Consider the following 57,671-nt stretch of genomic DNA (forward strand, 5'->3'; position numbering starts at 1 on the left):
AACACCGCCGACTCCGCAGCGAACCTATGCGAAACTTGCACCCGAAGTGTCCTTCTGAACCGGACCGATCATTGCCTAGACAACAGTGATCATCCCAGCTCGAAGGGCACTTTCTCATTCACGGCACACCGACAGGGCGCACGCCCGTCGGTGGATCGAGGCTAAGTGTGTAGGTGTCTGGGGTAGGTGGCCCGCCTTTCGAGCCATTCAACTCTTCGACGCGCACCCCGCCGTGGAATCGACACCGGCGAGAAAGAATTCTCAGGAATCTCCGGAATCGGCGAGCAACGCCAGCGCGTCACCCGCGAGCCGGAACCCGGTCCACTCGTCCTGCGCCACCGCGCCCAGCGCGCGGTAGAACTCGATCGAGGGCGTATTCCAGTCCAGCACCGACCAATCCACTCGGGTGTATCCGTTGGCCACGGCCGCGCGGGCCAGCTCGGCGAGCAGCGCCTTGCCCAGGCCACGACCACGCGCCTCCGGCCGGACGTAGAGATCTTCCAGGTAGATGCCGTGCTTACCGGTCCAGGTCGAATAGTTCAGGAACCAGATCGCGCATCCGGCGACCCGCGCATCGACGGTCGCGACGTGGGCGAACACCGCCGGTGCCGGACCGAACAGAGCGGCGTGCAGGTCCTCGGCCGTCAGCGCGCACTGTTCGCGCGCCTTCTCGTATTCGGCGAGGTCGTAGACCAGTTCGACGAGGGCGGGCACATCCTCGGGCGTGGCGCGGCGGATCATCGGCTCGCCTCGGGGCTGGATGCTCGGCTCGCCTCGGGGCTGGATTCTCGGCTCGCCTCGGGGCTGGATGCTCGGCTCGCCTCGGGGCTGGATTCTCGGCTCGCCTCGGGCGGCACGATATTGTGCGCCAAAATCGTGGCGGCCTGGTGATCGTGGCCGAGCACGCTGATCGCGGCGGTGGACAGGAAGAATCGCCGCCCCTCCCGGGCCGGGAAGCCCGCCCAGCGCGCGATCAGCACCCGGGAGAAATGTCCGTGCCCGACCAGCACCACATCGCGGGTGCTCAGCGCGGGCGCCACCGTTTCCAGCACCCGGTCGGCCCGCTCGCCGACCGCGTCGACGGATTCGCCACCCGGTACGTCGCCGGTGAAGACGGTCCAGCCGGGGGCGGTTTCGCGGATCTGCGGGGTGGTCAGGCCCTCGTAGTCGCCGTAGTCCCATTCCACCAGTTCGTCGTCGATCCGCGGATCGGGCAGGCCGGCCAGTTCGGCGCTGTGCACGGCACGCTTCTTCGGGCTGGTCAGTACCAGCGGATCGCTCAGGTCGAGACCCGCGAGGACCTTTCCGGCTGCTCGCGCCTGCGCCTCGCCGTGTTCGGTGAGCGCGACATCGGTGCGCCCGGTGTGTTTGCGTGCCGCCGACCACGCGGTCTCGCCGTGCCGCAGCAGCACCAGCCGATAATCCCTGTCCGATGCACTCATGATCCCGATCATGCCGCACCGCGGGACCGACCGGCCGGACGGATCGACGCGAGGGCTCAGCTGGTTCCGTAGAGCCGGCCGCCCCGCAACTCCAGCACCACCGGCCCGCTCACGGCCAGTGAGATCGGCTCCCCGTGGTAGTCGCTGCGCCGCAACGGGATCCGCTTCTGCGGGGCGCCGCTGCCGGGATCGAGGGCCGCGATGCCGTCGGCCACCGGCACCAGGACGTCGCCCGCCATCATCGCCGGCGTGCCCAAGGCGTCCGGTGCGGTCCACAGCGGCTCGAAGGTGCTCGCGCTCAACGCGATCACGCTGTTGCCGGTGAACACGAAATACGCCGAGCCGAGCCTGGTCACCGTGCTGTTGTCAGCGATCGGCGCGGAGAGCCGGTGCACCGCAAGCGAATTCGCGTTGGCATCGTAGATCGCGAATTCCGGTGGGGCGGCATCGGTTCCGGGAAGATACAGGGCGATCCGGTTGTCCGCGACCGCGACCACCCGGGCGTTGCCGGCCGCCGCGCCGGGCCCGGTCAAGACATGCGAGCCGTACTCCTCCGGGGCGGAGGCGTCCTTCGGCGCCGGATTCAGCACCGTCAGCCGGTCCGCGGCGTCGTCGGGGCAGCGTTCCAGCACGGCCAGGCGGCTGCCACCCGAGGCCGCCGACAGCAGCGTGCAGTCGTGCCGGGGTTGCGTGTGCGGGTTCACCTGCGCGTCGACGTAGCCGTATTCGAGCGTGCGGACCAGATCCGAACGCCACACCTCCAGCCGGCGTGGCCCCTGCGCCAGCACGTAGGTGCCGTCGGTGGACAGCCGGACCTGCGAGTCCATATAGCTGCTGCGCGCGGTGCGCCGGCGCCCGTCCTCGGCGCCGAGCATCGTGGTCTGGCTGCACCCGCGCGGATCGCGATAGGTGGCGATCACGGTGGCGAACTGGCTCTCCAGCGCGCACAGGGGCAGATCGCGCTGATACTTCCAGAGTTCTCGCCCGGTGGCCGGATCGAGGCCGCGGACGGTGCCGCCGTCGCCAGTGATCGCGACGCCGCTCGAGGTCAGCGCCCGCGCGGCGGCGCCGTCGGACGCCTGCCACCGTTCGGTGAGGGCGTCCGGCAGCCGATCGGCCGCCGGTGCCACCGAGGCCGGATGCGCCGCGGGATCGGATTCGGTGCCGCGGGCATCGCTCGTCACCCACACCACAGTGGCCGCGATCGCCACGACAACGGCGATCGCGACTGCGGCATAGAGGTCGGCGCGCGTCCGCCGCTCGGGTGCGAGCACGTCAGCGAGACTAACCGATCCGGCGACTAGGCCGATGCGGCAGTCTGATCGCCACCCGTTGCCGCACTACCGGACTCGGCTGCCGAGGCGTCGCCGCCGGTGGTGGTGTCGCCGCCCTCCGCGGCGGGCTTGCGGCGCCGGCGGCGACGACGCCGCGCCGGCTTGTCACCCTCCGCCGTTTCGCCCGCGGGCTGTTCGGCCGGAACCGATTGCTCCGCAGTGCTTTCCGCGGTGTCCGTCGCGGACTCGGTCGACTCGGCCGTGGCGCCCTCGGGGGCGTCGACCGCCTTACCACCGCGGGTGCGGCGGCGGTTGCGCTTGCGCGGCTGGCGTTCCTCCCGCTCCACCACGACCGCATCCGGTTCGCGCGCGGGTGCGCGCCGCACGGTTCCGGTCGCGTTCTCCGGAATGCCGAGATCGCTGCGCAGATGCTCGGAACGTGAGTAGGTTTCCACCGGCTCGGGAATGCCCAGGCCCAGCGCGGAATCGATGCTCTCCCAGCGATGCAACTCGTCCCAGTCGACGAGGGTGACCGCGACACCGGTGCGCCCGGCCCGGCCGGTGCGGCCGATACGGTGCACGTAGGTCTTCTCGTCCTCCGGGCACTGGTAGTTGACGACGTGGGTGACGTCGTCGATATCGATACCGCGGGCGGCGACATCGGTCGCGACCAGCACGTCGATCTTGCCCTTGCGGAATTTGTCCAGCGCCTTCTCGCGCGCGATCTGGCCCAGATCGCCGTGTACCGCGCCGACCGCGAAACCGCGGTCGGCCAGATCGTCGGCGACCTTCTGGGCGGTGCGCTTGGTGCGGGTGAAGATCATGGTCGCGCCGCGCCCCTCGGCCTGCAGAATCCGCGCGATCAATTCGCTCTTGTCCAGCGCGTGGGCGCGGTAGACGAATTGCGCGGTGCGATCGTGCACCGCGGAATCGGAGGGTTCCTCGGCCCGGATATGCGTGGGCTTGTGCAGGAACGTGCGGGCCAGCGTGATGATCGGGCCCGGCATGGTCGCCGAGAACAGCATCGTCTGACGCTGTTCGGGAACCATCGACAGAATGCGCTCGATATCGGGCAGGAAGCCCAGGTCGAGCATTTCGTCGGCCTCGTCGAGCACCAGGACGCCGACCTTGCCCAGGATCAGATGCTGCTGTTCGGCCAGATCCAGCAGACGGCCGGGTGTGCCGACGACGACGTCGACCCCTTCGCGCAGCGCGGCGATCTGCGCGTCGTAGGGGCGGCCGCCGTAGATCGAGGTGACGCGCAGGCGTCCCTGCTGATTGCTCAGGTATTTACCGGCGTTTTCAAGATCCTGGGTGACCTGAATGCACAGTTCCCGCGTCGGCACGATGACCAGCGCGCGGGGAGTGCCGTCCAATGCCGTGGTGCCGGAATCGGCGGTGGAAATTCGGTGCAGCAGCGGTACGCCGAATCCGAAGGTCTTGCCCATACCGGTGCGGGCCTGCCCGATCAGATCGTCACCGGCCAGCGCGAGGGGGAGGGTCAACTCCTGGATGGCGAATGTGTGTTCGATTCCGATCTCGCCGAGAGCGCGCACGATTTCGGGGCGAACGCCCAGTTCGGCGAATGTCGGAGTGGTGTGAGTGGGGTCGAGTTCCGCTGTCAGCAGCGTGTCCGCCAACCCGGGTTCTTGTTCGACGGTGATCTTGCTCAGGATTCGTGCCTTCCTCGTGTTGATCGCATCCAGCGCGCACGAGGGTGGATTGGGACCGGATTCCCGGGCCACCACGTTTCCGGCGGGTTCCACCTGCACTCTCGCCACCCGGATCGCTGTCCGGGCGCGGCGCAAAGGGGTCGCGGATCTGGTGCGCGCACATTTTCGGTGGGCTTCGGTTACCCCTTGTCGCACTGCCTCGACCACCGGTCCCGATATGCCGACCGGGATATGGCGGTGCGAGCGAAAATTTCCGTTGCCCATAGAGATTGTAGCGTGATAGCTTTCTTCGCCCCGCTCCCCGCTATCGTGGGCGGCTGCTCGGTGTCCGGTCTGTCTGCGGCACATGGTAATTCGTCGTGACCGGCGAAATTGCGCGGCCGATGGGATCGGCGATTTCGCGGAAGTAGGTGCGGACGTGCCGCGGGTTCGATATGTCCGCTTCCGTCCCCGGGGTGCGAGGCGGTGCGCCGCGTCTCGGCCGATCGCGACGGGCTCCCGTCGATCTGGTCGGTTGGTCCCTCGGTGGCGTGCTGTCACTGCTGACCGCCGCGGCCGACGCGGCCTTGCCGATTCGCTCCGTGACCGCCGTCGGCACACCGCTGGACTACAACCGTGTGAACGGCAGCCATCTGGGCATCCTGATCGCCCGCGACACCACGTGGAGCTATCTGGAGAAATTTCTGGGCGACCAGGCATGATCCGGCGACTCAGTGACAACGGCCATCGACAACGGCCATCGACAACGGCCATCGACAACGGCCATCCGCCGGTTCGGACATGCTGGTGTGAAGCGAGGCCGGCGGGGGCACTCTTTTCGGTGCCGCGCCGCCGCCCCCTCCGGGCGCCGACCCATTAGGGTGGTGGCCATGGGTGCAAACACATCTGGCGCGCTGGGTGTTTCGACCGAATCCGATGATCGAATCCCCGCCGACCATCTCGGTGTCACCGATCTGTTCGCGGTTCTCGCCTACGGTGAGATCTCCGCGTTCTACCGCCTGGCGGAAGAGGCGAAATTATCGCCCACGCTGCGGGGCAAGGTGGCGGTGGCGAAGATGGCCGCCGCCGAGATGGAGCATTTCGACACGCTCGAGCGGGCGCTGCAGGAACGCGGCGTCGACGTCTTCGACGCGATGGCGCCGTTCGTGCGGGCCCTGGACGCCTATCACGCCTCGACCGATCCCTCGAACTGGCTCGAGTCGATGGTCAAGTTCTATGTCGGCGACGGTATCGCCGCCGACTTCTACGCGGTGCTGGCCGATGCGCTGGCGCCGGAGGTGGCCGCGGTCGTGCGCGATGTGCTGGCCGAAACTCACCACTCGGAATTCGTCATCGAGGAGGTGCGCCGGGCCGTCACCGTCAGCCGCTCCGAGCGCGACCGGCTCACGCTGTGGGGCCGCCGGCTGCTCGGCGAGGCCATCACCCAGGCGCAGTACGTGATGGCGCAGCGCGACGAGCTGACCGAACTGGTGCTCACCGCCACCGGCGACCTCAACGGGGTGGCGGCGCTGTTCGAACGGATGCAGGATTCGCATGCCGAGCGGATGCGGGTGCTGAGCCTGGGATGAGCCGCTCGCGACGGCCGTCGGGACCGGCCGCTGTTCGCTGACAGCACAGGCAGGCGCATCGTCTCCGACCCGTTCGCTGCACTAGCCTGGGCAGCGACACCATCTGGACTCTAGGAGGTTGGCCGTGGAGGTCAAGATCGGCATTTCGGATAGCCCGCGGGAACTGGTGATCGCCAGCTCGCAGACCCCGGAGGAGGTCGAGGCGCTGGTATCCGGCGCGCTGAGCGGTTCGGGCGGTGTGCTGACCCTCGAGGACGAGAAGGGCCGTCGGTACCTGATCCAGGCCGCGAAGGTGGCCTACGTCGAAATCGGCACCTCCACCAGCGGCCGCGTGGGTTTCGCCGCGGTGTGATCCTCCTGCGGCGAGGGGAACTCGTCGCCGCTGTATCGAACTCGAAAGGCCCGGATCCGCGGTGGCGGATCCGGGCCTTCTCGTCGTTTCGGGTGTGTGCGCTCTCAGCGCTGGGAGAGCGGCACGCGGGACAGACCGCCCCAGCAGAGCTGGACGGTGGTGTCGACGGCCTCTTCCTTCGGGATCGGGCGGTCCGCCTCGAGCCAGTAGCGCGCGGTGATCTGGCTGGCGCCCACCAGTCCCACGGCCAGAATGCGGGCACGGTAGGGGTCCAGTCCGGAATCGTGGGCGACGAGGTCGAAGACGGCGTCCACGCAGGCCTCGGTGGCCTGTTCGACGCGTCGCTGCACCTGCGGCTCGCTGGTCAGGTCGGATTCGAAAACCAGTCGGAAACCCTGGGTTTCGTGGTCGACGAAGTCGAAGTACGCCGCGACGGCGGCCCGGACGCGCTGCCGGTTGTCGGTGGTCGACCGTAGCGCCTGGCGGACACTCGACACCAATGCGTCGATATAGTTCTGCAGGACCGCCAGATAGAGTTCGAGCTTACTCGAAAAGTGCTGGTACAGAACGGGTTTGGAGACGCCGGCGCATTGCGAGATCTCGTCCATGCCGGCGGCGTGGTAGCCGCGCAGCACGAAGACCTCGCTGGCCGCGGCGAGCAGCTGGGCACGGCGGGCCTCCCGGGGTAGGCGAGTTCCGCGCTTGCTCGGTGCCATGGCCTCGGACGACAGTCGCGAGGACGTCATCCGGTCCACGAGCTCAGTCATTTCGATTCTCCCAGTCGATTCCCGGCGGGAACGTGGATGTGCACGGTATTCCACGAACGATACTCGTTCGTGATGCAGCCCGCTGGGGGTCGGGTGCACTGGCTGGGAAGCCGTCCCGTTCCTGTCGTTGTGGTATTCGAATAACCTTCCACACCTATTGGCAACTTGTCAGTAACTGGCCGCCGTGAGAAATCTCGCACAGTGGTGAGATTTCTCGCAACCGGGGCCGGTCAACGGCAGGTATGTAGGTGTCGCCGAACGGCCTGTGAGAATCTGTTCGGGTGAGCGAACAACGGGGCGAAACGACCGGCGGGCCCGATTCGCCTCGCCCCGCAGGTGTTCTGGCCGCGCGCGCGGGATCGGCCTCCCCCGGTCGGCGTGACCGGCAGCAACCTACGGAAAGCTCCGAATTCTACGATCCGCTCGGCCTGTATTCCGGCAACGGCCACGGCGATCGTTCCCATCAACCGCTGCGCGCGAAATGGGATCCGACCGGTGCCCACGACGCGGCGAATCGGCCACGGCCGGAACGGGATACGAAGAAGCAGAGTGCGCTGGGGCGGTTCGTTTCCACCTACGGCTGGCGGGCCTACGCACTTCCGGTACTGGTGATCATCACCGTGCTGGTGATCGTGGACGCCGTCAAGGGGGGTACCGATACCTCCGGCGGTTCCACTCCCGCTCTGGGCCGGCTCAGCCAGCACACCAGCAAGGCCGGCATCATCGGCGCACCCCCCAAGGGCGACGGCAAATTCGCCGGCGATCCGCCCTCCGGCGCGCTGCCCGCGGGTGGGGCGTTCACGGAGACCGCGGCGGGCACCTGGCATATCGTTCCCGGCGCATCGGCGCAGGCCGGGGCCGGTCAGGCACATCTGTTCACCTACACCGTCGAGGTCGAGAACGGAGTCGACACCACCTCGCTCGGCGGGGACGATTCGGTGGCCAAGATGGTGGAGGCGACCTTGGCCAACCCGAAGAGCTGGACCCACGATCCGCGCTTCGGCTTCCGCCGGATCGACAACGGCGAACCGGATTTCCGGGTTTCGCTGACCTCCCGGCAGACCACCAAATCGGTCTGCGGTTTCGAAATTCCGATCGACTCCTCCTGCTACAACTCCGATCTCGGCCGCGTGGTTCTCTCCGAGGTGCGCTGGGTGCGCGGCGCCACCGCCTTCGAGGGCGATATCGGCTCCTATCGCCAGTATCAAATCAATCACGAGGTCGGTCACGCCATCGGTTACCACGAACATCAGCCGTGTGAGATCGACGGCGGGTTGGCGCCGGTGATGATGCAGCAGACCTTCGGCACCCGCAACAACGACATCGCGACCCTGGACCCGCAGGGCGTGGTGCCGATGGACGGCAAGAAATGCCGGTTCAATCCCTGGCCGTATCCGCGGGGCTGATTCGCCGGTACCGCTCACCCACCCGGACCCGACGGTGACGGATGCGGCACGATGGTGGGGAAGAACGGCCCGATTCGCCGCGTTGCACCGATCAGCCCTATCGGCGAATTCGATTCGAGGAGTCTGCGACGTGTCATCACCACAGTCCCTGCCGCCACTGGTCGAACCGGCCGCGGAGCTGACCAGGGATGAGGTCGCCCGCTACAGCCGGCATCTGATCATTCCCGATGTCGGGATGGACGGGCAGAAACGCCTGAAGAATGCCAAGGTGCTGGTGATCGGTGCGGGCGGTCTGGGCTCGCCGGCGCTGCTGTATCTGGCCGCCGCCGGTGTCGGCACGCTCGGCATCGTGGAGTTCGACGAGGTGGACGCGTCGAATCTGCAGCGGCAGATCATCCACGGCGAATCCGATATCGGCCGCAGCAAGGCCGACAGTGCGCGCGATTCGATTCTGGAGATCAATTCCGGCGTCGAGGTGGTGCTGCACAAGATCCGCCTGGAGCCGGAGAACGCGGTCGACCTGTTCGCACAGTACGACCTGATCGTCGACGGCACCGACAACTTCGCCACCCGCTATCTGGTCAATGACGCCGCCGTGCTGGCCGGTAAGCCGTATGTGTGGGGGTCGATCTACCGGTTCGAGGGCCAGGTGTCGGTGTTCTGGGAGGACGCTCCCGACGGCCCCAACGGTGAGAAGCGCGGCATCAACTACCGCGACCTGTACCCCGAGGCGCCGCCGCCGGGCATGGTCCCGTCCTGCGCCGAGGGCGGTGTGCTGGGTGTGTTGTGCGCGTCGATCGGTTCGATCATGGTCACCGAGGCCATCAAGCTGATCACCGGCATCGGGGAGACTCTGCTCGGCCGGCTGATGGTCTACGACGCACTGGATATGAACTACCGCACGATCAAGCTGCGGCGCGATCCCGAGCGTCAGCCCATCACCGAGCTCATCGACTACGAGGCGTTCTGCGGTGTGGTCTCCGAAGAGGGCCAGGCCGCCGCGGTGGGTTCCACGGTCACCGCGCGCGAGCTCAAGGACATGCTCGACGCGGGCAAGGACGTCGCCATCATCGACGTCCGCGAACCGGTGGAGTGGGACATCGTTCGCATCGACGGCGCGACCCTGATTCCCAAGGACCGCATCTTGTCCGGCGAGGCCCTCGCCGAACTCCCGCAGAACACACCGATCGTGCTGCACTGCAAGACCGGCATCCGCTCCGCGGAGGCACTGGCTGCCTTGAAGCGGGCCGGATTCTCCGACGCGACCCACCTCCAGGGCGGAATCGTGGCCTGGGCCAACCAGGTCGACCCGAGCCTGCCCGTCTACTGACGGTGGTCGTTTCCGTGCCCTGACCTCCGGCGCGGCGTCCCGAGTGGACAAGTTCCCGGGGTTACGGTACGGCCGTGACATCTGTCGAACCTCCGGAGCATGTGCGGGCCACCTTCGGGCTGCGCGAAGTGTCCCCGGTCGCGCTGGGCGACTGGGACGGTGGGTGGCGGTGCGGAGAGGTGGTGCTCAGCCCGGTGGCCGACCACGCCCGAGCGGCGTGGTCGGCGAAGGTCCGGGAAACACTGCAGGTGGACGGGGTGCGGCTGGCGCGGCCGGTGCGTGCCACCGACGGCCGCTACGTGGTGTCCGGCTGGCGCGCCGATACCTATATGGACGGAACCCCGGAGCCGCGCCACGACGAGGTGGTCTCGGTATCGCTGCGCCTGCATTACGCCACCGCGCGGCTGGAGCGCCCGCGCTTTCTGGTCCAGCAGCCGATCGCGCCGTGGGTGGATGTGGACGTGTTCGTCGCCGCGGACCGGGCCGCTTGGGAGTCGGTGCCGCTGCGCAGCCTGAAGGCCGGCGGCATGCTGCCGGTGACCACGCCGGACGGCCGCCACAGCATCGATATGCTGGCGCAACTGGCGACGCTGCGTAAACCGGTGCAGATCCCGTCGCAGCTGGTGCACGGCGATCTGTTCGGCACGGTGTTGTTCGCGAACGGCCAGGCCCCGGGACTCACCGACATCACCCCGTACTGGAGGCCCGCGTCCTGGGCGGCCGGGGTGATCGTGGTCGACGCGCTCTCCTGGGGCGGTGCGGACCCGGGTCTGCTCGAGCGATGGTCGGATCTGCCGGAGTGGCCGCAGATGTTGTTGCGCGCGGTCATGTTCCGGCTCGCGGTGCACGCGCTGCATCCGCGGTCGACGGCGGAGGCGTTTCCCCCGCTGGCGCACACCGCCGACATGATTCGCCTGATGCTCTAGCAGGCTCGCCGATCGGACGCGACCGGCGAGCCCGCAGTTCTTATGAGCCCGCGGCTCTAGACGCCCGCGTGGGCCAGTGACGGCATCCGCCCGACGGCGAACGACGAGCGCAGATAGAACCACCAGGTGAGCCCGCCCATCACCAGGAAGGCGACGGCGTAGGCCCAGAAGGCCGGTGCCATCCCGCCGAAGTGGATGTTGGATTCCCGCAGCGCCTGCTGCAGCACCCACCCGCCGGCCGCCCCCACCGCGCCGACCACACCGATCGCCGCACCCGCCTGCCGTTTGGCCGCGGCCAGCGCGGTCGCCGGGTCCTGGCCGTGTTCGGCGGCGCGGCGCTTGGCCTCGGCGCCGAAGATCGAGGGGATCATCCGATAGGTGGAACCGTTGCCGATCCCCGACAGCACGAACAGCAGCAGGAACGAGATCAGATACAGCGGGAAGTTCTTCACCGAGAGCGCGGCCACGATCAGCGCGGTGGCGCCGGCCATACCGGCGAAGACAAAGACGGTGATCCGGGCGCCGGTGAACCGGTCCGCGATCCAGCCGCCGAACGGCCGGCTCAGCGATCCGACGAAGGCGCCGAGGAAGGCGAGGTTGCCGATCGTGGACATCCAGCCGATCTTCGCCAGGTCCGGGAAGGTGGATTTGAGCAGGGTGGGGAAGGCGAACGAGAAGCCGATGAACGATCCGAAGGTGCCGATGTAGAGCACCGCCATGATCCAGGTGTGCCTATTGGTCAGGGCCAGCCGATAGGAACTGCCGTCGGATTTCGCGCCGGTGATCGAATCCATGTACCGCAGGGCGCCGACCATGGCGACGAGGATGAACGGAATCCACACCAGCACCGCAAGGGTGATACCGAACCGGTAACCGGCCGGATCCTTGGCCATGAGATGGGTGCCGAGGGTGATGATCAGCGGTACCAGCAGCTGGGTTTGCGCGACGCCCATATTGCCGCCCGCGGCATTGATTCCGAGCGCGGCGCCCTTCTTTCCCTCGGGATAGAAGAAATTGATATTCGCCATCGACGAGGAGAAATTGCCGCCACCCACGCCGGCGAGCGCGGCCAGCACCATGAACACCCAGAACGGCGTGCCGGGCTGATTGACAAAATAGACCAGTCCCAGCGTCGGTAGCAGCAACATGCCCGCGCTGAATACGGTGAACGCGCGGCCGCCGAATTTCGGGATGGCGAAGGTGTAGGGCACGCGCAACGCGGCGCCGACGAGTGTGGGGGTGGAGGTGAGCAGCAGCGAATTGGCGACGGCGTCGGGGCCGCTCAGATAATGAAAGCCCGCCGAACCCATGGCGGTGACCACGCTGGCCCACAGCACCCAGATACTGAATCCGAGATTCTCGGAGAAGACCGAGAAGGCGAGATTCTTACGGGCGGTGCGTCTTCCACCGTTCTCCCAGAAGGTTTCGTTGTCGGGCTCCCAGTGATCGAGCCAGCGGCCGCGAGCTCGATAGTGGAAGTCGGGAGCGGCGGGGGCCGATATCGCGGCGTCGGTGGTAGTCATCGGCGCGTTCCTCTCGAAGGGGTGCGACCGCCCTCATCTCGGGGACCTGAGGTGCGGGTCCGGCGGTCGTATCCACGGTAGGAACGCGAAATTACGTCCGATTCACGCTCCGTGACGTTCGCAGCAACACTCGCTCACCCCGCGATCGGTACCGTGGTGACGAATCGTTTACCTGGCGGCGGAATCCGTCACCGTTCGGGGTATTCGGCGATGAGCGAGCCGAGGAAGCAGTTGGCGGCGCGAGCGGCCCGATCGGAGTCGCCATCGATCACGGCGTGGACCAGGTCGGCGTGTTCGTCGTGATAATTGTTGCCGTATTTGGTTGTGCGAGAACGAATCACGTCCTCGATCACGGGCAGCAGCGAATCGTAGAACTCGAGGTAGACGGTGTTGTGGCTGGCCGCGACGATGGCGCGGTGCAGGGCCACGTCCGCGTCGACCGCCGCGGTGGGGTCGGTATCCCAGACCTGGCTGCGCCGGTCGAGCAATCGCAGCAGGGTCCGCACGTCGTTGTCGTCGCGGCGCTGCGCGGCCAGCCGGGCGGCCTGTACATCCAGGGCCTGGCGCAGTTCCAGGACGTCGCGTTCGACGGCGTCGGCGAAGTACTTGGTGAGGGTGCCGCCCAGATCGGACGCGGCGATGACGTAGGTGCCCGAACCCTGCCGGCGTTCGAGCATGCCGGCGTGCACGAGCGCCTGAACCGCTTCGCGCACGGTATTGCGGCCGGTGCCGGTCAATTCGGTGAGTTCCGGCTCGGTGGGGATGCGGGAGCCGATCGGCCAACGCCCCGAACGGATTTCAGCGCGCAGCTGTTCGGTGACTTGAGCGATGAGGCTGGTGCGCCGGACTGGTTGCACGGCCAATAGAGTACCCCTCCTCACATTTGTTGCCCGATTTCATCCAATCATCCTATGATTTCTCGGTGACGGTTACCAATCTGCAGTCGACTACCGAAACCCGGCGCCGCGGCCTGGCCGAGGGCCGGATTCTCGTCCTGGTCGCGATCGTCGCCTCGGCGCTCACGCTGCGTGTGGCGGTCACCGCCTTCACCCCGCTCGCCGAGCGGATCGGCGCCGATATCGGCTATTCCACGGCCATCGTCGGTGTCTTCGGCATGATTCCGACCGCCATGTTCGCGCTGGCCGGATTGATCACCCCGATCTTCGTACGCCGCCTGGGCCTGGAACGCACCGCACTGGTCGCCATGTGCATGGCGGGGGCCGGGCAGCTCACCCGGGCGCTGGTGCCCCACACCTGGGAGCTGCTGAGTCTGTCCGCGCTGGCGCTGGCCGGAATGGGCATCGGCAACGTCGTGATTCCGCCGCTGGTCAAGCGCTATTTCGCCGATCGGCTGGCAGTGCTGAGCTCGGTGTACATCACGATGGTGCAGATCGGCACCGTGGTGCCGGCGCTGATCGCCGTCCCGGTCGCGGACGCGGCCGGCTGGCGGGTCTCGCTCGGGTTGTGGGCGCTGCTCGGTTTCGCGGCCGCGGTGCCGTGGCTGGGTGTGCTGCGCGAGCGGCGCGGCCGCGATCGCGTGGACACCACCGCGGTGGCCGAGGTGCCGGGCGAACAGCCGGCGCGCGCCGGAAACATCCGGCGTTCGCCGCTGGCGTGGGGGATGGCCGCGATGTTCGGTATGACGTCGTTGATCACCTATTCCATGTTCACCTGGCTGCCCAAGATCCTCGCCGACGCGGGCGCCGACGCGGCCTTCGGCGGTACGATGGTCGCCTTCTTCTCCTTCATCGGTTTGGCGGCCGCGCTGACCGCCCCCTCCTTCACCGCCCGGATCCGCAATCCCTTCCCGGTCGTGATCGTCTGCGCCATCGCATTTTTCGCCTCCTTCGCCGGACTGCTCATCGCCCCGATGGGCGCGCCCTGGCTGTGGGTGCTGCTGCTGGGCATGGGACCGAGCACCTTCCCGATGGCGCTCACGCTGATCAATCTGCGTACCCGCACCCAGGCCGGTTCGGCCGCGCTGTCCGGCTTCACTCAAGGCATCGGCTACACCGTCGCGTGTGTGGGTCCGCTGCTGTTCGGTGTGCTGCACAGTGCGGTCGGCGGGTGGGGCGCGCCCTTCGCGCTGCTGGCGGTTGCCGTACTGGTGCTGCTGGCCGGCGCCTGGCAGGCGTGCAAGCCGCGCATGCTCGAGGACACCTGGCACTGATCGGCGTCCCGAGGCCGCGACCTCTCGGCAATTTCACCGCTCGGCTTGCGCCGCGGTGAGCTTGTGGCCATGATGTGAGCCGACGCCCGCGTAGTGTGGCCCGGGCCACTGGCCGACCTCGACCTCACCGAGTCCGTGTGTGCGCGTCGGCACTTTGTGACGCACGGAAACCGTTGTGTCATAGAGGCGAAACAAAGCCCCGGTTCTCACCGGGAAATCGCCGGATTCGTGAGCAACCGTTGATTTGCGCGTCATGTGGCGCAGCATCGCGGCAATACCCGTTTTCTACCTTGGGGCCAACCGGAATTCAGGAGGCCCTGTTGAGCACGCTGACGCGTAACCACGACATCGAGCACTGGGATGCCGAGGATGTCGCGGCCTGGGAGGCCGGCGGCAAGAACATCGCCCGTCGCAATCTGATCTGGTCGGTCGTCGCCGAACACGTCGGATTCTCGGTCTGGTCGATCTGGTCGGTGATGGTGCTGTTCATGCCGACGGACAAGTTCGGCATCGATGCGGCCGGAAAGTTCTTCCTGGTCGCGATGCCGACCCTGGTCGGCGGAATCCTGCGCATTCCCTACACCGTCGCCACCGCGCGCTTCGGCGGCCGCAACTGGACGATCTTCAGCGCCCTGATGCTGCTGATCCCGACGCTGCTGACGCTGTACTTCATCAACCAGCCGGGCACCTCCTACACCACGTTCATGGTGGTGGCGGCGTTCGCGGGCCTGGGCGGCGGCAACTTCGCCTCCTCGATGACCAATATCAACGCCTTCTACCCGCAGCGGCTCAAGGGCTGGGCGCTGGGTCTGAACGCCGGCGGCGGCAATATCGGCGTCCCGGTGATCCAGTTGATCGGCCTGCTGGTGATCGCGACGCTCGGCAATTCGTACGCGTCGGTCGTCTGCCTGGTGTACTTGGCATTCATCGCGATCGCCGGACTGGGCGCCGCGCTCTACATGGACAATCTGCGCAATCAGAAGGCCGACCTGTCCTACATGCTGGAGTCGCTGAAGGTTCCGCAGTCCTGGGCGGTCGCCTTCCTCTACATCGGCACCTTCGGCTCGTTCATCGGTTTCAGCTTCGCCTTCGGCCAGATCCTGCAGATCGGTTTCAAGGCCGGCGGTGATTCGGCCGCCCAGGCGAGCCTGCACGCCGCGCAGATCGCCTTCATCGGCCCGCTGCTCGGTTCGCTGGCCCGCCCCTACGGCGGCAAACTGGCCGACCGCTTCGGCGGCAGCCGGGTCACGCTGGCCGGCTTCGCGGGCATGATGGTGGCCGCGGTCGTGGTCGCGGTGTCCAGTGTCTCGGCCGACCATCACGGCGGCGTGGCCGCGGGGTCGACCATGGTCGCGCTGGTCGCCGGATTCATCGCCCTGTTCGTGCTCTCCGGGATCGGCAACGGGTCGGTCACCAAGATCATCCCGTCGGTGTTCGACGCGAAGTCCAAGGGTCTTCCCGTGAGCCCCGCGGAGCAGGCCGCCTGGTCGCGCAACACCTCGGGCGCGCTGATCGGCTTCGTCGGTGCGATCGGCGCCCTGGGTGGGGTGGCCATCAACCTGGTGCTGCGCTCCTCCTACGCCTCCACCAATTCCGCCACCACCGCGTTCTGGGTGTTCCTGGCTTTCTACGTCGTCTGCGCGATCGTCGTCTGGTCGGTCTTCCTGCGGCGGCCCGGAATGGGTTCGACGCGAAGCGATTCCGGTGTCGTCGCCGAGGCGGAGGCCCTGGTGCTCGAGGCCGAACGGTCGCCGGAAACCGATACCACCCAGTCCAGCATCTCGGCTCGCGCCTGACCATCGGAAAGCATCGGAGGACAGTCATGAATACGACAGTCGAACCCACGCAGCGCAAGACCGTGGTGGTCGTCGGCCACGGTATGGTCGGGCACCGGTTCGTGGAGGCGCTGCGCTCCCGCGACGAGGCCGGGCGCTGGCAGGTCGTTGTGCTGAGCGAGGAGTCGCAGGCCGCCTACGATCGCGTCGGCCTGTCGTCCTACGTCGGTGCCTGGGACAAGAGCGCGCTCGCCCTGCCCGGTAACGAATACGCCGGCGACGCACTGGTGGATCTGCGCCTCGGCGTGCGCGCCGACGAGATCGACCGCGCCGCCCGCAAGGTGACCACTTCCTCCGGCGACGTGATCGGTTACGACGCACTGGTTCTGGCGACCGGATCGTATGCTTTCGTGCCGCCGGTACCGGGCCACGACCACCCCGAATGTTTCGTGTATCGCACCCTCGAGGACCTCGACGGCATCCGCGCCGCCGCGCAGAACGCGGGGCCCGGTGCGGTCGGTGTCGTCGTCGGCGGTGGCCTCCTCGGTCTGGAGGCGGCCAACGCCCTACGGCTCATGGGGATGACACCGCACGTCGTCGAATTCGCGCCGCGGCTGATGCCGGTGCAGGTCGACGAGGGCGGCGGCGCGATCCTGGAGAAGCTGGTCACCGATCTGGGGCTGCACGTGCACACCGGCGTCGGCACCTCCGCCATCGAGCCCGCCGAAGACGGTGCGGGACTGCGTGTTTCGCTGTCGGACGAGTCGGTGATCGACGCCTCGCTGGTGGTGTTCTCCGCCGGCGTGCGTCCGCGTGACCAGATCGCCCGCGATGCCGGACTCGAGATCGGGCCGCGCGGGGGTGCGCTCACCGACCTCGGCATGGTCACCTCCGACCCGAACATCTATGCCGTCGGCGAGGTCGCGGCCGTCGAGGGCACCTGCTACGGCCTGGTCGCCCCCGGCTACACCACCGCCGAGATCGTCGCGGACCGATTGCTCGGCGGCGCGGGTGAATTCCCGGGCGCCGACCTGTCGACCAAGCTGAAACTGCTCGGTGTGGACGTGGCCAGCTTCGGTGACGCACACGCGACCACCGAGGGCGCGCTGTCGGTGGTGCTGCACGACGCCGCCAAGGGCACCTACGCCAAGCTGGTGATCTCCGACGACGCCAAGACGCTGCTGGGCGGCATCCTGGTCGGCGACGCCTCGCAGTACGCGGCGCTGCGCCCGCTGGTCGGCAGTGAACTGCCCGCCGAACCGGCCGCGCTCATCTCGCCCGCGGGCGCCGAACTGGGTGCGGACGCCCTGCCCGACGAGGCACAGATCTGCTCCTGCAACAACGTGAGCAAAGGGGCCATCGTCGGAGCTATTCACGAAGGCGCCTGCGATATCGCCGGCGTCAAGAGCTGTACCTCCGCCGGAACCTCCTGCGGCGGTTGCGTTCCCATGATCAAGAAGTTGCTCGAGCAGTCCGGCGTCGAGATGTCGAAGGCGCTGTGCGAGCACTTCACCCAGTCGCGGTCGGAACTGTTCGAAATCGTGCAGGTGACCGGTATTCGCACCTTCTCGGAACTGATCGCCAAGCACGGCACCGGAATCGGCTGCGATATCTGCAAGCCGACCGTCGCCTCCATCCTGGCCTCGACCTCGAGCGACCATATCCTCGACGGTGAGCAGTCCGCGCTGCAGGACACCAACGACCACTTCCTGGCCAACCTGCAGAAGAACGGCACCTATTCGGTGGTGCCGCGGATGCCCGGCGGTGAGGTGACGCCCGAGCAGCTGATCGAAATCGGGCAGATCGCCAAGGATTTCGGCCTCTACGTCAAGGTCACCGGCGGTCAGCGCATCGACCTGTTCGGCGCGCGGGTCGAGCAGCTGCCGCAGATCTGGCAGCGACTGGTCGACAAGGGGATGGAATCCGGTCATGCCTACGGCAAATCGCTGCGCACCGTGAAGAGCTGCGTGGGCTCCACCTGGTGCCGCTACGGCCAGCAGGATTCGGTCGGCATGGCGGTGCTGCTGGAGAAGCGCTACCGCGGGCTGCGTTCGCCGCACAAGCTGAAGCTGGCGGTCTCGGGCTGTGCCCGCGAATGCGCCGAGGCGCGCGGCAAGGATGTCGGCGTCATCGCCACCGAGAACGGCTGGAACCTCTACGTCGGCGGCAACGGCGGCCTGACTCCCAAGCACGCGGTGCTGTTGGCCGGTGACCTCGACGACGAGACGCTGATCCGCTATATCGACCGCTATCTGATGTTCTACATCCGCACCGCCGACCGGCTGCAGCGCACCGCGCCGTGGCAGGAATCACTCGAGGGCGGCATCGAACACCTGAAGCAGGTCATCTGCGAGGACTCCCTCGGCATCGCCGCCGAACTGGAGGAGAGCATGGCCCGCCACGTCGCCGGCTACAAGGACGAATGGGCCGCGGTGCTGGAGGATCCGGCGAAACTGTCGCGCTTCGTCACCTTCGTCAACGCGCCGGAGGAGGCCGATCCGACGATCGCCTTCGACGAGAGCGGGGAGCGCAAGACGCCGGTTCTGCTCGGTATGCCGGACCTTCCGGCGATGCCGGTCGCAACTGCCACGCCCGGGAAATAGCCACGTAATCGTGCGGAAACAGGACACCGGTACCTATTAGGTAAGGCGTTCGGAGGAGATTACCGATGACCGTTATCGACACACCCGGCTTCGCACCGGCAACCACGACCGGCTGGACCTCGGCCTGCCGGCTCGATTACCTGATCCCCGGCCGCGGCGTGGCGGTACTGCTCAGAGGCGGGCGGCAGGCCGCGCTGTTCCTGCTGCCCGACGGCACGCTCTACGCCGTCGGCAATATCGATCCGTTCGGGCGGGCGGCGGTCATGTCCCGCGGCATCGTCGGCGACCGCGCCGGTGTGCCGGTCATCGCCTCGCCGCTGCTGAAGCAGGCGTTCTCGCTGCTGGACGGCCGTTGCCTGGACGACGACTCGGTCGCGCTGCCCGTCTACGGCGTGCGCGTCGTCGACGGGGTCGTCGCGGTGACCAACGAACCGGTGCAGTACGGCGGTACGCCGTGAGCGAAGCGCGACCCACCGAATTGAAACCCCTGGACGGCTTCACCATCGGTGTCACGGCCGCCCGCCGGGCCGACGAACTGGCCACGCTGTTGAGCCGTCGAGGCGCGAATATCGTTTCCGCCCCGGCGATTCGGATCATCCCGCTGTCCGACGACACCGAGCTGGAGCGGGTCACCCGGCAGTTGGTCGCCGATCCGCCGCAGATCGCCGTCGCCACCACCGGCATCGGATTCCGCGGCTGGATGGAGGCGGCCGAAGGGTGGGGCCTGGCCGAAAACCTCCGGGAGACACTGGCTTCCACGCGGATGCTCGCCCGTGGTCCCAAGGCCAAGGGGGCGATCCGCGCCGCCGAATTGCGCGAGGAATGGTCGCCGGCCTCCGAATCCTCCGCCGAGGTGCTCGATCACCTGCTGGCGGCGGGTGTCGAGGGAGTACGCATCGCGGTGCAGTTGCACGGCGCGACCACCGAATGGGAACCGGTACCCGACTTCTGTGAAGTACTGCGTTGTGCCGGAGCCGATGTCGTGCCGGTGCCGGTGTACCGCTGGGTGCCACCGGACGACCGCGTGCCGATGGACCGCATGATCGAGGGCGTGGTCACCTCCGCACTGGACTGCGTCACGTTCACCAGCGCGCCCGCGGTGGCCTCGATGTTGATGCGGGCGAAGGAAACCGGGCTGCTCGAGGGCGTCCTGCAGGCGATGCGTTCCCGGGTGCTGCCGGCGTGCGTCGGGCCGATCACGGCCGCACCGCTGGAGGAACTCGGGGTGCCGACGTCCATGCCGGGCCGGGCGCGCCTCGGGGCACTGGCCCGCCACGTCGCCGAGGAGCTTCCTCGCCGTGCCAATCGAATTCACGCTGCCGGGCACGAATTGAGCGTGCGCGGCGGCTGTGTTGTGGTCGACGGTTCGGTCCGCCAGCTCGCTCCCGCGCCGATGGCGTTGATGCGGGCGCTGGCCCGCCAGCCCGGCCGTGTGGTGTCCCGGGAGGATCTGCTGGCGGCGCTGCCCGGCGGCGGTGACGACACCCACGCGGTGGAGACCGGAATCGCGCGACTGCGTGCGGGGCTTGGTACGCCGAAGGCGATTCAGACGGTGGTCAAGCGCGGTTATCGGCTCGCCCTCGACCCCGCCGAATGTGTCGACAACAGCACCCGCCCGCCGGTGGGGTACGCCCCGTCGCTGCGCCCGCAGCGGCCCGCGCCCATGGCGGGGGTGTGGTGAACGTTCCCGCGCTGGTGCTGGTCGCGCACGGCACCCGCAGTGCCAAAGGTGTACAGATGGTCGCCGCATTGGCCGATGCGGTGCGCGCGGAGATGGGACGTACCGGCGCCGAGCCGCCGGTACGGACCGCCTTCGTCGACGTGCTCGGCCCCACCCCCGCCGAGGTACTGGGTGAGCTGAACGGTGTTCCGGCGGTAGTGGTTCCGGCCTTCCTCGCCTCCGGTTACCACGTCTACCAGGACGTTCCGCGTGAGGTGCGCGACAGCGGCCACCCGGATGTGGTTGTGACCCCGGCGATGGGACCGGACCCGATGCTGGCGCGGGTGATGCGGATACGGCTGTACGAGGCGGGGATGCGTCCCGGCGATGCCGTGGTCTTCGCGGCGGCCGGATCCTCCGACGCGCGTGCCCGCCACGATGTGCGGCGGGCGACCGCCATGCTGGCGGAGGAGCTCGGCGTAGCGGTCCGCACGGCCCATATCGCCACCGGTGAACCGCGAGTGCCGGAAGTCGTTGCCGCGCTGCGGGAATCCGGCGCACAGCGGGTGTTCGTCGGCTCGTACCTCTTGGCGCACGGGCTGTTCCAGCAACGCTTGCACGAGTCGGGCGCCGACGGAGTCGCCGAACCGCTCGGCGTGCATCGTGCGGTCGTTCGGCTGCTCGTCGACCGTTACCGCACCGCTGCGGCCGAATTCCTCACCACCGCAGCCTGATTCGCCTCGCAACGCTTTCGCGGCGATGCATAGGTTTCGGATGCCGCATCGGACGCCGGGACCACCGGCGAAGCCCCGCCGCCGCGGAACCCGGCACGCTGGTAGCGGCGCGATCACCGTGGGAATCCGGTGCGGTCCCTGCCGGTGCACAGGTGCCACCTGGTCCTGCGACCCGGGCTTGCGCCCGAATTGGGCGCGCCGTTCGCGTACGGCCGGCGCGCAGTCCGTGGACGAACCGCCGCGTGGCGCGAGGGCATCGCGAGTCTGCGCGCCGCCTGGGCCGCCCACCCGGACGATCGTGTCCTGGCCGACCTGATCGACGAATTCCGCACGGGCAGCGCCGAATTCGCCGAACTGTGGGAGCGCAGAGATGTGCGGGTGCAGGGCCGGGGCCGCAAGACGATGCATCACCCTCGGGTGGGTGCGGTCACCGTCGCGTATGAGGCGCTGATGCCGTTGCAGGATCCCGATCAGCGCCTGATCATCGACCGCGCCGCCGACGAATCGAGCCAGGTGGCGCTGGATCGGCTCGCCGCCGAGTAGGACTCGGCGAAAAAAATTTCGGGAAAATTCGCGAACTGTGTCGAATGTGCGAGATCGGCCTCGACCAGGGGGTGACAGCGAGTTGGACACACTCCAGGAGTCTCAATGAAGTTGTCAAGCCGCGAGCATGACCGGCGGAGCGGGGTGTCGACGCTGGTAAAGGCCATCATTGGGCGGCGGTGGTCGATGACACCGGTGCCACGCGCACGCGGCGGCGGCCGGCGCCGCGCTGCAGACCATGTCGAAGATCGATATCGCCGCGATCCGGGCCGCCGTCGCCGCCGGCTGACCGGCTCGGCGCACGTCACCGCCGGACCGTTCCCGGCGGTGACGTGTGGCCGCGCGCGAAGATAGCCCGGCGGATGCGGACCGCCGGTGCCGGGACCGCGGAGGCCGCCGCGTGCGCGCAGAGGCTTCCGGTGGACACGCTTGTCGAGTGTGCTGCGGGGACCGCGACCGGGTGGAATACTCCGCGTATGCACCGGCTCCCGCGCTGTTTTGCTGTCCTGTTCGCCGCCTTCGCCTCGATTGCCGCGATTGTGCCCGCGGTCGCATCGGCGGATCCCGGCGGGCCCGCCATCGTCGACGTCCATCCGCTGGGCGGTCGCCAATATTCGGTGGTGGTCTATTCCCCAGCGATGAACAAGCAGATCACCGTCTGGATGTCGCATCCGGATTTCGCGGCGCCGGCGCTGTACCTGCTCAACGCCGTCGACGGCGGCGAGGACGGCGGGCCGTGGACCAACCGCACCGACGTCGCGCAATTCTTCGCCGACAAACCGGTGAACGTGATCGTTCCGATGGGCGGGCGGGCCAGCTACTACACCGACTGGAAGTCCGACGATCCGGTGCTGGGCCGCAACGAGTGGACGACATTTCTGACCCAGGAGCTGCCGCCGCTGTTGAACTCACGATTCCAGATGACGGGCCGCAATGCCGTCGCGGGGACCTCGATGTCGGCGACCTCGGCACTCGATCTGGCCATCGGGGCGCCGGGCCTGTACCAGGCGGTCGGCGCCTACAGCGGTTGTCCGGTGACCAGCGGCGCGATACCGCAGGCCTACGTGTACTCGCAGCTGGGCATCTTCGGCGCGAATGCAGGGAACATGTGGGGTGCGCCGACCGATCCGGACTGGGCCGCTCACGATCCGGTGGTCAACGCCGATCGGTTGCGCGGTAAGGCTCTCTACATCTCCTCGGGCAACGGCGTTCCCGGTGTCCACGACACCCTCGCCGATCCGTCGATCGGCGGAAATCCGGGTGCGCTGGCCGACCGGATCGCGGTCGGCGGGGCGATGGAGAGCGTCGTCGACTCGTGCACCGGGCAGCTGACCGGTCGCCTTGCCACACTGGGCATTCCGGCGACCGTCGTGCACCGCAACGGCACCCACGCGTGGATCTACTGGCAGGACGATCTGCACGACTCGTGGTCGGTCTTCGCCCCGGCGCTGGGAGTGTAGGCCCGAATTCCGAAGTCGTGCGCCGCGCCGCTCGAACGGCACGCCCAGGCTGTCCGCCAGGCAGATGCCGGTGAAACCGGCCTGTTCCGCGGCCCGCGCAAGGTCGACCCAGTGCGTGGGATCCCCGCCCGCCTCGGCGAAATGGAAACGCATGACCGCCATGGTGGCCGCCGGTCCCCGGGTGGCGGGTCGGCGGCCCGGTCAGCGGCCGTCCGCGACGACTCAGCGGGCCACCGGGTTGACCCGGCTCGCGCCGGGGTTCAGCGGCCCACCTGCCGACGATAGGTCACCTTGTCGAATTCGCGGCCGTACTCGTCGACGGCCACCACGTCCATCTCGCTGGCGAAGAATCCCGGCCGCACGTCGACCCGGATGAACGAGTAGTTCCGGAACCGCACTCGCGACCAGGGCGCGGCCTCGTCCTGTTTGGCGCCCGCCGGCGTCCAGACATAGCTGTTGGGCACCGTGGTGTCCGGCACCTCGTGGCCGCGGTAGGTCTCCGGTGAGCCGGGCTGGAAGCCGTAGCGGGGACGTCCGCCGCCGCCCACCGTGTAGTAGACGGTGCCGTCCGCGTCGGGGTAGATAATCGAATTGTCGCCCGCCGCCTTGGTCGGGCGGCCGCCGCGGATCGGGTCGGTGCGCTCGAAGATGTGGTTGTGCCCTTGGAGCACCAAGTCGACCTGGTAGCGGTCGAACAGCGCGCACCAGGCATCACGCAGACCACCGTCGCTGGCATGGGAGTCGGTGGTCGAATAGGCGCAGTGATGGAAGAAGCAGACGATGAAGTCGATATCCGGATTCGCGCGGTACTCCGCGAGAGTTCTTTCCACCCAGCTGGTCTGAGCGCCGCCCGAATAGCCGGTATTGGCCTTGATCTCGTAGGAGACGTCGTTGGCGTCCAGCGACAGCACCGCCACATTGCCGTAGGTGAACGAGTACGCCGACGGGCAGCCCGCGGGCCCGTTGGCCGGAAGGTCCAGGCGGGCGAGGTGTCCGCCGTAGCCGTGAGTGCCGTAGGCGGCCTCCATGTCGTGGTTGCCGGTGGCGAACATCCACGGCGTGGTCGAGGCGCTGGATTCGATGGCGCCGAAATACACGTCCCACACATAGGGATTGAACTTGTCGAATCCGTCGGGCAGCTTGTCGCCGGCGGCGACGTACCGCGGCTTCTTCCCCGCGCCCGACGGGTCGGCGTAGGCGATATCGCCCGCCAGCACGTGGAAATCCGGTTTGCAGGCCACGATCTGACGCATCACGTTGTCCGCGTGCGGGACCGCCGGGTCGTTGTCGGGCTTGTAGTACTTGTCGTCGTAGTCGCCCGGAGCGACGCCCGCCGGCTGGGTGGGAGTGTCGTCGGTGCCCTGGTCGCCCATCATGGTGAACCGAAAGGGCAGTACCGCGTTGCGCACACTCGGCATCGCGGTCGACGCGGCGCGGATGTCACCGACGAATCCGTCCGAGGTGCGCCACCGGTAGAAATGCGGCAGCCGTCCGGGCAGGCCGTCGACCGGCGCGTGCACGTAGAACTGCTCGGCGGCGAGGACGCCACTGTCGCTCGTGGGGATCTGGGTCACCAGATCGCGCACCTCCGCCTCGACGCTCGCGCCGAGCGCCGGGGTCGGGCCGTGATCGAGAAAGACCTTGGTTCCGCTGGGATTACGCGACAGCTGCGCGGCGAAGCGCAGCTGGCTGGCGGCGTCGGGGCCGTAGCCGACATGGCGGCCGCCCACCGCGAGCTGCGCCTGATCGGCATAGGCGCGCCCCGCGAACGGTGAGGTGCCGACGGCGGCCACCGCGGCGGCCGCGGCCGAACCGCGCAGGAAGTTCCGCCGCGACACCGCATGCCGCCGCAGATATCCCCGCTGCCATTCGTGCTGTTCGGCCATCGTCATGGTGGCGGCCAAGTGCTCGGGGATTCCGGTATCGGGGATGTCACCGGCAGGATTCAAGCGATTCCGCATGAGGTTGGATGCTGGCCCAACCATCGGACCGGAGCAACCGCTGCGGGTTCCCAAGGGCGCGAATTCTCGGTGAATTCTTCGGGCCGGCCGCCGCGGCATGGCGCCGATCTGTCGGTGCCCGGTGTGAGAATGCCGTATGGCCTACGACGAAGAGTTGGCGGACCGGATCCGGGACCTGCTCGGGCCCGCGGTGACCGAGACGGTCGAAAAGCGCATGTTCGGCGGGCTGGCCTTCCTGGTCGGCGGCAATATGGCGGTCGCGGCCAGCGGCCAGGGCGGACTGCTGGTCCGGGTCGATCCCGCGCAGGCCGAGGAACTCATCGACGGCTCCGCGGTCGCGCCGATGGTGATGGGCGGACGGGAGATGCGGAACTGGCTGCGGGTGGCGCCGGAATACCTCGACGACGACGAGGTGCTGCACACCTGGCTGGATCGGGGGCTCGGATATGCCCGGACATTACCGCCGAAATAGCTGGAATACATTGTCCGCCAGCGTTATTCGGGCGCCTGCAGGGCGGGGAACCAGATATCGGTGAGGACTTCGGCGGCCGCCGCCGCGGTGACCTCGATCGTGCCCTGCATCGCCCACCGGGTGAAGAAGCGTTCCAGTTGCGCCACCAGTAGCTCGATGCGCAGGCGCGCTTCGTCGCGGCGGCCCTCGGGCCAGCGCGCCAGATAGGCCGGCATCCCGTCGGCGAGCTGCACGATGCCTTCGCGCGCGAGGTCGCGGAACTCCGGTTCGAGGGCGGTCGCCTCGTCCCACGCGGGGAGCAGATCCTTGTTGTCGAAGAACCACTCGATGGCCCGGCGCATCCACGTGGTGAACTCCGCGCGGGAACCGGTGGCGAGGACCCGGTCCAGATCCCGGTAGAAGAATTGGACGCTGGCGAGCGTGCCCTGCTCGGCGATCGCGCGCAACACCTCGGTCTTACCGGTGAAGTGCAGATAGAAGGTGGCCCGGCTGCAGCCGACCGCTGCGGCGATGTCGTCGACGCGTACTCCCAGATAGCCCTCGCGCACGAACAACCGCCGCGCCTCCTCCACGATGCGCATCCGTGTCGCTCGCTTCTGCTCCTCGCGCAGCGACCCGCGCCGGACCGTCGGTTCCGAAGGCATGACGTCGATGATAGACGCCCGCACACTCACTGGACGCTGTGTCCAGTGAATGCTACCGTGTGTGCCACGTCACGTCCGGCGCCGCGCCGAACGCCGCGGTGAGGAATCAGAACATGCGCGCATTGCAATTGACCGGGCCCGGCACGCTGGCGCTGCGCGAGGTCCCGATCCCCGAGCTCGGGCCCACCGATCTGCTGTTGAAGGTCGGGGCGGCCGGCATCCGCCATTCGGACTCCTTCGTTCTCGGCTTGCCGTTCTCGCTGCGCGACGATCCGCTAACGATGGGGCACGAGATCGCCGGAACCATCGAGGCGGTCGGCACCGAGGTCGAAGGTCGTCGCGCGGGGGAGCGGGGCCTGGTCTACCTGTGCTGGTCCTGTGGCGTGTGCCGGGAATGCGTGAGCGGTAACGAGAACGTCTGCCTCGCGGCGGGGCGTACCGCGATGCCGCCGTGCCCTGGCCTCGGGCCCGACGGGGGCATGGCGGAATACGTTCGCATTCCGGCGAATTCGTTCGTGCCGATCGGCGCCTATCGCATGGTGGGTCTCGACGCCGGACCCGCCGGTGGGCCCGGCCTGCCGTGGGGAGCCACCGTCCGAAAGTCCTACGGCGGCACCAAGGGTGACCTGTACGCGTCGGTCGCGCTCGCGCAGCGCGGCGCCATCGACGTGTCGGTGGAACGTTTCGACCTCGCCGAGGGGCCCGCCGCATTCGAACGACTCGACCGGGGCGTGATCCGCGGTTGCGCCGTGCTCATCCCGCGAGCAGAAAGTGAAGGCTATGACGCCAGCTGCCGACCCGCAGGCCATCGCCGCCCGGATCACCGCCGACCTCACCGGTCCCGGTGGGCCGTTCGAGCTGGTCGTCGAAGAGGTACTGGGCGCGCCGATTCCGGTGATGCGCAATCGGCGGCGCAGTATGGCCGAGCTGTTCCACGCGGGCACGGCCTGGGGTGACCACGACTATCTGGTGACCCCGGACCGCCGGATCACCTTCGCCGAACACGGCGCCGCGGCAACGGCTCTCGCGCGCGCACTCGCCGATCGATACCGTGTCGGCAAGGGCGATAGGGTGGGCATCCTCGCCGCGAACACGCCCGAATGGGTGACGACGTTCTGGGCGGCGCAAGTGCTCGGCGCGATTCCGGTCGGCTACAACGCGTGGTGGGCGCCGCGCGAGATCGCCTACGGCCTGGAGCACACCCGGCCGACGGTGGTCGTCGCCGACGCCCAACGCGCCGCACTGCTGGCCGAGGTGGCGAGCGATATTCCGGTACTCACCATGGAATCCGATCTGCCGCAGCTGATCGCCGACCATCCCGGCCCGGCGCCGAAGGTGTCGATCGCGGAGGACGACCCGGCGGTCATCCTGTACACCAGCGGCACGAGCGGCCGGCCCAAGGGCGTCGTGCACACCCAGCGAAACCTGCTGGCGGTCTGCGATTACCACCGCTTCACCGATGCGATGGCCGCCGCCTTCCGCGGGCAACAGCTCGGCCCGGGGCCCAGCGACCGCCGATTCCTGTTGACCTCACCGCTGTTTCATATCGCCAGCCTGCACAATCTGATCATTCCGCGGCTGGCCACGGGCGCGACCGTGGTGATGAGCACCGGCAGCTTCGACCCGCAGCGGGTGTTGTCGCTGATGGAGCGGGAACGGGTGACCAACTGGGGTGCGGTGCCGACGATGGTCAGCCGCATGCTCGAACACGATCTGTCCCGCTACGACCTGTCGAGTCTGGTGGCGTTCTCGCTCAACGCCGCCCCGTCCTCGCCCGCCTTCCATCGACGGCTGCGCCGGGAACTGCCGATGGCCGAGGTCGCGCTCACCACGAGTTACGGACTCACCGAAAGCGGTACCGCGGCAACGGTGGCCACACCGCCGGTGCTGGCCGCCCACCCCGACACCGTGGGGATGCCGATCATCGGCGTGAGCATCGAGATTCGCGATCCGGACGGCAGGACGCTGCCCGACGGCGAGGAGGGCGAAATCTGTGTGCGCAGCCCGTACGTGATGCTCGGCTACTGGAACGATCCGACCGCCACCGCCAATGCCATCGATGCCGAAAGATGGCTGCACACAGGCGATTTCGGCGCAATCGAGGAGGGTCGGCTGCGGCTGTCGGGCCGGCGATCGGATCTCGTCCTGCGTGGCGGGGAGAACGTGTATCCGACCGAAATCGAGAATGTGCTCGACGAGCATCCCGCGGTGCTGGAATCGGCGGTACTCGGTGTGCCGCATGCGGATCTGGGCCAGGAGGTGGCCGCCGTCGTGGTCGTCGCCGATCCGGCCGCCGTGTCCGAGGACGAGCTGCGGGCTTTCACCGCCGAGCGGCTCGCCTACTTCAAGGTGCCGGCCCGCTGGGTGATCACGGCACAACCGTTGCCGCGCAACGCGACCGGCAAGGTCGTCCGGCGCGAGATAGAGATCTGACGCGCCCCGCCGGGGCGGGTGGGTGGAAGAGGACCTGTCAGGTACGACAGCATCGTCAGGGGCGGTACCTGGTTCGACGGTACGGGCGCGCCGTCGGCGGTGCGCGCCGTCGGCATTCGCGACGGGTGGGTGGCTGGCGGCCGCCCGTTCATGTCGGTGGCACATGCGGTGCACCGGCTCACCGGGGATCTGGCCGACTGGTACGGGTGAATGCCGTATTCGTCGGCGGCCGTTACGTTTTCGGCGATGGTGTGGCCGCGTCGGTGCTGGGCTCGCAGCGTACGGGACGCTTTCTCACCGCCGCGTGACCGGGCTGTCGGCTCGTAAGATCCCGGACACTCAGCCGAGGTCGTCGAGCTTGCGGTGCAATACCGCACGCTCACGGTCGTTGCCGCACAGGCGCACCGCCAACTCCCATTCCTCGCGGGCTTCACCGGTGCGGCCGAGGCGGGCGAGCAGCTCGCCCCGAACCGTCGGCAGTAGTTGGGAATTCGGCAGCACGCCCTCGGTGCGGAGACCGTCCACGATATCGAGTGCGGCGTCCGGGCCCTTCGCCATCGCGACCGCGACCGCCCGGTTCAGCTCGACCACCGGTGAAGGGGCGAGGCGGCCCAGCGCTTCGTAGAGGCTCACCACCCGGCCCCAGTCGGTGTCGTCGACAGAGCCGGCGACCGCGTGGCATTCGGCGATCGCGGCCTGAACGCCGTAATAGCCCAGTCCGCGGCCGGCCTGTCCGGCGCGGGTGAGGGCGGCGCGGCCACGCCGGATCGCCGCACGGTCCCAGCGCTGCCGGTCCTGATGCTCCAGCAGCACCGGCTCACCGTCGGGGCCCGTCCGCGCGGGGAAGCGGGCCGCGGTCAGCTCGAGCAGAGCCAGTAGGCCGTACACCTCCGGCTCGTCCGGCACGAGGTGGGACAGCACCCGCGCCAGCCGTTGTGCTTCCCCGGCCAGATCGAAGCGGATCAGTTCGGTGCCCGAGCTCGCCGACGAACCTTCGGTGAAGATCAGGTAGATCACGCTGAGCACCGAGCTCAGGCGGGTGGCGCGCTCACCCGCCTCGGGCACCGCGAACGGAATGTGTTCGGCGGCAAGCGTTTTCTTCGCCCGGGTGATCCGAGCCTGAACCGTCGCGGCCGGAACGAGGAACGCTTTGGCGATCTCGTCGCTGGTGAGACCGCCGACCACCCGCAGCGTCAGGGCCACCCGCGCCTCACGCGAGAGCACCGGATGGCAGGCCGTGAAGATCAGAGCCAGCACGTCGTCGTCGATGCGATCGGGATCCCACAGCGGTTCGGCTGCCCTACGCATCGGATCCGAACCGGGCCCGCCGGTCAGCGCACCGCCCTCACCCAGATCGCGGGCGAGGGCGGCGTAGCGATCATCGAGGGCGGAGCGGCGGCGGAAGGTGTCGATCGCGCGCCGCCGCCCCACCGTGAGCAACCAACCCGCCGGATTGCGCGGTGTTCCCTCCCGCGGCCAGGTGATCAACGCTTCGGCCAGTGCTTCCTGCGCCAGATCTTCGGCGAGGGCGAAATCGCCGGTGTAGCGGGCGAGCGCGCCGACGATGCGCGCGGATTCGATCCGCCACACCGCGGCGACCGCCTCGCGTCCGGTCGGATCGGCCGTCATCCGGAGGTTCCGCTCAGAGCTGCCCGGTGGCCTCGCGCCACGCCCGCTCCTTCTGAATCCACACGTTGTCCTGCGGGAATTCGTCGATCGTGGGCACCCGCCGGATCTCGGTCTTGCACCCCTTGACGATGACCGGCATCCGCTTCGCCCACTCGATCGCTTCCGCTTTGGAGGCGACGTTGAGAAGGTAGAACCCGCCGAACAGTTCCTTGGTTTCGCCGTAGGGGCCGTCGGTGACGACCGGGGTTTCCGAGTCGTAATCGACCACCACACTCTCGGCGGGGTCGAGCCCCTCCGCCGCGAGCAGCACGCCCGCCCGGATCAACTCGTCGTTGAACTTGCCCATCGTCTCCAGCATGGTGTCGAAATCGATCTCGCCCATGCTCGCGTAGGCCTCGTCCGTGGCGCGCATGATCAGCATGTACTTCATGGTGTGTCTCCTTCGTCTCGCGGATCCCCTCCGGACCCTCTCACCCCTGGGTCGAACGGGACCCACTCTGGATCGACACGGCAGCCGAAATTTTCCGAAAGATTTTTCCGGCCGCATTATGGCAGGTCGCCGAGGCTCTCACCCCTTGTTCGTGGTGCGCAAGGCCCAGGCGAGGACGCCGAGTGCTCCGGTGTTGGCGAGGGCTCGCAGGATGTTGAGGGTGATCCAGGGGCTTTCGAACTGGTGGCGCAGGGCGGCGAAATCGCCGGAGGAGGTGTCGGCGAGCTGGTTGTTCAGGGGCACATTGCCGCCCGAGGTGATGAGGAAACTGATCACGTTGAGGGCCAGGGCGAGTAGCACCCACCACAACACGGTGCGCTGGTCGGTGCGCCAGTACAGCACGGCGGCGAGGCCGGTGAAGGCGACCGAACCGAGGAAGCTCAGCATGAAGACCGGATTGACGATGACGGTGTTGATCCGGTTCATCACGTCCACGAAGGTGCGGTCGTCGAGTTGACGCAGCGCGAGCATCACTGAGCTGGCGTAGGCGTAGAAGACGCCGGCCAGCAGGCCGGTGGTGACGGTCGCGCCGATCAGGGAACCGGTCGCGAAGCCGGAGGTGGTCGAGGTGGCGGTGGCGGTGGTCGCTGTCATGCACTCAGTACACCGGGAAGCGGTGAGCGTTCCCATGGTCGTGACGCTCGCTCCTATACGCGAGCGTCCACGAGGCCGCCCGGGGTCAGCGGAACGGCGTGATCTCGGCGAGTCGCCCGGCCGCATCTTGTTCACCCATTCCGGGTCGGCGAGCCGCACCTTCGGCGTGCACCGCCTCGACCACCGCCACGCGGCGGCGCTCTTGTCACCGGAGAACCGCGGCGCCTTCGCGATCGGCCCAGCCGCCGGAACCCGCACAGAGGTCCCCTCGGTGACGACGAGACCGACACCTCTGGCCGCGGTAATACTCGATATTCTCTGGAATCGGAATGCCGTCGGGCGATTTCGCCCGCGTCATCGGCGCCATCGCGAACCGGTTCCGCAGTCGCAGCGACCCCGCGAAGCTAGACCGTGGAGTGCTCTCCAGGCCAAGCGTGCAAGCTCCCTCGTCAGCGCGACGGCGGCAGGACCGGGCTCTGCCAAGCGCGGGCGTACTTCTTCTTGTTCGACACATCGACGGGTTTGCTGCGGTAGACCACGTACGGGCGGACCAGATAGCCGACGGGGGCGCTGAACATGTGGACCAGCCGCGTATAGGGCCAGACGGCGATGAGCGTCAGCACGACGAGCCCGTGCGCCTGGAAGGTCCAAGGCGTGCCGACCATCAGATCCGGTTGCGGATGGGCCGTGAAAAGGCTTCGGAACCACGGAGATACGGTTTCGCGATAGTTGTAGGTGCCCCACAGCAGATTGCTGCCGACGGTATTGAGCAGCCCGGTGATCAGCGCGGCCGCGAGCAACACGTACATGAACTTGTCGTTGGTGGTGGTGGCCTGGCGGACGGCCGGGACTCGCACGCGACGATAGGCGAGGATCGCGATACCGGCGATCACCGCGACTCCGGCCACCGTACCCGCGGAGACCGCGACCAGGTGATAGAGATGCTCGGAGACGCCGACCGCATCGGTCCAGGACTCCGGAATCAGCACGCCCAGAACGTGTCCGCCGATCACACCGAGCATGCCGAAGTGGAAGAGCGGACTGCCCAGCCGCAGCAGCCGGGATTCGTAGATCTGCGAAGACCGTGTGGTCCAGCCGAATTGGTCATTGCGATAGCGCCACAGGTGGCCCAGCACGAACGAGGTGAAGGCGATGTAGGGCAGGGTCGCCCAGACTGTGGATGTCATCGTCGGTCTCCGGATCCGGCGAAAAGCCCTGCTGTGGCCGAGTTTCCGGCTGTGGGCGGGGAGTACAGGTCGGGGTTCATGGCGGGATGCATCGACTCGCCGTCCATCGAATACGGTTCCAGCCCGACGTCCTCGTCCGGCGGTCCCTGCGCGGCCAGTTCGGCGATCCGGCGACGGTCTGCCGTGGTGGGTGGGGGCAGGGTGGCGAGGACGGCGGCCAGGGCGCCGGCATACGGCGATTCGCTGTCGGTGAGCGACAGTCGCAGCATTTCCAGTACCGGGACGTGTTCGCCGAGCAGGCGCTCACCGCCGATCGGGTCGACGGTGGCCGCGAACTCCAGCAGTACCGGAAGATGGTCGGGCAGTTCGCGATCCGACAGCTCCGCCCCGGCATGCCGGTAGGCGTGCTTGAACCGCAGCAGCGCCATCCCGCGCTTGCGGGTGTCGCCGTAGGCGTAATAGGTCAGATGCAGGCTGGCGCGCCGGCGCAGGTCGAAGGTTTCGACGTAGTCGCGCGCCAGGGTGAGCGGTGCGGTGCCGGACAGGTGGGTGAGCGGCCGAAGGAGATCGGTCCGCACCGGCTCCGGAAGGCGGGCTGCCGCCTCGGACAGGTCGTCGAGTATCGCCAGCGTGTCCGGACCGGGGTAGTCCAGCACGAGTGCCGCGATACGCCAGACCAACCGGCGATCACGTTCGGACATCTCGACCACGGGTGTGGGCCGGCGTCTGAGAGTCAGTAGTCCCACGGTTACATCCCTCGTCGGTCGGGTCGCCCGCCCGGGCATATGCGCAGCGTGTGGCGGTGGAACTCGGCGGGCGCGGCGCCGTTGCAGCGGCCGGCGGTGCGCGGCTCACCGGGGCCGGGCACCTCGGTGTACCTGTTCGCCGGGCTCGGCAGGGGGCAGCGAGACGGCCTCATCGGGTCGCCCCGGTCGGCTCGGGCAGCGTGTCGTCGGCTACTCCGTGTCCGGAATCGCCCGTGTTCCCGTTCGCTTCCGGACTCTTGTGCGCGGCGCCTTTGCCTCTGTCACTGTCACTGCCATTGTCACTGCCGTTGCCGTTGCCGTTGCCGTTGCCGTTGCCACTGCCATTGCGTTCCGGCACCAGCCCCTCGGTCGACCCGCCGTCCCAGTTCAGCAGATTGATCCGCGCCGACTTCTGCTCCGGCGCAGCGGCATTGGCGTCGACGAGTGCGAACTTCTCCGAGGTCACATCGAACGCCGTCATCCCGGGCCCGCCGTCGCCGTCCAGGCTGCAGCCGGTCGCCAGCGAATCCAATTCGTGCGCCCGAGATGTCGCGCCCGACGGAATCACGTACCGGTGTTCGTATTTGGCGATGGCCAGCAGCCGGTACATCGCCTCGATCTCCTCCGGTTCCAGGCCCACGGTGCCCGGGATCGTCAGATCGGGTTCCTGACCGAGGTTGATCGAGCGCATGAACGACCGCATCCCGGCCAGCCGCTGCAGCGCCGCGCGCACCGGTCCGATATCCCCGGCGGTGAACAGTTCGGCGAGGTATTCCACCGGGATCCGCAGTGAATCGATGGCGCCGAACAGATTTCCGGCATTCTCACCGTCGTGCCCGGTCTCGGCCAGCACATCCACCACCGGCGACAGCGGGGGCACGTACCAGACCATCGGCATGGTCCGGTATTCCGGATGCAGTGGCAGCGCGATCTTGTAGTCGACGATCAGCTGGTACACCGGCGAATCCTGCGCCGCGGCAATCCATTCCGGAGAGATCCCGGCGCGTTCGGCCTCGGTGATCACGCGCGGATCGTGCGGGTTGAGGAAGACGCCCAGCTGCGACGGATACAACTGCTCCGGATCGGTGACCGACGCCGCCTCGAGGACCGCGTCGGCGTCGTAGAGCATCACGCCGATGTAGCGCAGTCGCCCCACGCACGTCTCCGAGCAGACGGTCGGAATACCGACCTCCACGCGCGGGTAGCAGAACGTGCATTTCTCGGCCTTGCCGGTCTTGTGGTTGAAGTAGATCTTCTTGTACGGGCAGCCGGTGACGCACTGCCGCCAGCCGCGGCATTTATCCTGGTCGACCAGCACGATGCCGTCCTCGGCGCGCTTGTAGATCGCACCCGAGGGGCAGGAGGCGCCGCAGGACGGGTTGAGGCAGTGCTCGCAGATGCGCGGCAGATAGAACATGAAGGTCTGCTCGAATTCGAGTTTGACCTGCTCCGACAGCCGCGCCAGCAACGGGTCCCGGCCGACCTGATCGGGTCCGGAGCCGAGGTCGTCGTCCCAGTTCGCGCCCCAGGTGACCTTCGTATCCTCGCCGGTGATCAGCGATTTCGGCCGCGCCACCGGCGTGGTGTCCATGGCCGGTGCGGACAGCAGATTGTCGTAGTCGTAGCTCCAGGGGTCGTAGTAGTCCGACACCGTCGGCAGATCCGGATTGGCGAAGATGTTGAGCAGCCGCTTCATGCGCGAACCGGACTTCAGGGTGAGGCGGCCGCGGCGGTCCAGCGTCCAGCCGCCCTTCCACTTCTCCTGATCCTGGTACTGCCGCGGATATCCCTGTCCCGGACGGGTTTCCACGTTGTTGAACCAGACGTACTCGGTGCCGCCCCGGTTGGTCCAGGCCTGTTTGCAGGTGACGCTGCAGGTGTGACAGCCGATGCATTTGTCCAGGTTCATCACCATCGCCAGCTGTGCCATGACACGCATATCAGTACTCCACTTCCTGTGAGCGTCTCCGGATCGTGGTGACCTCGTCACGCTGATTTCCGGTGGGCCCGTGGTAGTTCAGGGCGAACGACTGCTGGGCGTACCCCCCGATCAGATGCGTGGGCTTGATCATGATCCGGGTCAGCGCATTGTGGATGCCGCCGCGTTTGCCCTTGCCGGCCCGAAGTTCCGGGCCGCCTTCGATGCGCGGCACGTCGACCGCGCGGTCCTGAGCGTGATACATGAAGACGGTGCCCTCGGGCATACGGTGGCTGACGATCGCCCGCGCGACCACGACACCGTTGCGGTTCACCGCCTCGATCCAATCATTGTCTGCCACACCGATTTTCGCCGCGTCGCGATCGGACATCCAGATCGCCTGCCCGCCCCGGGAAAGGGTGAGCATGTGCAGGTTGTCCTGATACGCGGAATGGATGGACCACTTCGAATGCGGGGTGAGATAGCGAACGGTGACGCCCCGTTCACCGACCGCGCCCACATCGGGTTCGCGGAACAGAGCCGACATGTCGAGCGGCGGCCGGAAGATCGGAAGTTGTTCGCCCAGTTCAATCATCCAGTCGTGGTCGAGGTAGAAGTGCTGGCGTCCGGTGAGCGTGTGCCAGGGCTTGAGCCGTTCGGTGTTGATGGTGAACGGTGAGTACCGCCGGCCGCCGGTTTCGGATCCGGACCATTCCGGTGACGTGATCACCGGCACCGGCCGCGCCTGCGTATCGGCGAAGGTGATCCGCTTGCCCTCGTGCTCGGCCGCCAGATCCGCCAGCCGGGTGCCGGTGCGGCGCTCCAGCGCATGGAAACCCTCCACCGCCAACCGGCCGTTGGTGGTGCCGGACAACGCCAGAATGGCCTCCGCGGCGTGCACATCCTTGGCCAGCGACGGGCGGCCCCGCGCGGCGCCGGAGACAACGGTGCCGTTGACTCCGCGCAGGTACTCGACCTCGGCGCCGGGAACGGTGGTGACGCCCTTGGTGGTGACCCCGAGCGTCTCGATCAGCGGGCCCAGGGCCGCCATCTTCTCCGCCAGCTTCGGGTAGTCGCGTTCCACCACCACCAGCTTCGGCATGGTCTTCCCCGGAATCGGTTCGCATTCACCGGCTTTCCAGTCCAGCACCCGCCCGCGCGCCTGTGCCAGGGCGTCGGCCGAATCGTGCTGCAACGGGACGGCGACCAGATCCTTGCGGACGCCGAGATGTTTCTCGGCCAGCCAGGAGAAGCCACGCGCGATGCGGTGGAAGGCCTCGAAGTCGGTTTTCGCCTCCCACGGCGGTGAGATCGCGGGGGAGAAGGCGTGCACGAACGGATGCATATCCGTCGAGGACAGATCGTGTTTCTCGTACCAGGTGGCGGCGGGGAAGACGATATCGGAGAACAGTGTCGTCGACGTCATCCGGAAATCCAGCGACACCAGCAGATCCAGTTTTCCGGTCGGAGCCTGTTCCGGTCGGCGGACCTCCTGTGGGGGCACCCCGGCCGAATCGTCGGCCTGCAGATTGGAATCCGCACCGAGCAGATGCCGGTGGAAGTACTCGTTGCCCTTACCCGAGGAGCCGAGCAGATTGGCCCGCCACACGGTGAGTACGCGCGGAAAGTTCCGCGGTGCGTCGGGATCCTCACAGGCGAACTCGAGATCACCGGATTTCAGGTTGTCGACCACATAGTCCTGCGGCGTCTGCCCTGCGGCCTCGGCGGCAGCGACCAGGTCCAGCGGATTGCGATCGAACGTGGGATACGTCGGCATCCAGCCGAGCCGCGACGCCAGCGCGATATTGTCGGCGGCCGTGCGCCCGGCGAAAGCGCCGGAACCCAGTGGGGAAGCGAAGGATTCGGAGGTGAAGGGGTCGTAGCGCCACTGGTCGTTGGTCAGATACCAGAACACCGTGCCCTGCATCTGCCGCGGTGGCCGCTGCCAGTCCAGGCCGAACGCCAGGGTGGACCAGCCGGTGACCGGGCGGCACTTCTCCTGGCCCACGTAATGCGCCCAACCGCCGCCGTTGACGCCCTGGCAGCCGGTGAGCAGCGTGAGCGTGAAGAAGGCGCGATAGATCTGATCGGAGTGGAACCAGTGGTTGGTTCCGGCACCCATCAGGATCATCGACCGGCCGCCGGAGCGATCGGCATTGTCGGCGAATTCGCGGGCGATGCGAATCGCTTGTGCGGCAGGCACTCCCGTGATCGACTCCTGCCATGCGGGAGTGTAGGGGGCGCTCGGGTCGTCGTAGCCGGTGGGCCAGTCGCCCGGCAGATCCGGGCGCCCGACACCGTACTGCGCGAGCAGCAGGTCGAAGACGGTGGTGACGCGACGTCCGGCCACGACGGTGGTCGGCACCGAACGGGTGACGACGCCGGTCTCGCCGTCGAAGCGGGGGAACTGTACGGCCGCAGCATCGTCGCTGTGGCCGTACAGAGTCAGCAGCGGATCGACGCCGCCGAGGTCCAGATTCCAACGCCCGGCGCCGGATTCGGAGAATCGGTCGCCGAGGGTTCCGTTCGGTACGAGGGGATGTCCGCCGGCGTCCAGGAGCACGGTTTTGTGCTCGGCGTCCTCCACGTCGAAGCCGGCGACGCCGGCTGCGGCGAGGTCGGCGGCGGTGAGGAATTTTCCGGGCAGCCAGGTGTGGCCGCGGTATTCGCCCTCGCCGCTCCAGCCGCCGTCGCGTTCGTCCAGCGTGATCAGGAACGGGAGGTCGGTGTAGCGCTTGATGTAGTCGTCGAACCGGGCGGTGGACCGGTCGGCGAAGAATTCGCGTAGCACCACATGACCCATCGCCATCGCCAGGGCGGCGTCGGTGCCCGGACGAGCCGGCAGCCATTCGTCGGCGAATTTCGTGTTGTCGGCGTAGTCGGGGGAGACCACCACCACCTTCTGACCGCGGTAGCGGGCCTCGGTCATGTAGTGCGCGTCCGGGGTGCGGGTGACCGGGACGTTCGAACCCCACATGATCAGATAGCCGGCGTCGAACCAGTCCGCGGACTCCGGGACGTCGGTCTGGTCGCCGAACACCTGGGGCGAGGCGACGGGCAGGTCGGCGTACCAGTCGTAGAACGACAGCATCGATCCGCCGAGCAGGGAGATGAAGCGGGCGCCGACCGCGTGCGACACCATCGACATCGCGGGGATCGGCGAGAAGCCCGCGATCCGGTCCGGCCCGTACTGCTTGATCGTGTAAACGTGTGCCGCGGCGGCGATTTCGGCGGCTTCCCACCATTCCGCCCGCACGAATCCGCCCCTGCCGCGCGCGGCCTTGTACGTCATCGCCCGCTCGGGGTCCTCGACGATGGATTCCCAGGCCAGTACGGGATCCTTCAACCGGGACTTCGCCTCGCGATACATTTCCAGCAGCACCCCGCGCACATACGGATACCGCACGCGCGCAGGCGAATACGTGTACCAGGAGAACGAGGCGCCACGCGGGCAGCCGCGGGGTTCGTATTCCGGTTTGTCGGCGCCGACCGACGGATAGTCGGTCTGCTGCGACTCCCAGGTGATCACGCCGTCGGAGACGTAGATCTTCCAGGAGCAGGAGCCGGTGCAGTTGACGCCGTGGGTGGAACGGACCACCTTGTCGTGGGCCCAGCGGTCGCGGTAGAACTCGTCGGCCTCGCGCCCGCCGACCTTGTGCACTGTGCGAAGGTCACCCGACACCTCCCCGCGCTGGAAGTAACGTCCGACCTTCAGCAGCGCGTCGGCCGCCGACTCGGGTATGCCGTTCGACTCTGACGAGGGGGCCGAACCCTTCTTGTGCGAAATGACCACAACGCCCCCATCGAGACAAATGAACCGGGCTGACCAGACCGAGAGTAAGGACGCTCGCGGGGGCGGCAAAACAATCCGCTCACACCGCGCGCGGGTCACCGGTGAGCTGTGAGGCGGGGGAAACGTCCCGGTCACTGGGCAATTGCCGATTGCGCGGGGTGATTCGGGTCCGACCTGCGGCGATACCGCTTCTCACGGCGTCCGCACCCCGGCGGAGAGCCACTGTCCACGCCTTCGGTGATGCTTTGGAAACCGGCGCTTCGCGGGCGTTTTACATTTGTTAACACATCTTCGCGGCGTCGAATCGAGTCGAAAGGATAGCGGCGCGCAAGTAAAAGTGACGGCGATTACCGCTACTGGATGGGGATAGCCGCAGCGATGCCGCCACCGGCGGGAAGGCCAAGGCTGCCCCGCGATCCAGGCAACAGGGGACGGCACTGTCGGGCCGGCCACCGATTATCCGGCATAACCCGGAACCACCGGCGTGCCGGCGGGATCGACGCGGTAGTTGTCGCGCGTCTCACCTCAGCCCGGCAGCGGCAGATATTCGACCAGGTCGCCGTCGGTGGCGCCGGCGGGGACGACGACCAGTGCGTCACGATCGAGCAGGCCGGCCAGGTGGGCGGTGCGGATATGCCCGTCGGCGACCCAGCCGCCCTCGTCGGCGGCCCGCGCCGGCAGGACCCGTGGCACCGGGCCGGAGACCTGTCCCGCGTTCAGGAGAGGTCCGGTGCGCACCCGCGCCGGTGTGCGCCCGGTGAGGCCGGAGACGATGGCCGGGGCGAGCGCCCACAGCGTCGCCACCGCCGCGTACGGATTGCCGGGCAGACCGAGAACCACAGGTCCTGCGGGCATCTCGGCGACCACGGTCGATCCCCCCGGTCGCATCCGCAAGCGGTGTACCAGGATTCGCGCACCGGCCCGGTCCAGTGCGCCGCGCAGCTGGTCGGCCGCGCCGCCGCCGGTCGCACCGACCACGACCAGAAGATGGTCATCGGTCGTATCGGAGAGCACATCGTCGAAGCCGTTGGGCGTATCGCGCAGATGCACCCGGTCCGACGATTCGATTCCGTGCCAGGACAACAACTCCGGAAAGACGGGGCTGACCGAATCGCGGGTCTGGCCGCTGCGCAGCGGACCTTCGCTGCGAATCTCGTCGCCGGTCATGACGATCCGTGCCCGCACCGGCCCGCGGACCTGGGCGGTCACTACTTCGGCGGCGGTCGCCACGGATATCAGTGCCGCGTCGACGCGCGTGCCCTCGGCGGCGACGATATCGCCGCTGTGCCAATCCTCGCCGCGGTGGCGCACATCGTCGCGGATCGGCGCTTCGGGCAGTCGCCGCAGCAGGCCGTCGTCGAGCCGGACGAATTCGTCGCGCACCACGGCATCGGTGCCCTCCGGGACATGGGCGCCGGTGGCGATGCGGACCGCCTCACCGGCGAGCAGGCCCACCGGTCGCTCGCCGCCGGCGAAGCCGATGTCGTGACGCAGCCGCCACGGTTCCGCGCCGGATACCGCGTAGCCGTCCATCGCCGACACATCGAAGCGCGGCAGCGCCGAGGCAGCGCGCAGCGGGGCCGCCAGCGCCGCGCCCCGCACCGCCGCCGGCCGGGCCTCGTGCACCGGCAGCCGAGTGATGCCGGTGCGCAGAATGTCGCGCGCCCGCGCCAAGGACCACGCCGGTGCGGCGGCCTGGGCCGCGCGCACCTGTTCCGCGGTGTCGCAATCGGCGATACCGGACAGCGGCACCATCAGGGTGTCGACCGGAACCAGCACCTTCATCGGCTGATTGGTCACCGAATCCAGCTGCCGCAGTGCCGAGAGCAGCGCCGCTCGCCGCCACACCCCGACCAAATATTGCGGACGGCCGGATTCGTCGGTCGCGAACACCGCGTCGGCATCGGAAGCCGTTGCGTGCCCGATCAATTCGCCGATCGCGGCGGCGGTGACGAACGGCAGGTCGGCGGCCAGGACCACGATCAGATCGGCCGGGAAATCACATTCCTCGAGGGCGCGCACCGCGCAGGCGACGGCCGCGACCGGGCCCGCTCCGGCCGGCACCTCCTGCACCTGCCGGATCTCGGGCGCCAGTTCGGGCCGGTGCGGGCCGACCACCACCGTGCGCACGCAGTCGGCGACCGCGTCCAGTGCCACGGTGAGCATCGCCCGCCCGCCGACCGCGATCGCGGGTTTGTCCACCCCGCCCATTCGGGTCGCCCGCCCGCCGGCCAGCACGATCGCGTCGACAGTCGTCACAGCGGCTCACCCGGGAGGTTGATCATGGACCGATGGTAATCCGCCCACATCGGACGGCGAACGGCGCGGACGGGCGCAGGCCCGCCGTCTACCGCGCAGCCGCGTCAATCGCAGGGCGCACGCAGCAACCGGAAGCGGTTCGTCTCCGGATCGGTCAGCATCGCCTGGGCCGGCGGATGCACGGCGGCGCCCTGGCAGGGGACGGCACCGGCGGCGGTGAGCCGGGCGACCTCGTCGGCGGGATCGCCAGTGGAGTAGGTGACGACATCGAGGTGGACGCGATCGCTTTCGCGGGCCGCGATCTGGGTGCGCAGGAATTCCAGCCACGGCCCCTGGCCGGTGGCCGAGCGGATGCCGGACATGCGGGATTCGTCATGGGTCAGCGGCCAGCCCGCCGCGGTCTCCCAGAATCGGGCCAGCCGGGTGGGATGCGGAGTGTCGACGACGATCGCGGCGACCGCGCCGGTATCCACATATTCCTCGCGCGGTTCGAGGACACAGAATTCGTTGCCCTCGGGATCCGCGAGCACCGTCCAGGGCACCGCGCCCTGTCCGATGTCGATCGGCCGCGCACCCAGCGTCAGCGCCCGATCCACCTGCACGCGTTGATGATCCAGCGAACGACCCACCACATCGAGATGAATGCGGTTCTTCCCGGACTTGGGTCCGGCCGCCGGCAGGAACATCAACGACACATCAGCGGCATCCGGGTCGGAAGCAGCCACCTCGACCGCGTGCGGACGGTCCACGGTGATCTGCCAGTCGAGCAACTCCGCCCAGAACCGCGCCACGTTCCGTGGCCGGATCGCATCGAACACCACGCACGCCAGACGGGTGGTCATGCCTCCACGGTAACCGCCGAAAAGGAGTAATGGGCGAATTCGGATATCCGTGGGTCGGCACCGATGTCGACAGCCGGATGTCGCGATGCCGTCAGTCGTCGAATCTATGCCGGGCGGCGGCCAGGTCGACGCGGTCGCCGCGGATCGGGCAGCCCTCCTCGGCCAGCCGGCGCAACTGGCGCTGCACCAGATGAGCCGCCGGAGTGCCATCGGCGCGCAATACCCGATGCCAGGGCAGATCGGCGGAGTCGGTGCGCATGATCCAGCCGACGGTCCGCGGTGTCGACAGTCCCGCGGCCGCCGCGATATCGCCGTAGGTGGCGACTCGTCCGGCCGGAATGGCCGCGACCAGCTCGCGCACCCGCTCGATCGCGGCGTCGGTGGTCGGCATCAGAGCACCGACCGCACGACGTCGGCGGTCTCGGCGGGCCGGGCCTGCGCGACCATGTGATCGCAGTCGAATTCGTGCAGCGTGAAGTGCGGCAGCGTCGCGAACGCATCGACGGTCGCGGGGGTGACGAACGGGGATTTGCCGGCCCGGACCAGCACGGTCGGAATCCGCGGCGGCGGCAGGAGCAGCTCGCGCGCCAGCTGACTCCAATAGGAGGTGACGGCGGGCAGGCTCATCCGCCACCTCACCCGGCCCTCGGGCGTGCCGACCAGGTGTTCGGCGAGTTCGGCCTCGAGGAGTCCGGGGTCCACATCGGCCCAGGCCGTCTCGAGCTTGTCGCGGCGCGCCTCGGCGATGTCGGCGTAGTCGGGCCGGGCCAGACCCGCTTCGGCGATGTCGTGCAGCAGTACCGGATCGAGACCGATCGCGGGATCCAGCAATACCAGCGCGCGGACCAGGTCGGGGCGGTGTCGGGACAGATGGATCGCGACCGCCGCCCCGAACGAATGCGCCAGCACGACTGCCGGTTCGGTGAGCAGCGGAACCAGGTCGTCGACGATCTGCTCGAAGGTCCACGGCGGTAGCGAACTCGCGCGCCCGTGCCCACGCAGATCGGGAGCGACGATGCGCACCTCGGGCAGATGCCCGTCGGCCAGCGCGCCCCACCGCCGCCCGTGTCCGGTCAAGCCGTGCAGGGCGAGGACGAGCGGACCGTCGGCGGGGCCGAATCGATGAATAGGGACGTCGGGCACCCGATCATTGTGCCGCCGCCGGCGCATCGGTGCGACCGGTGCACACCCGGGACGCGGAAAGTTGTTGGTGCGCAAGCGAATGTTCGCGTGAATCGGCCGCGGGGATAGCCGGAGGCTGGCCGCGCCGGTGAACTGCCGGGGAAGGACTGTGGCGATGAGACTTTCGGTCCGATATTCGCAGCGGCCCTGAAGCACTGCCGTCCGGCCTCACACACAAGCCCTCTACCAGGCGTTATCGGTCGCAGACCGAGGTCGGCGCGAATGTGTGAATACCGCACGGAGGGGCGTGGCACCGATCACAGCTCGGACACATCGGATGTACGGGGTGCGTTTGCTGTCACGGAATTCAATTCTGTCGGGGGTGTCTGTTGAAATAGCGCGTGTGATGCGATCGGATAGCTCGGTGCGACTGGTGCGCCGCAGTGAGACCGCACCCCGGCCACGCGAATGGGGTGCCGATGTCCGAACGCTGTTCGCGGGTGGGTCGGGTGCCGACCCGGGCTGGCGGCCCTGGCAGGTGCTGGGTGGTCCCGGCACCGGGAAGACCGCGCTGCTCACCGATCTCGCCGTCGATCGCATCGTCGCGGGTGCGGACCCGGAATCGGTGCTGGTGCTCACCCACTCCAAACAGGCCGCGCTGCGGGTCCGCAACGCCCTCACCCGGCAATTGACCGCCCTCGCGCCGGAACTCGGCGGGGTGCCGGGCGCCAGCCGCGAGCCGATGGTGCGCACGGTGCACTCCTATGCCTTCGCGATCCTGCGCACGCACGCGGCCGCTCGGGGCAATCCGCCGCCGCGGCTGCTGACCGGCGCCGAACAGGACGTGGTCCTGCGCGAGATGGTGCGCGGCGAACTCGCCGACATGTCGGCAGGCGGCGAGGTGCTGTGGCCGCCGCGCCTGCACGCCGCACTCGGCACCAACGGTTTCGCCGAGCAACTGCGCGATCTGATGTTGCGCGCCACCGAGCGTGATCTGGGACCCGAGGATCTGATCGAACTGGGGCGCCTGCACGAACGCGAGGAATGGGAGGCGGCCGGATCGTTCGCGCAGCGCTACGAGCAGTCGATGCTGTTGCGCTGGTCGGTCGGCGTCCAAGCCCCCGAGGCCAGCGCGCCCGCTCTGGACGCCGCCGAACTGGTCGGCGCGGCGCTGGATGTGCTGATCGAGGACGACGAACTGCTCGCCGCCGAGCGCGAACGCCTCCGCACCCTGTTGGTCGACGACGCCCAGCATGTGGATCCGCTTGCCGCGCAACTAATTCGCGCGATCGGATCGGGTCCGGCGACCACCGTCGTGGCCGGCGACCCGGATCAGGCGGTCTTCAGTTTCCGAGGCGCGGACACCCGCTTCGTCACCGAACCCGACGCCCCACCCGAACGCCGGATCATCCTGCACGACGATCATCGCTGCGCGCCGGCGGTCCACGACGCGGTCGCCCGGATCGCCGCCCGCATGCCGGGCCGAACCGAGCACCGCTTCGATGCCCGGACCGGCGGGCCCCATCTGCTCGGCGATCCGGCCGTCGACGGGCAGGCGCTGGTGCGGGTACTCACCACCCCGGCCAAGGAGGCGGCGCTGATCGCCGATCACCTGCGGCGCGCCCACCTCACCGCGGAGGTGCCGTGGTCGCGGATGGCGGTCGTCGTGCGCTCGGTGCCGCTGTCGCTGGGGCCGCTGCGCCGCGCGCTCACCGCCGCGGGAGTGCCGGTGCTGCAACCGAAACCGGATATCCCACTGGCCCGGCGGCGCGGTGCGGCGTGGATGCTGCAGTCGCTGCGCGCCCTGCTGGTGGTCGAACGCGGACGCCCGGAGATGTTCTCCGAGGACGACGCGCTCGATCTGCTGCTGGGCCCGCTCGGCGGCGCGGATCAGATCAGTCTGCGCCGCCTGCGCCGGGGCGTTCGCCGCGCGCTGATCGAGTGCGGGTATCCCCGAGCCGAGCCGCGCCCGGGTGGCCACGGCGACGCGGAGTGGGGAGCCGGCGAGCCGGAAGCCGAATCCGCTACGCGGACAGGCGAATCCGGGCCGAGTGTGCCCGGTGATGCCGATTCCGCACCACCGGCGCGCGGCTCGTCGACAGTCGAGGAGTCGCCGGAGGCCCTCGCTCCCTATTCCGAACTCGACCGGTCTTCGGCGGTCGTGCTGCGCGACCTCATCACCGGAGTCGGTGATCGCTCCCTGCTCGACCGGCTCACCGAGGTCGAGGTGGCGCCGCTGGTCCGGGTACTGCGGGCGGTCGACCGGGCGCGGCGGGCGCTGCGCCGCGGGGCCGGGGTCGAGGATGCGTTGTGGGCGTTGTGGACGGCGTCGCGGCTGGAGAAGCGCTGGGTGGCGCAGTCCGAGCGCGGCGGGGCCGGTGCCGTGCAGGCCGATCGCGACCTGGATGCCGCGGTCGGGCTGTTCGACGCCGCTGCCGCCTACGTCGACCGGCTGCCCGGCGCATCGGTCGAGGGATTCGTCGAATATCTGGAACAGCAGGAGATCAACCAGGATTCGGCTCCGCTGACCGAACCCGGTGACGCGGTGGCGATCGTGAGCGCGCACGCCGCGGCCGGCCGGGAATGGGATGTGGTGGCCGTCGCCGGAGTGCAGGAGGGGATCTGGCCCAACCTGCGGCCGCGCGGAACCCTGCTCGGCATCGAGGAACTGGTCGACCTCGTCGGAGGCGTGGCCGATCCGGGCGAACAGGTCAGCCGGGCCGCGCCGATCCTCGCCGAGGAGCGCCGGCTGCTGCTGCTGGCGTGCAGCCGGGCTCGGCACAGCCTGCTGGTGACCGCGGTCGAATCCGTCACCGGCGACCGCGATCTGGTGCCCTCCCGATTCCTGGCCGAACTCGATCCGGAGGCCGAACCGGGGGAGCCGGGGCGTATTCCGCCACCGGTCGATCCGGGGCGCGCGCTGGTCGCGCAGGCGCTGATCGCCGAATTGCGCGGTGTGGTCTGTGACGACGGCGCCGATCCCGCCCGCCGGGACCGGGCCGCCACCCAGCTGGCCAGGCTGGCCGCGGCCGGTGTGCGCGGCGCGCATCCGGACGAGTGGTACGGCATCGCGGATCCGAGTTCGGAACTGGCGCTGTGGGACGACGGTGACGGGCCGGTCGCCCTGTCGCCGTCGACAGTCGAGCTGTTGCAGACCTGTCCGCTGCGCTGGGCACTGGAACGGCACGGTGGCAGCGACGGTGACAACCCGCATGCCGTCAAGGGGAATCTCGTACACACCCTGGTCCAGGCGCTGGCCGGGCGGGTGACCGAGGAGCAGGTGAAGGCCGCGCTGGTCAAGGCGTGGAAGGCCGTCGACCCCACTTCCGGGGACGACGGCCCGCACAGCTGGCACTCCCGGCTGGAGTTGCGTCGCACCGAATCCATGGTCGACACCTTCCTCGCCTGGTTGCGCAACACCCGCGCCGAGCTGGCCGAGGTCGGTGTCGAGGTGCCGGTGGACTGCGTGCTGCCGGCCCGCGATCCGGACGAGGTGCCGGTGCGGATCCGCGGCCGGGTCGACCGGGTGGAGCGTGATGCGCTGGGCCGCTTCGTCATCGTCGACGTCAAGACCGGCAAGACCCCGATCTCCAAACAGGCCGCTCAGGATCACGCGCAGCTGGCGACCTACCAGGTGGCCGCCGGGGCGGGCGGATTTTCCGCGGAGGTGGACGGCGACCGGGTCGAACCGGGCGGCGCCCGACTCGTCTACGTCGCCAAACCCAGTCGCGACGGGGCCACCGAGCGGTTGCAGACCGCACTCGATTCCGACGGTATCGCCCAGTGGCGCAAGGTGATTCACGATGCGGCGGCCGCCACCCGTGGGCCTGGCTTTCTGGCCGTGCGCAACGACGGCTGCCGGCACTGCCAGGTGGCCGGCAGTTGCCCGGTGCAGGACACCGGCCGCCAGGTGACGGATCGATGACGATCACGATCACGCCGGAGCAGTTGGCGCAGGCACTCGGCCTGCCGCCACCCACCGACGAACAGTCCGCCGTCATCGCCGCACCGCTCGGCCCGACGCTCGTGGTGGCCGGTGCGGGCGCGGGCAAGACCGAGACGATGGCCGCCCGGGTGGTCTGGATGGTCGCCAATCGGCTGGTCGCCCCGGACGCGGTGCTGGGCCTGACGTTCACCCGAAAAGCCGCGCAGCAGTTGACGGCCCGTATTCGCACCCGTCTGGCGCGGCTGGCCGGATCGCCGCTGCTGCGCGAGATCGACAGCACCGGCCGTCTGCGCGCGACACTGATCGGCTCCGAACCGGAGATCAGCACCTATCACTCCTACGCCGGGCGGCTGCTGTCCGAACACGGTCTGCTGCTGCCCGTGGAGCCCTCGGCCACCCTGCTCACCGAAACGCAGTTGTGGCAGCTCGCGCATCGGGTGGTCACCGGCTGGGACGGCGATCTCGATACCGAGCGCACGCCGGTATCGGTCACCGAGGCGGTGCTGGCGCTGTCCGGTCAGCTCGCCGAACATCTGGTGGAGCCCGAGCGGCTGGCGGTGGCGCATCGGGAGCTGGAGCGGCTGGTGGAGACGTTGCCGCCCGGTCCTCGTCAACGCGGTGGGCCGAATCAGGAGCTGCGCGCGATCGTCAAAGCCCAGCAGGATCGGGTGGCGCTGCTGCCCCTGGTCGCGCGACTCGGCGAGGAGTTGCGGCGCCGGGGCGCATTGGATTTCGGCTCGCAGATGTCGCTGGCCGCGCGGCTGGCCGCCACCCACGCCGAGGTCGGGGCGGCGGAACGCGAGCGGTTCCGCCTGGTGCTGCTGGACGAATACCAGGACACCGGGCACGCGCAGCGCATTCTGCTCGCGGCATTGTTCGGTGATCGCGGCGCGGTCGGTCTCGGCGCCGAAGTGCCGGCGACGGATTTCGCCGGCCGCCCGGCGGTGACCGCGGTCGGCGATCCGATGCAGTCCATCTACGGCTGGCGCGGTGCGTCGGCGGCCAATCTGCCCCGCTTCACCACCGATTTCCCGGCCGCGCCGAATGTCGCCGCGCCGGTACTGCCGCTGCTGACGAGCTGGCGCAATCCGCCGGAGGCGCTGGATCTGGCGAATCTGGTCGCCGAACCACTGCGCGGCGCCGAGGGCGGCGTCACGGTCGACGCGCTGCGCCCCCGGCCGCAAGCGACGGCCGGAACCGTCGCGCTGGCTCTCACCGAAACCGTTGCCGAGGAACGGAACTGGGTCGCCGAGCGGATCGCCGCGGAATGGGAGCAGTGTGCCGACGCCGGACGGCCACCGCCGACCTCCGCGGTCCTGGTGCGCCGCAACGCCGACGCGGCGCCGCTGGCCGAGGCGCTGCGCGCGCGGGGGCTGCCGGTGGAGATCGTCGGCCTCGGTGGTCTGCTCGCCACTCCGGAAGTGGCCGATATCGTGGCCACGCTGCGGTTGATCGCCGATCCGGCGGCCGGTAGCGCCGCGATGCGCATTCTCACCGGCGCGCGCTGGCGGCTGGGCGTGAGCGATCTGAAAGCGTTGGCGGCGCGGGCGCGCGAGCTGTCGATCGTCGCGGCGCCGGGGCGCGCGGAAGCCATCACCGATACGGCCGGATTGTCGGAGGCGTTGCGGGCCGTGGCGCCCGAACCCGCCGAACAAGCCGGCATCGTGGATGCGATCGCCGATCCCGGTCCGGCGCAACGGTATTCGGAACTCGGATATGCGCGCATCGTCGCCCTGGGGCGGGAGCTGGCTGCCCTGCGCGAGCGCAGCGGGCAGTCGCTGCCGGAACTGGTCGCCGATGTGGAACGCACGATCGGGGTCGGGGTGGAAACCCAGACCCGCCGCGCCGCCGCGGGCGCCGGCGCCGGGCGTGAACATCTGGACGCCTTCGCCGACGTGGTCGCGGGCTATGCCGGTGACCACCGTGCCACCCTGCCCGGCCTGCTGAGCTTCCTGGCCGCCGCCGAAGAGGTCGAAAACGGTTTGGAGCCGGGCGAAGTGGAGGTGGCGCACGACCGTGTCCAGGTGCTCACCGTGCATGCGGCCAAGGGGCTGGAGTGGGAGGTCGTGGCCGTACCGCACGTATCGCGGAGCTTGTTTCCCTCCGGGAACGCCGCCGCGACCTGGCTCGGCGCGCTCGCTGAACTCCCCACCTCCCTGCGTGGTGACCGGCAGCGCGACAGTGACGGCGACGCGACAGATTCCGCGCCGGTGCGCGACGGCGTTCCGGTCCTCGACCTCACCGACCTGTACGACCGCACGGATCTGGAACGGGCGATCAAACAGCACAAGGAGGCGCTGGCCCGCCGCCGCCTCGATGAGGAACGCCGCCTGTTCTACGTGGCGCTCACCAGAACCGAACGCGCGCTGTTCGTTTCGGCCCACCACTGGGCCGAGACCGGCTCCACGCCGAAGGGCCCCTCGGATTTCCTGCTCGAATTGAAACGGTGGACCGAACACCCGCAGTCACCCGGACACGGCAGCGTGCGCGTCGACGTCTGGGCCGACCCACCACCCCCGGACGCACCCAACCCCTTCACCGACAATCCCGCCGTGGCCGACTGGCCTCGCGACCCGCTCGGCGTGCGGCGGCCGGCAGTCGAAGCGGGGGCGGCCCTGGTCCGTACCGCGCTCGCACACCTTCCGCCCGAGCCTGGCCGTCGTGATCATCGCAAGCAGACGTCGAACGGCCATACCGCTCCCGTCCGGGGCGATGTTCCCTCGGTTCCCTCCCGCCGGGCCCAGGACGACCCGGGCGCACTCGAATCTCCGCGTCAGTTGGACCTGTTCGCCGACCTGACGAACGACCCGGCGACCTCCGGTACGAACGGCGGCAACGGACCGGGCGAGGAGGAACGCGCGGCGCCCGCCCAGCCCGACCCGGATCCCGAAGGCTGGGCCGCCGATGTCGACGCGCTGCTCACCGAGCACTTCGCGACGGCCGAGGGCATTCACGAAGTGGAGTTGCCCGCGCAGCTGCCCGCCACCGCGCTGGTGGATATGCGGGCCGATCCGGCGAAGCTCGCGGCCCGGCTGCGGCGGCCGCTGCCGTATCCGCCGAGTCCGCTCGCCCGGCGCGGCACCGCATTTCACGCGTGGCTACAGCGCTGGTTCGGCGCGGTCGGGCTGCTCGATTTCGACGAACTGCCCGGCGCCGCCGACAGTGGTGCGGGCGATGCCGATCTGATTCGGCTGCAGGAAGCGTTCCTGGCCTCGCCGTGGGCCGACCGCAACCCCATCGATGTCGAGGTGGGATTCGAGACCAGCATCGGCGGCACGCTCATTCGTGGCCGGATGGACGCGGTGTTCAGCGAACCCGGCGGCCGCTGGCTGGTCGTGGACTGGAAGACCGGCGCGGAACCGACACGCGCGGAAGAACGCTCGGTCGCGATGCAGCTGGCCGTCTACCGGGTCGCCTGGGCTCGCATGATGGCCGCGCAGACCGGGGAAGCCGAAGAGCTCGTGCTGGACAAGGTCGGCGCCGCATTCCATTACGTCCGCAGCGGCCGGACGGTCGCGCCGGCCGAACTGCCGGGGCCGGCCGAGCTGGCCGACCTCATCGCCGAGGTCGCGCCCGCCTGGGCGCCGGCCGCCGGCTCGCCGGCGCGGGACGGCCCGGAACTCGCCGATGACCTCCCGCCCGACCAGGACCTGGTGTCCGAAGCCGATGTCGCCTCCGACTATCTGCCCGAGTGAAAGCCGTTGCGCCTCAGGCGGCTTCGCGGCTGATGCGCAAAGCCTGAGTGATCATCGGCACCTGGAACGGCAGCCGCAGCACCGACGCCCACTTGGTCGCCTTGGCCGCCTTCGGATTTCGCACCGAGTCGGCGGCGAACTGGATGTTGGCCGGGAAGACCGCGACGAACAACAGCACCGCGAGCCGGCCCCCCAGCCGTCGGGTGCGTGGGGCCGCCAAGGCGGCCGCCACGCCGATTTCGGCCACACCCGATGCGTAGGTGTAGGTGCGTGCCCGTCCGGGCAGGGCGGGCGGCACGATCGAATCGAAGGACTTGGGCACCACGAAATGCAGCGTGCCCATGCCGAACAGCGCGGCGCTCATCAGCACCGCTCGCCGCTGTGAGCCTCGACCGGCGTCACTCATGCTGTGTTCCTTTCTCCGCCCCCGGCTCCGCGCTCTCTCCGCCGCGAGTGGGGCCGCTCCGTGACGACGCTACGCTCCTGCCTACTCGCGTGCCCAGTCCCTCGAGTCGCCATCCGGCCGGTACGCTGCCGATCTGTGGCACAGGTGAGCAACGACATATCCGGGGGATACCGTGTTCGGTGACAGCTCACGCGGTCTGGGCCGTTTGACGGATCGTCCCGATTACGCGCTGGTCGGCATTCTGCGCATTCCCGAAATCCGGACCAGCCCGTGGGTCTCGCTGACCCGCCGGGTCGCGTTCGCGGTGCTGCTGCTGGTGGCGGCGACGCTGGTGGTCTATTTCGGCCGCGCGGGATATCACGACAACCGCGGCGAGGAACTGACCCTCCTCGACGCCGCCTACTATTCGACGGTCTCGCTGTCGACCACCGGCTACGGCGACATCACCCCGACCACGGAGCAGGCGCGGCTGATCAACACGATCGTCATCACCCCGCTGCGCGTGCTGTTCCTGATCGTCTTGGTCGGCACCACCCTGCAGGTCCTCACCGAGCGGTCACGGCAGGCGTTCAAAATTCAGCGATGGAGGCAGAAGGTGCGTAATCACACCGTGGTCGTGGGATACGGGACGAAGGGCCGGACCGCTGTCGACGCGATGCTCGGCGACGGGGTGCAACCGGCCGAGATCGTGGTGGTCGACACCGACGCGACCGTCTTGGAGGCCGCGGCCAATGCCGGGCTGGTGACGGTGCACGGCTCGGCGACGCAATCGGATGTGCTGCGGCTGGCCGGAGCGCAGCACGCGTCCTCCCTGGTCATCGCCGCGAATCGGGACGACACCGCCGTACTGGTCACGCTCACCGCGCGAGAACTCAATGCCAAGGCCAAGATCGTCGCGTCGATCCGGGAGGCCGAGAACACCCATCTGTTGCGACAATCGGGTGCGGATTCGGTCGTGGTCTCCTCGGAGACCGCGGGCCGGCTGCTCGGTATCGCGACCACCACCCCCAGCGTCGTCGACATGATCGAGGACCTGCTCACCCCGGAGGCCGGGTTCGCGATCGCCGAACGCGACGTGGAATCCGACGAGGTCGGTGGCTCGCCGCGCCATCTGCGGGATATCGTGCTCGGCGTGGTCCGGGAGGGCACGCTGATCCGCGTCGACGAGCCGGAGGTCGACGCCCTGGAAACCGGCGACAAACTCCTCTACATCCGCCGCGTGCACAAATAACCCGGACCGAGGATGCCTGCTCCGGGCACATCCCAACCACCGCGATACTCTCGAAGCGTGTCGGTATTCGAACTGAATGGTCTTCCACTGCTGTCTCGTTCCGCCCTCGATCGTGCCGAGACGTTGCGCTCGGACGAGCAGGCGTTGAAGCAAGGATGGGCCGAGGCCAAACTGGTACGGATGAACCGGCGGGGGCAGGTTCGGATCGACGGTGATCAGCTCGTGCTCGAAGCGGCGCTGGACTATGCGTCCGAGCCGGTGCCCGAGGCGGTCCTGCTGGGCGTGGTCGACGGCGCGCACATCTGGGCGGTCCGGGACAACGAGCTCGAAGGTCGGCTGATGGATCTGCGGGTGGTCGGGAGCTCGCTGCACCTCGACGATGTGATTCTCGGCATTCTGTCCACCGCGCTGGCGCTGCTGAACTGGCACGACCGTGCCCGCTACAGCGCCGTCGACGGCAGCCCGACCACCGTGTCGAATGCCGGCTGGTCCCGCGTCAACGCCTCCGGGCACGAGGAATTCCCGCGCATCGATCCGGCCATCATCTGCCTGGTGCACGACGGCGGCGACCGGGTCCTGCTCGGCCGGCAGCAGAGCTGGCCGGAGCAGATGTTCTCGCTACTGGCGGGCTTCGTCGAGGCGGGGGAGTCGCTGGAACGCTGCGTCGAGCGCGAGGTTCTCGAGGAGGTCGGTGTCGCGGTGCGCGATATCCGCTACCTCGGCAGTCAGCCGTGGCCGCTGCCGCGTTCGCTCATGCTGGGGTTCGCCGCGGTCGCCGATCCCGACGCGCCGCTGGTCTTCTCCGACGGCGAGATCGCCGAGGCCCACTGGTTCACCCGCGACGAGGTGCGCACGGCACTGGCCGCGGGCGCGTGGGGGTCGGTCACCGGCGATACCGGAAATGCCGAGCAGCAGCGACTACTGCTGCCGGGCTCCATTTCCATCGCCCGCACCATCGTCGAATCCTGGGCTGCGGCAGGCTGATTCGCCCGCGCTCGCCGTCGGTCAGCCGATCGCGGCGAGGGCGCTCTTCACCTGGGCGAGGCTCGGGTTGGTCGCGGTGGACCCGTCGGAATACTTGACGGTCGGCACCACGTGATTGCCGCCGTTCACGCTGCCGACGAATTCGGCCGCTTCGGGATCCTGTTCGATGTCGACGACGGTGTAGGTGATCCCCGCCTCGTCGAGTTGCTTCTTCAGGCGGCGGCAGTAGCCACACCAGGTCGTCGAGTACATGGTCAGGTCAGTAGCAGTCACGCCTGATTGAACATCGAATCGGTTTTCCGTGTTCCCACGGCTGGCTGTGATGTCCGCCGGAGGGACTTGCCGGACAGATAGTAAGCGCGCATACTAAATCCATGACGCAGATCGCCTCAGCTCACGCCATATCCACCGCCGCGCCCGCCGACTTCTTCGCGGTCTGGTCCGATATGGCCACCTGGCCGGAATGGAATGCCGACACCGAGTGGGTCCGGCTGGACGGTCCCTTCGTCGAGGGGGCGACGGGCACCTTGAAGCCGAAGGGGGGTCCGAAGGTCGCGTTCGTGATCGAGAAGCTGAACGGCGAGGAGTTCGTCGACGTCTCCCGGCTGTTCGGCGCCCGGCTGATCTTCGCGCATCATGTGGTGGAGACGGCTGCGGGCACCGAGGTGTCGGTGACCATCTCGATGACCGGCCCGCTGCGCCGGTTGTGGTCGGCGCTGATGGGCGGCGGACTGGCCGATTCCGTCCATCGTGACCTCGCGGCGCTGGTCGAGACGGCCGAGGCGCGCCGGCCCGTTCCGGGCACCCGCTGAATCGTTCGAGGAGGACATCATGAGCAAGTACTGGCTGGCCGTCGTCTCCCGCGATCACGTGCGTCGCGGGGTGGCGCTCGGCATCGCGCAGGCCAATCACGGCAAGCGAACCGCGGTCGAACGGATGCGGCCGGGTGACGGGCTCGTCTACTACTCGCCCAGAACCGGTATGCGTGCAGGGGATGCGGTGAAGTCGTTCACCGCGATCGGCACGATCGACGATCGGCCCGTGTGGCAGGCGGACGATCAGGGCGGCTGCTTCCGGCCGTGGCGGCGCGCGGTGACCTACCGGCCGGACGCGCGCGATGTCGCGATCGATACCGTGCGCGGTGACCTCGATCTCACCAGCGTCCCCAATTGGGGCATCGTGCTCCGGCGCGGCGTGGTGGAACTGAGCGCGCACGACTTCGAGGTCATCTCCCGGGCCATGCTGGGGGAGGACGCGGGCGAGATGTCGGCGGCCGCTCGGTGAGCGACGAAACCCGTGCCCTGCGAACCGAATTCGGCAGCGCCGACGAAAGTCCCGGCCTGTTGTTGTGGCAGGTGACCAACCGGTGGCAGGCGGCGGTGCGCGCGGCGCTGGCCCCGTTCGATCTCACCCACGTGCAGTTCGTTCTCCTGGCCGCGCTGACCTGGTTCGGCGGCTCGGATGCCGGCACCCCGATCACGCAGCGCGATCTCGCCGCCCATGCCGCCACCGACCCGATGATGACCTCCCAGGTGCTGCGCGCCCTGGAACAGAAGGGCCTGATCGAGCGGCGGGATCATCCGCACGATCGGCGCGCGAAATCCCTGGTCCCGACGAAAGCCGGTGTGGCACTGGTGAATCGCGCGATCGTCGCGGTGGAGGACTGTGACCGGGACTTCTTCGGGCCGTTGCGCACCAGTACCGCCGACTTCGCCGCATCGTTGCGGGTACTGCGGGACGCGCGGGGTTGAGCGACGGGCGCGCCGGCCGAGGGGACCGCGGCTGGGTGTCCGTGGCGCCGGGCAACCGGGGGCGTCGTCGCGGCGGCGCGGATGTCGGTGGTGCCTGTCATGATGGAGCGCGTGCCTGTCCCGACCTCATCGACCAGCCTGCGGCTCGACGGGCTCGATCCCGAGCAGGCCGCCGCGGTGCGGGCGCCGCGTGGGCCGGTGTGTGTGATCGCGGGCGCCGGCACCGGCAAGACCCGGACCATCACCCACCGCATCGCCCATCTGGTCTCGGCCGGGCATGTGCGTGCCGACCAGGTGCTGGCGGTGACCTTCACGGCCCGGGCGGCCGGTGAGCTGCGGTCCCGGTTGCGTGCGCTCGGCCTGGGTAGTGCCGCGCAGACCGTCCAGGCACGTACCTTCCACGCCGCGGCGCTGCGGCAGCTGAAGTACTTCTGGCCGCAGATCGTCGGCGACGTGCCCTGGAAACTCATCGACTCCAAATTCGCGCTCGTCGCCCAGGCCGCCCAGCGCGTCGGCCTGCCGACCGCGACGGAGAATGTGCGTGACCTGGCGAGCGAGATCGAATGGGCGAAGGCCTCGCTCATCGCGCCGGAGGACTACTCCGGCGCGGCCCAGCGCCACCACCGCGACATCCCGTATCAGGCGGACAAGATCGCGGCCGTCTACACCGGCTACGAGACGTTGAAGAACACTCCGGACGGCCTGCTGCTCGATTTCGACGATCTGCTGCTGCACACCGCCGCCGCGCTCGAGGACTACCCGGCCGTGGCCGAGGAATTCCGCGGTCGTTACCGGTGCTTCGTCGTCGACGAATACCAGGACGTGACCCCGCTGCAGCAGCGGGTGCTCGACGCGTGGCTCGGCGATCGCGACGATCTGACCGTGGTCGGCGACGCCAATCAGACGATCTATTCGTTCACCGGCGCCAGCCCCGCCTATCTGCTCGATTTCTCCCGCCGGTTTCCCGACGCCACCGTCGTCCGGCTGGAGCGGGACTATCGATCGACGCCGCAGGTGGTGTCGCTGGCCAATCGCGTGATCGGCGCCGCGCGCGGACGCATCGCGGGGACCCGGCTGCAGCTGGTCGGGCAGCGCGCCGACGGGCCGGAACCGTCCTTCGCGGAGTACGACGACGAGGTCGCCGAGGCCGCCGCCGTCGCCAAGGGCATCGCCGGTCTGCTCGGGCGGGGAGTCCCGGCCGCCGAAGTCGCCGTGCTGTATCGCATCAACGCCCAGTCCGAGGTGTACGAGCAGGCGCTGACCGAGGCGGGCATTCCCTACCAGGTCCGCGGCGGCGAGGGGTTCTTCCAGCGGGTCGAGGTCCGGCAGGCGGTGCAGGCGCTGCGGCAGGCCGGAGCCCGCGACGACCTGCCCGCGGCCCGTGGGCCCGAGGTCGTGACGCTCGTGCGCGCGGTCCTGGCCCGGCTCGGGCTCACCGCGGAGGAGCCGGCCGGTGCGCAGGCTCGCGAGCGCTGGTCGTCGCTGGTGGCGCTGGTACAGCTCACCGAGGAGCTCGCAGCCCACGATCCCGGCCTCGAATTCGCCGGACTACTGCGGGAACTGGCCGCCCGCGCCGAGGCCCGCCACCCACCGACCGTGCAGGGGGTCACCCTGGCCTCGCTGCACGCGGCGAAGGGACTGGAATGGGATGCGGTCTTCCTGGTCGGCCTCACCGACGGCACCCTGCCCATCGCCCACGTTCTGGGCGAGGGCGGCGCGGTGAGCGACGAGGCCGCGCTGGAGGAGGAACGGCGGTTGCTCTACGTGGGCGTGACCCGCGCGCGCGAACATCTGCGGTTGTCGTGGGCGCTGTCGCGTGCCGACGGCCGGCGCCGCAACCGCCGGCGCAGCCGATTCCTCACCGGGCTGGTGCCGGAGGATTCTCCGGCGTCGAGGGTCGCCCAGCAGGCCGGTGCGCGGGGTGGTCGCGGCCGCCGGCTGCCGGTCTGCCGGGTGTGCGGGCGTTCCCTGCTCAATTCCACCGACACGCTGCTCGGACGGTGCTCGGGCTGCCCGGCCGAGGTGGATACCGAACTGCTCGGCGCGCTGCAGGAGTGGCGGCGGCAACGGGCCGAGGAGTTGCAGATCAAACCGTTCGCGGTGGTGAGCGTCAAAACGCTGACCGCGATCGCGGAACAGGTGCCGATGGACGAGGACGCGCTCGCCGCGATTCCGGGTATCGGACAGCAGAAGTCGCAGCAGTTCGGCCCGGAGCTGTTGGCGATCGTGCGATCCCGGGTGCGCAACCGGTGATTCGGCGAGCGCTGCCCGAGTGCCAAAACCGCAGGTGAAAAATAGGTTGTGCGGTTGTGTATCGCACCCGTAGGGTGGTGATCACGCGCTGGGAGGGCATTCCGGCGCG

46 protein-coding genes and 3 pseudogenes are annotated in these 57,671 nt (G+C 68.6%); 26 read left to right on the top strand and 23 right to left on the bottom strand.

Annotation, left to right across the window (positions count from 1 at the left end):
- Positions 1-261: 261 nt before the first annotated feature.
- The 4 genes from C5E41_RS22055 to C5E41_RS22070 are packed head-to-tail and all read right to left on the bottom strand — an operon-like array spanning position 262 to position 4,413.
- Complete coding sequence (locus tag C5E41_RS22055; protein ID WP_104377694.1) at positions 262-741, bottom strand: GNAT family N-acetyltransferase; 480 nt, start codon at positions 739-741, stop codon at positions 262-264.
- Complete coding sequence (locus tag C5E41_RS22060; protein ID WP_181063364.1) at positions 738-1,442, bottom strand: acid phosphatase; 705 nt, start codon at positions 1,440-1,442, stop codon at positions 738-740. The genes C5E41_RS22055 and C5E41_RS22060 overlap by 4 nt, the downstream gene beginning before the upstream one ends.
- Before the next feature lie 56 nt (positions 1,443-1,498).
- Positions 1,499-2,716 carry an Rv3212 family protein gene (locus C5E41_RS22065; RefSeq protein WP_104377696.1) on the bottom strand — a complete coding sequence of 406 codons (1,218 nt, stop codon included), beginning with the start codon at positions 2,714-2,716 and terminating at the stop codon, positions 1,499-1,501.
- Between the two features lie 26 nt (positions 2,717-2,742).
- Positions 2,743-4,413: a DEAD/DEAH box helicase gene (locus C5E41_RS22070; RefSeq protein WP_104377765.1), complete on the bottom strand. Its 1,671-nt coding sequence runs from the start codon at positions 4,411-4,413 to the stop codon at positions 2,743-2,745.
- A 479-nt stretch (positions 4,414-4,892) separates the two neighbouring features.
- Here C5E41_RS22070 and C5E41_RS22075 point away from each other — a divergent pair.
- The 3 genes and pseudogenes from C5E41_RS22075 to C5E41_RS22085 all read left to right on the top strand — a co-directional run.
- A pseudogene (locus C5E41_RS22075) lies at positions 4,893-5,015 on the top strand (alpha/beta hydrolase); the annotation flags it as partial.
- Between the two features lie 243 nt (positions 5,016-5,258).
- Positions 5,259-5,957 carry a ferritin-like fold-containing protein gene (locus C5E41_RS22080; protein WP_104377697.1) on the top strand — a complete coding sequence of 233 codons (699 nt, stop codon included), beginning with the start codon at positions 5,259-5,261 and terminating at the stop codon, positions 5,955-5,957.
- Positions 5,958-6,081: 124 nt separating this feature from the next.
- Positions 6,082-6,309, top strand: coding sequence for a DUF3107 domain-containing protein (locus C5E41_RS22085; protein ID WP_104377698.1), 228 nt, complete (start codon positions 6,082-6,084; stop codon positions 6,307-6,309).
- 104 nt (positions 6,310-6,413) lie between these two features.
- Here C5E41_RS22085 and C5E41_RS22090 read toward each other — a convergent pair whose 3' ends face one another.
- The gene (locus tag C5E41_RS22090; RefSeq protein ID WP_104377699.1) at positions 6,414-7,076 is read right to left on the bottom strand and encodes a TetR/AcrR family transcriptional regulator; all 663 of its coding nucleotides are present in this window, start codon (positions 7,074-7,076) and stop codon (positions 6,414-6,416) included.
- Between the two features lie 341 nt (positions 7,077-7,417).
- Here C5E41_RS22090 and C5E41_RS22095 point away from each other — a divergent pair, with 341 nt between their 5' ends.
- The 3 genes from C5E41_RS22095 (at position 7,418) to C5E41_RS22105 (ending at position 10,738) form a co-directional block, all read left to right on the top strand.
- Positions 7,418-8,482, top strand: coding sequence for a DUF3152 domain-containing protein (locus tag C5E41_RS22095; protein ID WP_104377766.1), 1,065 nt, complete (start codon positions 7,418-7,420; stop codon positions 8,480-8,482).
- Positions 8,483-8,612: 130 nt separating this feature from the next.
- On the top strand, positions 8,613-9,812 hold the full coding sequence (gene moeZ / locus C5E41_RS22100; protein WP_062963480.1) for an adenylyltransferase/sulfurtransferase MoeZ: 1,200 nt from the start codon (positions 8,613-8,615) through the stop codon (positions 9,810-9,812).
- Between the two features lie 74 nt (positions 9,813-9,886).
- Positions 9,887-10,738, top strand: coding sequence for a TIGR02569 family protein (locus C5E41_RS22105; protein WP_104377700.1), 852 nt, complete (start codon positions 9,887-9,889; stop codon positions 10,736-10,738).
- Positions 10,739-10,794: 56 nt separating this feature from the next.
- On the opposite strand, the gene C5E41_RS22110 is transcribed toward C5E41_RS22105, so the two are convergent.
- Together C5E41_RS22110 and C5E41_RS22115 are read right to left on the bottom strand one after the other, a co-directional pair.
- The gene (locus tag C5E41_RS22110; protein ID WP_104377701.1) at positions 10,795-12,261 is read right to left on the bottom strand and encodes an MFS transporter; all 1,467 of its coding nucleotides are present in this window, start codon (positions 12,259-12,261) and stop codon (positions 10,795-10,797) included.
- Positions 12,262-12,449: 188 nt separating this feature from the next.
- Positions 12,450-13,118, bottom strand: coding sequence for a FadR/GntR family transcriptional regulator (locus C5E41_RS22115; protein ID WP_104377767.1), 669 nt, complete (start codon positions 13,116-13,118; stop codon positions 12,450-12,452).
- Positions 13,119-13,183: 65 nt separating this feature from the next.
- Between C5E41_RS22115 and C5E41_RS22120 the strand changes: the two genes are divergently transcribed.
- Positions 13,184-14,431: an MFS transporter gene (locus C5E41_RS22120; protein WP_258081163.1), complete on the top strand. Its 1,248-nt coding sequence runs from the start codon at positions 13,184-13,186 to the stop codon at positions 14,429-14,431.
- Positions 14,432-14,464: 33 nt separating this feature from the next.
- Here the strand turns inward: C5E41_RS22120 and C5E41_RS33405 are convergent, their stop codons facing one another.
- Positions 14,465-14,686, bottom strand: coding sequence for a hypothetical protein (locus tag C5E41_RS33405; RefSeq protein WP_146097636.1), 222 nt, complete (start codon positions 14,684-14,686; stop codon positions 14,465-14,467).
- Between the two features lie 62 nt (positions 14,687-14,748).
- Between C5E41_RS33405 and C5E41_RS22125 the strand changes: the two genes are divergently transcribed.
- The 7 genes from C5E41_RS22125 to C5E41_RS22155 all read left to right on the top strand — a co-directional run bounded on the left by C5E41_RS22125 (position 14,749) and on the right by C5E41_RS22155 (position 23,206).
- Positions 14,749-16,227: a nitrate/nitrite transporter gene (locus C5E41_RS22125; RefSeq protein WP_181063373.1), complete on the top strand. Its 1,479-nt coding sequence runs from the start codon at positions 14,749-14,751 to the stop codon at positions 16,225-16,227.
- A gap of 26 nt (positions 16,228-16,253) precedes the next feature.
- Positions 16,254-18,809, top strand: coding sequence for a nitrite reductase large subunit NirB (nirB, locus tag C5E41_RS22130; RefSeq protein ID WP_104377703.1), 2,556 nt, complete (start codon positions 16,254-16,256; stop codon positions 18,807-18,809).
- Positions 18,810-18,874: 65 nt separating this feature from the next.
- Positions 18,875-19,267 carry a nitrite reductase small subunit NirD gene (nirD, locus tag C5E41_RS22135; RefSeq protein ID WP_104377704.1) on the top strand — a complete coding sequence of 131 codons (393 nt, stop codon included), beginning with the start codon at positions 18,875-18,877 and terminating at the stop codon, positions 19,265-19,267.
- Positions 19,264-20,490 (top strand): uroporphyrinogen-III synthase, encoded by a 1,227-nt coding sequence (locus C5E41_RS22140; protein WP_258081164.1) that lies wholly within the window; start codon positions 19,264-19,266, stop codon positions 20,488-20,490. The genes nirD and C5E41_RS22140 overlap by 4 nt, the downstream gene beginning before the upstream one ends.
- Positions 20,487-21,203 carry a sirohydrochlorin chelatase gene (locus C5E41_RS22145; protein WP_104377770.1) on the top strand — a complete coding sequence of 239 codons (717 nt, stop codon included), beginning with the start codon at positions 20,487-20,489 and terminating at the stop codon, positions 21,201-21,203. The genes C5E41_RS22140 and C5E41_RS22145 overlap by 4 nt, the downstream gene beginning before the upstream one ends.
- 129 nt (positions 21,204-21,332) lie before the next feature.
- The gene (locus C5E41_RS22150) at positions 21,333-21,746 is read left to right on the top strand and encodes an MmyB family transcriptional regulator (RefSeq protein WP_146097637.1); all 414 of its coding nucleotides are present in this window, start codon (positions 21,333-21,335) and stop codon (positions 21,744-21,746) included.
- Positions 21,747-22,222: 476 nt separating this feature from the next.
- Positions 22,223-23,206: an alpha/beta hydrolase gene (locus tag C5E41_RS22155; protein WP_104377771.1), complete on the top strand. Its 984-nt coding sequence runs from the start codon at positions 22,223-22,225 to the stop codon at positions 23,204-23,206.
- A 260-nt stretch (positions 23,207-23,466) separates the two neighbouring features.
- On the opposite strand, the gene C5E41_RS22160 is transcribed toward C5E41_RS22155, so the two are convergent.
- A complete protein-coding gene (locus C5E41_RS22160; RefSeq protein WP_258081165.1) occupies positions 23,467-25,167 on the bottom strand; it encodes a metallophosphoesterase family protein in 1,701 nt (566 codons plus the stop codon).
- A gap of 136 nt (positions 25,168-25,303) precedes the next feature.
- Here C5E41_RS22160 and C5E41_RS22165 point away from each other — a divergent pair, with 136 nt between their 5' ends.
- Entirely contained in the window at positions 25,304-25,639 is a 336-nt protein-coding gene (locus C5E41_RS22165; protein ID WP_062963465.1) for a TfoX/Sxy family protein, read from the top strand.
- Between the two features lie 23 nt (positions 25,640-25,662).
- Here the strand turns inward: C5E41_RS22165 and C5E41_RS22170 are convergent, their stop codons facing one another.
- Positions 25,663-26,283 carry a TetR/AcrR family transcriptional regulator gene (locus C5E41_RS22170; RefSeq protein ID WP_104377707.1) on the bottom strand — a complete coding sequence of 207 codons (621 nt, stop codon included), beginning with the start codon at positions 26,281-26,283 and terminating at the stop codon, positions 25,663-25,665.
- Positions 26,284-26,396: 113 nt separating this feature from the next.
- On the opposite strand from C5E41_RS22170, the pseudogene C5E41_RS22175 reads away from it, so the two are divergent.
- From C5E41_RS22175 to C5E41_RS35275, 3 genes and pseudogenes are all read left to right on the top strand, one after another.
- A pseudogene (locus C5E41_RS22175) lies at positions 26,397-27,044 on the top strand (alcohol dehydrogenase catalytic domain-containing protein); the annotation flags it as partial.
- A gap of 19 nt (positions 27,045-27,063) precedes the next feature.
- Entirely contained in the window at positions 27,064-28,716 is a 1,653-nt protein-coding gene (locus C5E41_RS22180) for a class I adenylate-forming enzyme family protein (RefSeq protein WP_104377708.1), read from the top strand.
- Positions 28,717-28,830: 114 nt separating this feature from the next.
- Positions 28,831-29,024, top strand: a pseudogene (locus C5E41_RS35275) (hypothetical protein); the annotation flags it as partial.
- Positions 29,025-29,055: 31 nt separating this feature from the next.
- On the opposite strand, the gene C5E41_RS22190 reads toward C5E41_RS35275, so the two are convergent.
- The 11 genes from C5E41_RS22190 to C5E41_RS22245 all read right to left on the bottom strand — a co-directional run bounded on the left by C5E41_RS22190 (position 29,056) and on the right by C5E41_RS22245 (position 43,317).
- Positions 29,056-30,345 (bottom strand): RNA polymerase sigma factor, encoded by a 1,290-nt coding sequence (locus C5E41_RS22190; protein ID WP_104377709.1) that lies wholly within the window; start codon positions 30,343-30,345, stop codon positions 29,056-29,058.
- Positions 30,346-30,358: 13 nt separating this feature from the next.
- Complete coding sequence (locus C5E41_RS22195; RefSeq protein WP_104377710.1) at positions 30,359-30,775, bottom strand: YciI family protein; 417 nt, start codon at positions 30,773-30,775, stop codon at positions 30,359-30,361.
- A 138-nt stretch (positions 30,776-30,913) separates the two neighbouring features.
- Positions 30,914-31,429, bottom strand: a complete 516-nt coding sequence (locus tag C5E41_RS22200) for an anthrone oxygenase family protein (protein ID WP_104377772.1) — start codon at positions 31,427-31,429, stop codon at positions 30,914-30,916.
- A 449-nt stretch (positions 31,430-31,878) separates the two neighbouring features.
- On the bottom strand, positions 31,879-32,616 hold the full coding sequence (gene narI / locus C5E41_RS22210; RefSeq protein WP_104377711.1) for a respiratory nitrate reductase subunit gamma: 738 nt from the start codon (positions 32,614-32,616) through the stop codon (positions 31,879-31,881).
- Positions 32,613-33,362 carry a nitrate reductase molybdenum cofactor assembly chaperone gene (gene narJ, locus C5E41_RS22215; protein WP_104377712.1) on the bottom strand — a complete coding sequence of 250 codons (750 nt, stop codon included), beginning with the start codon at positions 33,360-33,362 and terminating at the stop codon, positions 32,613-32,615. The genes narI and narJ overlap by 4 nt, the downstream gene beginning before the upstream one ends.
- A gap of 169 nt (positions 33,363-33,531) precedes the next feature.
- Positions 33,532-35,292 (bottom strand): nitrate reductase subunit beta, encoded by a 1,761-nt coding sequence (narH, locus tag C5E41_RS22220; protein ID WP_219823226.1) that lies wholly within the window; start codon positions 35,290-35,292, stop codon positions 33,532-33,534.
- A 10-nt stretch (positions 35,293-35,302) separates the two neighbouring features.
- Positions 35,303-39,067, bottom strand: coding sequence for a nitrate reductase subunit alpha (locus C5E41_RS22225; RefSeq protein ID WP_439956464.1), 3,765 nt, complete (start codon positions 39,065-39,067; stop codon positions 35,303-35,305).
- A 531-nt stretch (positions 39,068-39,598) separates the two neighbouring features.
- Entirely contained in the window at positions 39,599-41,332 is a 1,734-nt protein-coding gene (locus tag C5E41_RS22230; protein ID WP_104377715.1) for an NTP transferase domain-containing protein, read from the bottom strand.
- 104 nt (positions 41,333-41,436) lie between these two features.
- Complete coding sequence (locus C5E41_RS22235) at positions 41,437-42,174, bottom strand: VOC family protein (RefSeq protein ID WP_104377716.1); 738 nt, start codon at positions 42,172-42,174, stop codon at positions 41,437-41,439.
- Positions 42,175-42,265: 91 nt separating this feature from the next.
- A complete protein-coding gene (locus C5E41_RS22240; RefSeq protein WP_104377717.1) occupies positions 42,266-42,565 on the bottom strand; it encodes an MGMT family protein in 300 nt (99 codons plus the stop codon).
- Entirely contained in the window at positions 42,565-43,317 is a 753-nt protein-coding gene (locus tag C5E41_RS22245; protein WP_308706132.1) for an alpha/beta fold hydrolase, read from the bottom strand. Before C5E41_RS22245 ends, C5E41_RS22240 begins: the two co-directional genes overlap by 1 nt.
- 385 nt (positions 43,318-43,702) lie before the next feature.
- Here C5E41_RS22245 and C5E41_RS22250 point away from each other — a divergent pair, with 385 nt between their 5' ends.
- The gene (locus tag C5E41_RS22250; RefSeq protein WP_104377718.1) at positions 43,703-47,221 is read left to right on the top strand and encodes an ATP-dependent helicase; all 3,519 of its coding nucleotides are present in this window, start codon (positions 43,703-43,705) and stop codon (positions 47,219-47,221) included.
- On the top strand, positions 47,218-50,937 hold the full coding sequence (locus C5E41_RS22255; RefSeq protein WP_104377719.1) for an ATP-dependent helicase: 3,720 nt from the start codon (positions 47,218-47,220) through the stop codon (positions 50,935-50,937). Before C5E41_RS22250 ends, C5E41_RS22255 begins: the two co-directional genes overlap by 4 nt.
- A 13-nt stretch (positions 50,938-50,950) precedes the next feature.
- Here C5E41_RS22255 and C5E41_RS22260 read toward each other — a convergent pair whose 3' ends face one another.
- Positions 50,951-51,343: a DoxX family protein gene (locus tag C5E41_RS22260; RefSeq protein ID WP_104377720.1), complete on the bottom strand. Its 393-nt coding sequence runs from the start codon at positions 51,341-51,343 to the stop codon at positions 50,951-50,953.
- Between the two features lie 172 nt (positions 51,344-51,515).
- Here C5E41_RS22260 and C5E41_RS22265 point away from each other — a divergent pair, with 172 nt between their 5' ends.
- Positions 51,516-52,574, top strand: a complete 1,059-nt coding sequence (locus C5E41_RS22265; RefSeq protein WP_104377721.1) for a potassium channel family protein — start codon at positions 51,516-51,518, stop codon at positions 52,572-52,574.
- A gap of 57 nt (positions 52,575-52,631) precedes the next feature.
- Positions 52,632-53,558, top strand: a complete 927-nt coding sequence (nudC, locus tag C5E41_RS22270; protein ID WP_104377722.1) for an NAD(+) diphosphatase — start codon at positions 52,632-52,634, stop codon at positions 53,556-53,558.
- Between the two features lie 21 nt (positions 53,559-53,579).
- Here the strand turns inward: nudC and C5E41_RS22275 are convergent, their stop codons facing one another.
- Positions 53,580-53,831, bottom strand: coding sequence for a mycoredoxin (locus C5E41_RS22275; RefSeq protein WP_305781562.1), 252 nt, complete (start codon positions 53,829-53,831; stop codon positions 53,580-53,582).
- Positions 53,832-53,932: 101 nt separating this feature from the next.
- On the opposite strand from C5E41_RS22275, the gene C5E41_RS22280 reads away from it, so the two are divergent.
- From C5E41_RS22280 to C5E41_RS22295, 4 genes are all read left to right on the top strand, one after another.
- Positions 53,933-54,370: an SRPBCC family protein gene (locus C5E41_RS22280; protein WP_104377723.1), complete on the top strand. Its 438-nt coding sequence runs from the start codon at positions 53,933-53,935 to the stop codon at positions 54,368-54,370.
- A gap of 19 nt (positions 54,371-54,389) precedes the next feature.
- Positions 54,390-54,842, top strand: a complete 453-nt coding sequence (locus tag C5E41_RS22285; RefSeq protein WP_104377724.1) for an EVE domain-containing protein — start codon at positions 54,390-54,392, stop codon at positions 54,840-54,842.
- On the top strand, positions 54,839-55,309 hold the full coding sequence (locus tag C5E41_RS22290) for a MarR family winged helix-turn-helix transcriptional regulator (RefSeq protein ID WP_104377725.1): 471 nt from the start codon (positions 54,839-54,841) through the stop codon (positions 55,307-55,309). The genes C5E41_RS22285 and C5E41_RS22290 overlap by 4 nt, the downstream gene beginning before the upstream one ends.
- Before the next feature lie 102 nt (positions 55,310-55,411).
- Positions 55,412-57,562, top strand: a complete 2,151-nt coding sequence (locus C5E41_RS22295) for an ATP-dependent DNA helicase UvrD2 (protein WP_258081173.1) — start codon at positions 55,412-55,414, stop codon at positions 57,560-57,562.
- Positions 57,563-57,671 lie beyond the last annotated feature (109 nt).

The organism is Nocardia nova, assembly GCF_002933465.1.
Lineage (GTDB): Bacteria > Actinomycetota > Actinomycetes > Mycobacteriales > Mycobacteriaceae > Nocardia > Nocardia nova_B.

What these genes read in the sequence shown, in the direction of transcription:
- C5E41_RS22055 (WP_104377694.1), bottom strand. Translation starts at nt 741, where the DNA reads ATGATCCGCCGCGCCACGCCCGAGGATGTGCCCGCCCTCGTCGAACTG.
- nirB (WP_104377703.1), top strand. Translation starts at nt 16,254, where the DNA reads ATGAATACGACAGTCGAACCCACGCAGCGCAAGACCGTGGTGGTCGTC.
- C5E41_RS22235 (WP_104377716.1), bottom strand. Translation starts at nt 42,174, where the DNA reads ATGACCACCCGTCTGGCGTGCGTGGTGTTCGATGCGATCCGGCCACGG.
- C5E41_RS22190 (WP_104377709.1), bottom strand. Translation starts at nt 30,345, where the DNA reads ATGACGGCCGATCCGACCGGACGCGAGGCGGTCGCCGCGGTGTGGCGG.
- C5E41_RS22165 (WP_062963465.1), top strand. Translation starts at nt 25,304, where the DNA reads ATGGCCTACGACGAAGAGTTGGCGGACCGGATCCGGGACCTGCTCGGG.
- C5E41_RS22200 (WP_104377772.1), bottom strand. Translation starts at nt 31,429, where the DNA reads ATGACAGCGACCACCGCCACCGCCACCTCGACCACCTCCGGCTTCGCG.
- C5E41_RS22295 (WP_258081173.1), top strand. Translation starts at nt 55,412, where the DNA reads ATGGAGCGCGTGCCTGTCCCGACCTCATCGACCAGCCTGCGGCTCGAC.
- C5E41_RS22060 (WP_181063364.1), bottom strand. Translation starts at nt 1,442, where the DNA reads ATGAGTGCATCGGACAGGGATTATCGGCTGGTGCTGCTGCGGCACGGC.
- C5E41_RS22180 (WP_104377708.1), top strand. Translation starts at nt 27,064, where the DNA reads ATGACGCCAGCTGCCGACCCGCAGGCCATCGCCGCCCGGATCACCGCC.
- narI (WP_104377711.1), bottom strand. Translation starts at nt 32,616, where the DNA reads ATGACATCCACAGTCTGGGCGACCCTGCCCTACATCGCCTTCACCTCG.
- narH (WP_219823226.1), bottom strand. Translation starts at nt 35,292, where the DNA reads ATGGCACAGCTGGCGATGGTGATGAACCTGGACAAATGCATCGGCTGT.
- C5E41_RS22155 (WP_104377771.1), top strand. Translation starts at nt 22,223, where the DNA reads ATGCACCGGCTCCCGCGCTGTTTTGCTGTCCTGTTCGCCGCCTTCGCC.
- C5E41_RS22255 (WP_104377719.1), top strand. Translation starts at nt 47,218, where the DNA reads ATGACGATCACGATCACGCCGGAGCAGTTGGCGCAGGCACTCGGCCTG.
- C5E41_RS22170 (WP_104377707.1), bottom strand. Translation starts at nt 26,283, where the DNA reads ATGCCTTCGGAACCGACGGTCCGGCGCGGGTCGCTGCGCGAGGAGCAG.
- C5E41_RS22090 (WP_104377699.1), bottom strand. Translation starts at nt 7,076, where the DNA reads ATGACTGAGCTCGTGGACCGGATGACGTCCTCGCGACTGTCGTCCGAG.
- C5E41_RS22080 (WP_104377697.1), top strand. Translation starts at nt 5,259, where the DNA reads ATGGGTGCAAACACATCTGGCGCGCTGGGTGTTTCGACCGAATCCGAT.
- C5E41_RS22195 (WP_104377710.1), bottom strand. Translation starts at nt 30,775, where the DNA reads ATGAAGTACATGCTGATCATGCGCGCCACGGACGAGGCCTACGCGAGC.
- C5E41_RS22285 (WP_104377724.1), top strand. Translation starts at nt 54,390, where the DNA reads ATGAGCAAGTACTGGCTGGCCGTCGTCTCCCGCGATCACGTGCGTCGC.
- C5E41_RS22240 (WP_104377717.1), bottom strand. Translation starts at nt 42,565, where the DNA reads ATGCCGACCACCGACGCCGCGATCGAGCGGGTGCGCGAGCTGGTCGCG.
- C5E41_RS22250 (WP_104377718.1), top strand. Translation starts at nt 43,703, where the DNA reads ATGCGATCGGATAGCTCGGTGCGACTGGTGCGCCGCAGTGAGACCGCA.
- C5E41_RS22160 (WP_258081165.1), bottom strand. Translation starts at nt 25,167, where the DNA reads ATGCGGAATCGCTTGAATCCTGCCGGTGACATCCCCGATACCGGAATC.
- nirD (WP_104377704.1), top strand. Translation starts at nt 18,875, where the DNA reads ATGACCGTTATCGACACACCCGGCTTCGCACCGGCAACCACGACCGGC.
- C5E41_RS33405 (WP_146097636.1), bottom strand. Translation starts at nt 14,686, where the DNA reads ATGACGCGCAAATCAACGGTTGCTCACGAATCCGGCGATTTCCCGGTG.
- C5E41_RS22110 (WP_104377701.1), bottom strand. Translation starts at nt 12,261, where the DNA reads ATGACTACCACCGACGCCGCGATATCGGCCCCCGCCGCTCCCGACTTC.
- C5E41_RS22260 (WP_104377720.1), bottom strand. Translation starts at nt 51,343, where the DNA reads ATGAGTGACGCCGGTCGAGGCTCACAGCGGCGAGCGGTGCTGATGAGC.
- C5E41_RS22280 (WP_104377723.1), top strand. Translation starts at nt 53,933, where the DNA reads ATGACGCAGATCGCCTCAGCTCACGCCATATCCACCGCCGCGCCCGCC.